This is a genomic window from Chelonobacter oris, assembly GCF_000772535.1.
Classification (GTDB): domain Bacteria; phylum Pseudomonadota; class Gammaproteobacteria; order Enterobacterales; family Pasteurellaceae; genus Chelonobacter; species Chelonobacter oris.
Genome location: NZ_JSUM01000001.1, coordinates 57,501 through 115,171 on the forward strand (window position 1 = coordinate 57,501; position 57,671 = coordinate 115,171).

Below are 57,671 nucleotides of genomic sequence, written 5' to 3' on the forward strand. Positions count from 1 at the left end.
AATCCGATTGGGATTTGCGATAACGTTCCGCCACGACCTGTAATTTACGACATAGAATTTACGACATAGAATTTCCGCCAGAAAATTCCCTGTACCGCACGCCGGTTCTAAAAAACGGGAATCAATGCGTTGGGTTTCATGCGTAACTAAGTCTAACATGGCATTGACTTCTTTGGGGTGGGTTAGAACTTCGCCGTGGTCAGCCACTCTCCGCTTAGATACTACCTGAATCGTCATGATTTCCACCCCTTGCTTGCGTAACTGTCAACGGGTAATGATAATTTAACGAGATGAATGAGAAAGAACGATTTTCGGAAAACTTAAAGCGCGCCTTAATTGCCAACGGCTATGAACCTAAAGCCGTGATTTTGGAGCGTGAGTTTAACTTGCGTTATTACGGCAAAGGGCTCAGTTTACACGGGGTAGCGAAATGGTTACGCGGTGAGGCGATTCCGTCTTTAGATAAATTAAGGGCGTTGTCAACGTGGTTGAAAGTCGATTTGACGGAACTGGTTTACGATTCCACATTGCGCAAACTGGAAGAGAATGAAAAAAGAAAAACGCCGGCAAAATATTATTGGGAAAGTGCGGCAAGTTTTCAGGAACAAGCGGTTTTTGAGGTGTATTTAAGTTTGCCGCCGGCACAACGCAAAATTGTACGGGAAGTGATCATTGCGTTTCATAAAGCCCGCATAAAGTAAATGATGATGTGATTTAAAATACTGTTTTTTCCATTAAGCAACCGCATTCAACAGTCCGTCAGCCCGCCCTTATCGCAATCAACAACACCGCAATCAATAACATAGTGTAACAAAACCGCACTTTATCTATATCAGCCATAAAGTGCGGTCGGGTGGGTTGGTGATGCCGCTTATTTTTGCAGCGCCATTGCCAACAAGGTGATCGGATGTAGGCATTGGCGGCTGGTCGACATATCGATCTGCCATTTACAGGTTTCGCAATCGGATACGATATAGTCGAATCCGCCCTGCTCGATTTGTTGAAACAAGCCGTTGCCGATCGCCTGTGCGGTGTCGTAGTTTTCTTTTTTGAAGCCGTATGTGCCGGCAATGCCGCAACATTGCGAGTTCAGCATGACGATCTCCAGTTGCGGAATATTGCGCAGAACTTCAATGGTATAAGGCACCCAACCGCTCTTTTCCATGTGGCAGGCGGTATGGTATGCCACCCGCAGCGGCATCGGTTTCAACGGCAGGGTTTTGCCTTGTTCGAGCAAGGTGTAAAGATAACGGGTGACCAATTGAATATGCGGCCGCACGTTGTGGTTATCCAACCCCAGAATATGTTGATATTCGTCACGCAGGGTTAAGGTGCAGGTGGACGATGTGCCGACAATATCGAGTTTGCGCTCGCTGACGGCTTTTTCCAGCTGCTGAATGTTGAATTCGCCCTGTTTTTTCGCCCGCTCAGGAAAGCCGTTGACCATCAACGGCACGCCGCAGCATTTCTCTTTTTCCAACAGCACCACGCCGATATCCATGGCGTTGAACACCTCGATTAATTCTTTGCCCAGTGTCGGGTTGTTGTAATTGACGTAGCAGCCGTGATAGTAGCCGACTTTTTCCGCATACTGTTTTTGCTGCTCCGCCACGTTGCCGTACCACCGGCGGAACGTGCCGAACGAATATTTCGGCAAGCTGCGCTGTTTGGCGACTTTGAGCGTTTTGTCCAATAAAAAGCGGGTGGCTTTCAGGCTGGTGATGGTGTTGACCACCGGTGCAAACGGCGAAGAGATCGAGCCCATAATATCGGTGTTGCTCAGCACGGCATCACGCAGTTTTTGAATGGCGGATTTGTCTTTGCCTTGCCCGTAACGGTTTCTGGCACGCACGATGATATCGCCGATTTTAACATCGGACGGACACGCCACTTCACAGCGTTTGCAGTTGGTGCAATACTTCAGCGCCTCATCATAAAACGCCGCACTTTTCAGCCGCAGCCGTTCGCCGTCGGGGCCGGATTGTTTCGGGCCTGGATAAAACGGGTTATTGCGAGACACCGGACAAACAGCGGTACAGGCGGTACATTTGATGCAGCTTTCAAAGCTGTTGTCGATGTGCGTTTGCTGTTGAGTCTGCTCCGCTTGCTGAATCAATTGTTGTAAATTCATGCCCTTTCCCCCTGCAAAATCTGATCGGCAACATGAAGTGCGGTGACCACCGCCACGCCGGAACCACAGCCTTGATGAATGGCGTCATAGCCGCCGACCACTGCGCCGACAGCGTATAAATTGTCGAGACTTTCGCCCTGTTTTTGCGCTTGGCAGCGCGCATTGATTTTCACCCCGAAGCGTTGGTACGGCTGCGGCTCGGAAAAGCGGTGGTGCGTCCATTGACTGCGGGATTCGTCATACCATAAATCCAGTTGGAAAATCGGTTCGATCACGTGATCAAAGGTTGCCGCCAAGCCGTTACTGAAAAAACTGCCGCTTGCCAGTACATAGTGGTCGGCACGTAATGCCGCTTCTTCGTTTAAGCGGGTATAAAGTGCGGTCACGTTGCCGGCATGAATTTCTGCTCGCAGGGCATTGTCGCCTTTCATCATGATTCCGCCCGCTTTCTCAAAGGCTTTTTCCAGTACCCGATGTTGGCGAATGCCCAATAATGACGGCGGCAAGGTCGGCAGTTCAAACAGGTGAATGCCGCTGGTTTGCTGTAATTGCCGCAGAAAATCGTCGTTGTCCAGTCCGAAACAGGCCGGCAGGAAAACCGTATCGGCGCCGTTTGCCGCATTTTTCAGCTCGTTCACCAATTGGGTAAAGTTGAGCTTATGCTCCAGCGCCTGCGAAATGTTGATACTGCGGAATTCTCTGGCATCGCCGCGCAGATGATCCAATTCGGGAATATGCAGATAACCGAAACTAATTTGCCATTGGGCAAAGTGCGGTAGTTGTTTTAAATTTTCACACAATAACTCGGGCTGAAAATCGTTAAACCCTTCAATGCCCAAGACGGCGACTTTTTTCAGCGCCAGCGGTTGCAGCGGATCGGCAAAAGTCGGCACACTGTTCGGTGAAAGCCAAGTCGGGCGTAATGCGCCCAACGGGGTCAGGCGCAAATGGTTATGCTTGCCCCCTTGTTTCACATTCAGCGCCAGTGTCGTCGCCAAGCGTTCAAATTCCGCCGCTTTTTGTAATACGGTTTCCGTGCCGATGAGGCTGTAGGGATGAAACGGCTGCTGTTGTGCTAATTGTTGCAGACCGTCGGTAATGTTTGTGATCGCAATGCCGTTCTCGGCTTGACTCAATAAATCAAATGAACCGGATGAAAAATCCAGTGCGCTTTGGCCGTTGCTGATAATGGCGCAACGCTGCCCGCTCTGCTGCAAACGGATTCCGCAGGTCAGCCCCGCCAATCCGCCGCCGATAATCAACGTATCAAACTTCATTATTGTCTGTTCCTTGTAACTGTTGCGTTGCCGGTGGCATCACATCGTTCAACCCCAATAAACCGTAATATACCCATGAGGTAAATTCCGCTTCACGCAGTGCGTCGCCCCAAGCGATCGGTTCGATGCCGCGCCAGCGTTCTTCCATGAAAGACGCCAGCTGGGTGGTGGATTGCTGCGCATTGGCAACCTGAAAACGAGCCATCAAGCCGGCGGCGCGGCAGGCGCACAGTTCGCCTTGGCAGGTTCCCATCCCGACACGGGTGCGGCGGCGTAAATCCACCAGATTGTTCACTTTCAATTCATCGACGGCATAACGGACTTCGCCTGCGGTGACGGCTTCGCATTCACAAATCAGGCTGCGATCCAAGCGTTCTTTCTCCAATAATCCCGTTGCACGGGAGCCGTGCCGGTAAACGGCGGACACTCGCAGCGGCGTCGGCAGCGAGATCACTTTTTGATGGGTTTCGACCGCACTTTCGTTCGAGCCGGGCAGCGGAATTTCCGCCGTGCTGCAAGCTGCGGTTTTGTTCAGTTTTTTACAGGCTAAATCCGTTGCCCATTCCGCCATTAAACGGTAAGTGATTAATTTTCCGCCGGTAATCGTGATGAAGCCGTCCAGCCCGTCCCGTTCGGCATGATCAAGTAGAACGATACCGCGGCTGACATTGCGCCCGGACGGATCGTCATCGGTCGCCACCAGCGGCCGTACGCCGGCATAAGCCCGCAGCACACGGGTATGGCGCAGACGCGGTGCCAGTTTTTCGCCCTCTTCGATCAATAAATCCACCTCTTGCGGTGTTACTATCATATTGTCGATTTGATCATAAGGGATTCGGCTTGAGGTGGTGCCGATCACGCTGATGGTATCGCCCGGCACCAGAATATCGGCATCGGCAGGTTTGCGGCAGCGGTTAATCACCATATTGTTCAAACGGTGTCCCATAATCAGCAGTGCGCCTTTTGCCGGGAACATTTTAATTTTCAAATCCGCATATTCGGCGATGCCTTGCCCCCAAATGCCGGCGGCATTGATCACCACCGGCGCAAAAAATTCCCGTTCGAGTCGGTTTTTGTGATCATAGACACGAACACCGATAATGCGGCTGCCTTCACGGATCAGCTGCCGCACTTCGCAGTAGGTGAAAACCTGTGCGCCGCGTTCTTTGGCGTCCAGCATATTGGCGGAAGTCAAGCGAAACGGATCGATACTGCCGTCCGGCACAACGATGGCGCCGATTAAATCGGGGTTGACCGACGGCTCCAGCCGTCTCGCCAAAGCGGGTTCGATTTGCAGCGCGTCAATGCCGGCACGTTCACACGCCTGTAAAAACGGCTGTTGAAACGCCAGATCGTCCTCCGGCAAGGTGATGAACAGCCCCTTGCAATCGTCAATACAGTGTTTGGCGATTCGTTTTAGAATATTATTTTCTTCAATACACTCTTTTGCCGATTCGGGATCATTAACCGCATAGCGGCCGCCGCTGTGCAGTAAACCGTGATTGCGTCCGGTTGCGCCGGTGGCGATATCGCGCCGTTCCAGTAAAATCGCACTTAGCCCTCGCAGCGCACAATCTCGGGCAATGCCCGCACCGGTTGCGCCGCCGCCGATAATGATTACATCGGTCTGTAGCCGGGAAGAAAATGGCGATGTCATCGATCAGCCCCCACATTTAATAAATTCGAATACGAAACTAGTTAGGCGGTATTTTAAGCCATCAAATCCCTTTTTGCTACAGAATGTTCGAAAACAAACATTAAAAGTAAGGGTTTGATCACAGTTTAGAAAAATATGTGAAAAGAATGCCGCAGAAAATCAGCCAAGTGCGGTTAATTTAAGATCGATATAATGTGAAGGGCAACGGATTTTGCATTCGCCGCAACCGTTGCATAATTCGGTGTTCAATTGCATTTTTTGGCTGCCGGCATCAAACGTGATGGCGTGCTGTGTGCAGGATTGACGACAAAACGCACAGTTTCTGCCTTGCTGCTGCAAGCACAGACGGTGAAAGTGCGGTCGTAAGCCGGTATCCGACCGCACTTCGCGGCTTAACGCCCCGCTTTGGCAACTGTCGCTGCATTTGCCGCACAGATCGCAATTGCAATATTCGATTTCCAACACGGCTTTTTGATCTTGAATTTGAATTAATCCGTAAGGGCAGGCTGCAACGCAATCGCCGCAGGCGGTGCAATTCTGTAAAAACAGCGGCTCGGCAACAGCTTGCGGCGGACGGGGCGCGTTACGCCGATAAGGTTCACGGCTGATTTGCCGTTGCGCCTTTTGTCCGGCATGAAAAATCCCACGCAGCAAACCCCGTCTTGAAACGTGGTTATGCTGCATAAAGGCTTGGTAATAACGTTCGTTTTTTTCAGCCATAATCGTATCCGAGATTAGCGGTATAACCGCACTTGCGGTACGGTAAGCTGTAATGCTTGCCGCCAATAATCAAGCAATGCTTGGGCGAATAAGCCTAAGCCGCAATAAAAAGGGTGATGTTGTGCGGCGATCAAGAGCTCTAAGAAGCGCCCCGACCATGGCAAGAGATGTTGTTGTAACAGTTCGTTAAGCCGTTCGGGTTGGTTTTCCGCCATCCATGCCGCTAACATTAACATCAGCCCGATATGATCTTCCGGTTCATTTTGTTGCAGTTCCAGTGTGATGCCGTGCAGGCGCATAAAACGGCGTAATTCCAGTAGCGAATTGCCGAAGATCACCGCTTCCTTATCCAGATAGACCGAGCCCCAAGGGGGGGCGGGCAAGGCGTCGGGGCCGATAAACAGCGCCTGAAAATCCGCTTCCAGGCTTTCCGTTCCTTGTTCGATGCCTTGTGTTAACTTCGCTTGAATAGCCGAACGCAATTCAGGTGATAAAAAATCACACGCTTTCTGCCATTGTGAATCGGCAAACAGCGCCAATAACGGCTGATTTTGCGGCTGTGTCGGCGAACAATAAAACAGCGAACCTAAAATTCGCCCGAATTGGGAAATGGAAGAATGGACTGGCATCATGGTTATGTTCTGTGGGTTGATTGATTTGCGGATACTTTATCATAAGCGGGGAAAAAGCCCTTGCGTTTAGTCAAAAATCCATAAAATATTTGATTATAAAAGCAATAATTCTCATTATTCGCGTTTGATTCGGATCAATGATACTTTTGATTTCCGCCAAGCAACTTGCTCCGGTTGATATTCATCACATTTTCGCCATAACACTTTGTGTTCTAATACCTCTAAATAAGTATGGAGGATAGATGAATGGAAAAATATGAAATTGCCTGCGATGGGAAGCGACGGGCTTTGTTAAAAGGGGTTGGTATGCTGACGGCCGCCGCCGGTATTACATTGCCTTTTTCGGTGCGGGCGACAGATACCAAATCTATATCGACGGATATGCCTTCGGAAGATAAAATCGTATGGAGTATGTGTTCAGTCAACTGCGGTAGCCGCTGTGCGCTTCGCATGCATGTGAAACAAGATGAACTGTATTGGGTGGAAACCGATAACACCGGCACCGATCAATATGGACAACACCAAGTCAGAGCTTGTTTAAGGGGACGTTCAATACGCCGGCGCATGAATCATCCCGATCGTTTGAATTATCCGATGAAAAGAGTCGGTAAACGGGGAGAAGGGAAGTTTAAACGAATCACTTGGGAGGAGGCTCTGGATACCATTGCCGATAATCTGAAACGTATAGTGAAAGACTATGGTAACGAAGCCGTGTACATCAATTACTGTTCGGGCATTGTCGGCGGAAATATTACTCGTTCATCGGCTTATGCTTCTTCTGTTGCCAGATTAATGAATTGCTACGGGGGGTTTTTAAATCAATATGGTACTTACAGCACCGCACAAATAGCTCGAGCTATGCCGTTTACTTATGGTTCGAATATCGGAAACAGTACCTCTGATATTGTAAATTCGAAGTTGGTTGTGTATTTCGGAAACAACCCGGCCGAGACTCGGATGAGCGGAGGGGGAATCACATACTTACTACAACAGGCAAGAGAACGTTCCAACGCCAAACTTATCGTCATTGATCCGAGATATACCGATACTGCCGCCGGACGGGAAGATGAATGGATTCCTATTCGTCCTGGAACCGATGCGGCACTGGTTTCCGCTATCGCTTATGTTCTCATTAGCGAGAATCTGGTGGATCAGCCGTTTTTGGATCAATATTGCGTTGGCTATGATGAAAAAACCTTACCGGCCGGGGCGCCGGAAAACGGTCATTATAAAGCCTATATTTTAGGACAAGGCGAAGACGGGCTGGCGAAAACACCGGAATGGGCGGCGCAGATTACCGGCATTCCGGCCGATAAAATCATTAAACTGGCAAGAGAAATCGGCAGTGTCAAACCTTGTTGTATCAGTCAGGGCTGGGGGCCGCAACGCCAATCAAATGGTGAATTATCCGCCAGAGCAATCGCTATGTTACCGATTCTGACCGGTAATGTCGGCATAAACGGAGGTAACTCAGGTGCTAGAGAAAGCACTTATACCATTACTATAAAGCGTTTTCCGGTATTGGAAAATCCGGTTAAAACCAAAATTCCGGTATTTATGTGGACAGATGCCATTGCGCGCGGTACAGAGATGACCGCTGTTAAGGACGGTATTCAGGGGAAAGAGAAACTTGATGTGCCGATTAAATTTCTTTGGAACTACGCCGGTAATACCATTATTAACCAGCATTCGGATATCAATAAAACACATGAAATTCTACAGGATGACAGCAAATGTGAAATGATAGTTGTCATTGAAAACTTCATGACGGCATCAGCCAGATATGCGGATATTTTGTTGCCGGATCTTATGACGACAGAACAGGAGGACATCATACCGAATGATTATGCCGGCAATATGGGATATTTAATTTTCGGGCAGCCGACAACCAGCCCTAAATTTGAACGGCGTCCTATTTACCACATTTTAAGTGACGTTGCCAAACGCTTGGGAGATGATGTATACGACAAATTTACCGAAGGAAAAACGCAGGAACAATGGCTGCAACAGTTATACAGTGAAATGCGGGGGCTTGATGCCGACTTACCGGAATATGATGATTTGAAAGCAATGGGGATTTTCAAGAAAAAAGATCCGAAAGGTCATTTGGTTGCCTACAAAGAATTCAGGGATGATCCTGATGCAAATCCGCTTAAAACACCATCAGGTAAAATAGAGATCTATTCTTCGCAACTGGCTGAATTAGCTGCCGCATGGGATCTAAAAAGTGATGAAGTTATACATCCGCTTCCGATTTATCATCCGGGCTTCAATGGCTATGGCGATCCGAAAAGCAATGAATTTCCGTTACAGATGGTCGGATTTCACTATAAATCCCGCACTCATTCAAGCTATGGCAATATCGATGTATTGGAAAGTGCCTGCCCGCAAGAGGCATGGATTAATCCGATTGATGCGGCACAACGCAATATTCAAAATGGTGATTTGGTCAGGATATTCAATGAAATCGGAGAAACACGCATCGAAGCCAAAGTCACGCCTCGCATTATCCCGGGAGTCGTCGGCATGGGACAGGGGGCGTGGCATAGGGCAAACATGTGGAGCGATAAAATCGATCATAACGGCTGCATCAACGTTCTCACCACTCAGCGCCCGTCTCCGTTGGCGAAAGGGAATCCGCAACATTCCAATTTAGTTCAGATCGAAAAAGTGTAAGGAGCAGACAATGAGTGAACAATATGGTTTTTACATTGATTCGGATCGCTGCACCGGTTGCAAAACCTGTGAATTGGCTTGTAAGGACTACAAAGATCTGCCGCCGGACGTCAATTACCGCCGTATTTATGAATATGCAGGCGGTGATTGGCAGCCGAATGGCAATTGCTGGCAACATAACGTCTTTGCGTATTATCTGTCGATTGCCTGTAATCACTGCGATGATCCGGCCTGTGTCAAGGTTTGTCCGAGCGGGGCGATGCACAAAAATGCAGACGGTTTCGTGATGGTCGACGAGCAAACTTGTATCGGCTGTCGTTATTGTCATATGGCGTGTCCGTATGATGCGCCGCAATATAGCGTGGTGAAAGGACATATGACCAAGTGCGACGGCTGTTATTCGCGCGTTAAAGCGGGACAAAAACCGATTTGTGTCGAATCCTGCCCGTTACGAGCGTTGGATTTTGCCCCGATCAGGGAATTGCGGCAAAAATACGGTGAACTGGCTAATGTAGCGCCGTTGCCGGCGGCAAGGGATACGCAGCCGAATTTAGTCATCAAACCGAACAAGAATGCGCGTCCGAGTGGCGACAGCAGCGGATTTCTGGCTAATCCGCGGGAGGTATAACATGAACGCCGGATTACATGAATTGCCACTGGTTTTCTTTACCGTATTGGCGCAAAGTGCGGTCGGCGCCACGATGATGACGGCGGTATACCTGCTGTGCGGCAAATCGCCTTCGCCGCAGCGCTATCGGGTTGTCCGCTTGTTTTTTATTCCGTTGCTGCTGCTCGGATTGGGTTTTGCCGCATCTGTCCTGCATTTGGGGTCGCCATGGCGGGCATTCAACGCATTAAATCGTATCGGTTCGTCGGCATTGAGTAATGAGATCGCCGCCGGTGCGGTGTTCTTTCTGCTGACGGGTATTTACTGGCTGTTGCACATGTTGAAAAAAATGCCGGTAGTGTTGGATAAAATTTGGCTGCTATTGCTGATGAGCAGCGGCATTGTGTTTATCTATACCATGAGTTCGGTTTACTTGATCAGCACCGTACCGACTTGGAACAACGGCTATACCGCCGCTGCGTTTATGTTGACCGCCGTTATAGCGGGCTTTACCTTGGCTTATGCCTTATTGCGTTTTGGCGGGGTTGAACCCGCCTCGTTGCGTCCGGTTTTGTGGCTGTTGCTTTTGGCATTACTGCTGAGCGTACTACTGGCGATTTCGCAAGCCTTTTCGCTGGCGGATATTCAAACTTCCGTCCAAAAAGCAACGGCACTGATTCCGCACTATAGTCAAATGGTGATGCTGAAAATCATGCTGCTGTTCGCCGGTTTGGGCTTACTGTATTACAGCGTGCGCAATCCGCGCCTGGCCGCACTTTTACTCTGTTCAAGTGTGGCGCTGATGCTGGCGGCGGAGCTGTTGGGGCGTATTTTGTTTTACGGCTTGCACATGACGAGCGGAACGGCAATCGCCGGCTGATTCGGTTATCAATAACAAGCAACTTATGCGGCGGCGCTAAGTTGCTTTTTTTATACACTTTGACCGCACTTTGCGTTAAAGTGCGGTATGAAAGCGTTAAATGGGGGCTTGGTATGTATCTTCTCAAACGGGTTTATGATTTCAGTACGGCCGATTTGCCGGCGGTATTGGCAGACAGATTGTGGCCGCGCGGGGTTGCCAAAGCCCGACTGGACGGGGTGTTGTGGTTAAAAAGCGTGACGCCGCCCGATGAACTGCGCCGTTGGTTCCATCAAGATCCCGATATGCGCTATGATGAATTTTGTCGCCGTTATCGACAAGCGCTGGCAAATGAAGAGACACAAGCCGATTTACAGCAATTACGGCAACTTCATGCCAGGCAGAATAAACTCACGTTACTCACCGCCGCCAAAACGATTGAGCGCTGTCACTTGCCGGTGTTGCAATGCGTTTTGCAAGGTGAAATTGACATACCGAATGTTTCTGTATAACCGATATTATTAAAAATAAGATGTTAAAACTCAAAATCTATTTTGTCGATTTAGCGGCACAAAGCAAATTACTGATGAAAAATTATCCGTTAGAGATGATTTGGATTGCGCTGTTTTCGTTACCGTTTTTATATATTGACCTAATCCGGCTGACGGATCAGGGGGGGATTAAATACTGGTGTTTCGCACCTGCGTTTTTGGTGGTCAGTTATTTATTGCGCCGCCGCAGAATTGCCTATTGGTTGACGGCCTTCCTTCCGCCGTTGGTGCTGTTTTGGCAGATGAATAACGGGTTGGAAGTGGATAATTACTTGATAGATCGTCGTTTTTGGGCGTTGCAATTGTTGCTGCTGCTCGGTCTGTCGGCGGACGGTTGGCAGCGGGAAAATCGCACGTTTATTGCCGGCTTTTTGCAAACTATGCTGAATATCTGCCGGGCATTGGTGAGTACCGTTATCTGTCTCGCGTTGTTATCTGCGCTATTGGCAAGTGTTGAGTTTTTATTTTCACTTGATCTGCCGTTCGATCAAATTTGGCGGCATATTGCACCGTTTGCTTTATGTAGCGTGTTTCCCCTGTTCTTTTTATTATTTCAACAGAAAAATAATTGTGAAAACAGTGAATTAAATAGTGCCGGCCAATTGCTGAATAATGTCGTGTTTTCGCCGGTCTTGATCATTTACAGCATAATCCTATACCTCTACACCCTAAAAATCATCTTATTGGGTGAATTACCACAGGGACGAATCAGCTATATCATATTGCCGTATCTCTTGGTCGGTTTAGCGTTGAAAGGTTTGCAACTGTTACAAGAATCCCCGAAATGGCAAGGTTTTTACCGTTTCTTCGGTTGGATTGCCTTGTTGCCGTTGGCGTTATTGTGGATGGCGGTTTATCAGCGGCTCAGCCATTACGGTTTAACCGAAGTGCGGATTTATCTGTTGACGATCGTGATTTTAACCACGCTGTTTATTGCGTTATCGCTATTTGAATTCAGCACCCAATACCGCACTTTTGCCGGATTGCTTGCTGTGGCGATAATCCTGTTGGGCTGGGTGTTGAATCCGGCTCAAATGGCATTCGACAATCAATCGGCACGATTTGATCGGCAGCTGCGGCAATGGGATTTATTGGATCAAAAAGGAAAAATCAAACCGTTGCCTGATGCCGCTGCGCAAGCGGATTTTTCCGAACAACAGAAAACGGCTTATCGGCGCCTGTCTGAGCAAGCGGCTAGTCTGTATTGGCAAAGTGAGAACCGCGGGTTGTCAGTAGAGACGCATTATGGGCAACATTTATCCCGTTTGATTGCGCGTGATGAGCCTAAACCGCCTGAAACCGAACCTTTCGAGCGAATCACGTTATCCGATGATCAAACGACAGCGATACCGTTAACACATCGTTACCGCACTTTGTTAAGTCTGGATCGTCATCTTGACGGCGGCACTGCCGGGGAGAGGCGCCATCGGTTTAAGTTTGAGGAGCCGGGCATTACGGCATTCGACGTGGATTTAAACAACGTGATCAATGACATTTTGCTCAAGAACGGCTTTAAACTGAACACCAAGTACCGTTATCAAGATTTGAAACCACTCAGTAACCAATTCTTGATCGTCGAAGGGCAGAATTTTTTATTAAAATTTTCCAGTTTTAGCCTGCGTTATGATGATGAACTGGGGTATGTATTTGAATACGCCGTATTGGAATTGATATTGCAGTAAAAGAGAAACCGCACTTTGCCGTCTGTTGCACAGAAGCGTGAAAGTGCGGTTATGCTACGCTTGTAGTTTGATCGGCTCATCAAACAGTTTCATCCCGCCCTTGACGCCGAAATCCAGCGTGGTGACGTTATAGGCTATGCTGATATTTTCTTGCTCGAAGCATTTTTTCAGCACAATAATTATGTCGCTTTTAGCACGTAAATAGTCGGTGTAGTCGCTAAAAGCAATCCAAAAACGCACTTGGAAATTATAGGTGGAGCTGCCGATATCGGTAAAATAAAAATCGGTTTGTGCTTTATCGACCACGAAATCAAAATCGTTGAAAATGGCCAATGTAACCGCTTTGACTTTGTCTAAATCATCGCCGTATGACACGCCGCTGCTGATAATCACCCGCTGTTTTCCCAAGGCGGAATAGTTGACGAACACACCGCTGTACACCAGTTGATTCGGGACATACGCCAGTTTTCCCTCTATCGTTTTCAAGGTGGTGGTGATCATGCCGATTTCCCGTACTTCGCCCAGATAGTCGTTGATTTTCACCCAATCTGCGATTTTAAACGGTTGTTGTGATTTAATCAGCAGCCCTGAAAAAGCATTCGATGCAATGTCTTTAAAGGCAAATCCGGCGACAATGCCCATGATGCCCGCGCCGGCAAGTAAATGGGTGATCAGATTGGTTAAATTCAATAAATCCAGCACCAGAATCACGCCGGCGAAACAGGTTAAACAATAAACCAGTGTCGACACGATTTTCACCATTTTCAGATTGCCGGGGAAAAGTTTTTGGCAGGCTTGCGATGTTGCACGACGTAAAAACCATGCTAAAAAATAAAACAGTACGGTCAGTGCGACGGCTGAAATTATATTCGGCAATAAGCCGATAAAACGGGTTTGCCACGTTTCCAGTATTTGTGCCGCCAAAGAGAGCCCGTTGTCGTGTTGCATAAAAATCCTCGTCAGTGTTAAGCGCTATATTAACGAAATCTAACAACTCTTACCGCCATTGGCAAGCCTGATGCTTCGGGATAAATTACGCTCTCTATTTTCAATCAAAGACAACAATACGGCAGGGCGCCGCCGTATTGAATTGTCGTCTCGGCGGTCAGCGCCGAATCAATGCAATTTCATTGACGGGCGGATAAAGCGGTTGATTCTGCCGACCAGCATAATCAAACCCGTTTTAAAACAGCCGTGCAGCGCAACTTGGTGCATTCGGTAAAGCGACAGATACACAAAGCGGGCGATTCGGCCTTCTACGGTCATCGAGCCTTTCATCAAATTTCCCATCAGGCTGCCGACGGTACTGAAGCGCGACAGCGACACCAGCGAACCGTGATCATAGTAGGTAAAGGCTTTTAACGGTTTGTTGTTGAGCAATGCCAGAATGTTTTTGCCGCAGGTGGTGGCCATCTGGTGCGCCGCTTGGGCGCGCGGCGGCACGGCTTTGCCGTCTTTTTGCAGCAGTGATGCGCAGTCGCCGACGGCAAAAATGGCATCGTCCAGCGTGGTTTGCAGCGTCTCCTTCACCGCCAGCTGATTCAGGCGGTTCACTTCCAAGCCGTCGAACTGTCGGGTGACGTCGGAGGCGCGAATGCCTGCCGCCCAGACCATTAAATCGGCTTTAATGTTGTCGCCGTCTTTGGTCAATAAGCCGTTTTCAGTGGCTTCGGTGATCATCGTATTGGTGCGCACATCCACCCCCAGTTTTTGTAATTCGTAATGGGCGGCGGACGAAATACGTTCCGGCAATGCCGGTAAAATCTTAGCGCCGGCCTCGACCAGCGTGACTTTTAAACAGGAGTTGTCAATCTTGCCGTAACCGTAGGAAGAGAGATATTTGGCGGTGTTGTATAATTCCGCCGACAATTCCACGCCGGTTGCGCCGGCGCCGACAATGGCAATATTGACGTTGTTCGGATCCACCAGCGGCAGCTTCTGTTGCAGTTCGACCAGATCCGGCGAAGTGCGGTTTTCGGAAAATTTCAGAAACAGCCCCAGCATTTTTTTCTGGAAACGGTGCGCCTGCTCCGGGCTGTCAAGGAAAATACAGTGTTCCGCCACGCCTTTAGTATTGAAATCGTTCGATTTGCTGCCGATCGCCAACACCAGAATATCATAAGGAATTTTGCGTTCGGACACGAGTAACGTGCCGTCGTCGTCGCTGATCGGGGCGAGCGTGACGTTACGGTTTTGGCGTGAAAGTGCGGTAATACTGCCTTGTTGAAAAGAAAATCCGTGATTTTTGGCGTGGGCGCGGTAACTCAGGGCGTCAACGCCGTCGTCCAACGAGCCGGTCGCCACTTCGTGCAGCAGCGGTTTCCATAAGTGGGTTTGATTGCGATCAATTAAAGTGACGCTGGCTTTCCGTTTGCGCCCCAGTTTGCGACCTAAAAAAGTGGCGAGTTCCAAACCGCCGGCGCCGCCACCGACAACAACTATTTTTTGCATAAATAAACACCTGAAAAGTTAATCAATGATTAAGGGGATTTTGCGCTTGTGTTATATTTTTTGCAATTAATTTAATGCTATTTTAGAAATTTGTGTCAAGTGCGGTTTCGATCCGATTGGTGAGGAGGCAAACCGCACTTGGAACGGCGATGCTATTTTCTGACCGCAATCGCTTCGATTTCCACGCCGACATCTTTCGGCAGACGTGCGACTTCAACGCAAGAGCGTGCCGGGAAGTTCGGGTGGTTGTTTTCCTTAAAGAAGGCTTCATATTCAGCGTTCAGGGTGGCGAATTCGTTCAAATCTTTCACAAAAACCGTGGTTTTGACAATGTCTTTCACCTGTAAGCCGGCCTGTTCGACAATCGCTTTTACGTTTTCCAGCGATTGTCGGGCTTGCGCCTGAATGCTTTGCGGTATTTCACCGTTGCCCGGATTGACCGGAATTTGTCCTGAGGTGAGCACCAGATTGCCCAAATCCACGGCTTGTACATAAGGGCCAATGGCGGCAGGGGCTTTTTCGGTATGAATCATTTTGGTCATAGTGTCCTTCTTAATGTTGACGTTGTGAATGAAAAGTGCGGTCAGTCGCCTAACGTTGCGACCATCACCGCTTTAATCGTGTGCATACGGTTTTCGGCTTCATCAAATACGATAGAGGCCTCCGATTCGAACACCTCATCGCTGACTTCCAGCCCGTTCATGCCGTATTTTGCCAGCATTTCCTTGCCGACAGTGGTTTGATCATCGTGGAACGCCGGCAGGCAATGCAAAAATTTGACATTCGGATTGCCGGTTAATGCCAATAGCCGACGATTCACCTGATATGGCTTCATCAAACGAATGCGTGCTTCCCAAGCCTCGGCAGGTTCTCCCATCGACACCCAGACATCGGTATACAGAAAGTCGACGCCTTGTACGCCCTCGTCGATGTTTTCGGTGCAGGTGATGCGGGCGCCGGTTTTGGCGGCGATTTCCGCCACTTCGTCCAATAACGCTTGCGACGGCCAGAACTGTTTCGGCGCTACAAGGCGTAAATCCAGCCCCATTAACGCCGCACCTTCGACAAACGAGTTGCCCATATTATTACGCGCATCACCCAAATAGGCCAGTTTCATTTGATTCAGTCGTTTGCCGTTGCCGTGTTCCAGCATGGTAAGGAAATCAGCCAGAATCTGGGTCGGGTGGAATTCGTCGGTCAGTCCGTTCCACACCGGCACGCCGGAATGATCCGCCAGCGTTTGCACTAATTCCTGCCCGTAGCCGCGATATTGAATGCCGTCATACATTCTGCCCAACACGCGTGCGGTATCTTTCATTGATTCTTTATGTCCGATTTGCGAACCGCTCGGGCCGATATACGACACATTAGCGCCTTGATCAAAAGCCGCCGCTTCAAACGCACAGCGGGTGCGGGTCGAGGTTTTTTCAAAAATCAGCGCAATGTTTTTGCCGCGTAGGCGGGGCTGTTCGGTGCCGCTGTATTTGGCACGTTTCAAATCGGCGGATAAATCCAATAAAAACTGAATTTCATTCGGACTAAAATCCATTAAGCGCAAAAAATGGCGATGACGTAAATTGAGCGGCATAGTTGACCTCTTGTTTGGCGGATTGAGATAAAAATTCGGGTTTTTTGATTCTACCTGAATTATGGCGAAAGTGCAGTCTTGGCGGTGAAAAAAGTAAAACGGACAAAAAACAGACAAAATATCCGATGAAATGTGATGTGGATCGACTTTTAATAAAGATGATAATAATTCTCTTTTAATGTGTGACTGCTTTCCTCTATACTGTCGCCGGACATTAACCCGATAAAACGTTATGGAGAAAATAATAATGAAAAAAAGTCATGTCGCACTGGCAGTGGGTTTGGTTGCCGCAACAGCAGGCTCGGCCTTGGCGGCGGAAGTCAACGTCTATTCTTATCGTCAACCGTATTTGATCGAACCTATTTTGCAAAATTTTGAAAAAGACACCGGTATTAAAGTCAATCTGATTTTTGATGATAAAGGGCTGGTTGAGCGGATTAAACGTGAAGGCGAACTCAGTCCGGCGGACGTGGTGCTGACCGTTGACATCAAGCGGGTGATGGATGTGGTGAAAGCGGGATTGTCCCAGCCGATTCACAGCCACACGCTGGAAGAGAATATTCCGGCGCAATACCGTGATTCCCAAGATCAGTGGTTTGCCTTGACCACCCGTGCCCGAGTGATTTACAGCTCGAAAGATCGTGTCGGTAAACTGCCTGCCGATTTCACCTATTACGATCTTGCCAAGCCGGAATATAAAGGCAAAGTGTGTGTGCGTTCCGGTAAAAATGCCTATAACGTGTCGTTGATTGCATCGATGATCGAACATGACGGCGAAGCTAAAGCCAAAGCGTGGTTGGAAGGGCTGAAAGCCAATTTGGCGCAAAAACCGCAAGGCGGCGATCGTGATCAAGTGAAAGCGATTAAAGAAGGCGTTTGTGATTATGCCATCGGCAACAGCTACTACTACGGCAAAATGCTTGATGACGACAAACAGCGCAGCTGGGCGGAATCCGCCTATATCAACTTCCCGAATCAGCAAAGCGACGGCACACACGTCAATATCAGCGGGGTTGTCGTTGCCAAATATGCACCTAACAAAGACAATGCGGTGAAATTGGTAGAATATCTGAGCGGCGATGCGGCACAAAAACTGTATGCCGAGCTGAACCATGAGTATCCGGTAAAAGCGGGCGTTCCTTATTCGGCGCTGGTGGAATCGTGGGGTACTTACAAAGCCGATGATTTGCCGCTGGAAAAAGTGGCGGACAACTATGATAAAGCGTTAAAATTGGTTGATGAAGTAAAATTTGATCTGTAATTTTCATGCTAATCGGCAAGAGCGGTTGATAACCGCTCTTTGTCGTTTCTGATAAATCGAAAAAATGAAAAATATTCGGCAAATAAGTTGGTTTTTAGCGGCGTTGATGATCCTCGCCTTTTTTCTGTTACCGATTGCAGCGATTCTCTATCAGGCCGTGTCGGCGGACAGCGACAGCGTATCACATTTGTGGCATACGGTGCTGTTCGATTATTTAAAAAATACCCTGTTGCTGATTGTCGGCACGGTGTTGTGCAGCCTGTTGTTTGCGTTGCCGTGCAGTTGGATTGTCTCTACTTTTCGTTTTCGCGGGCAGGCGACATTGCAGTGGGTGCTTTGTCTGCCGTTGGCCATGCCGCCGTATCTGGTCGCCTATCTGTATACCGATCTGCTGGATTATGCCGGGCCGGTGCAGGGCTTCTTGCGCCGGCTGTTCGATTGGAGCAGTTCGCAAGATTACTGGTTTCCGCCAATCCGCACTTTGGGCGGCGCCTGTGTGGTCTTGGCACTGGTACTGTATCCTTATATTTTTTTGCTGACCCGTATCGCACTGATGGAGCAATCGGAGAATCTAAATCACAGCGCCAAAATTCTGGGCGTCAACGGTTGGCAATTGATTAAAAAAGTCACCTTGCCGCTTGCCCGTCCGGCAATGGCTATCGGTACCGCACTGGTGGCGATGGAAACGCTGGGAGATTTCGGCACGGTCTCCTATTTTGCCGTGCCGACCTTGACCACCGCAGTTTATGATACTTGGCTCGGCTTGAATGATTTGGGCACGGCGGCGCGCATTTCATTACTAATGCTGTTGCTGATTTTCCTGCTGTTGACTCTTGAACGTTACAGCCGTCGCAAACAGAGACTTTATCAACGCGGTTATGAGCGCACGCAGCCGCAGCGTGAACTGTACGGTTGGAAATTATGGCTGGCACAGCTTTATTGCTGGGGCTTGGCAGGATTTGCATTTTTTATTCCGCTGGGCAAATTAATGTACTGGGCGTATGACTATTTCGAACAGGCATGGAACGACCGATTTTGGCTATACGCCTATAACAGCCTGCGGGTTTCGATCAGTGCGGCGCTGATCAGCGTGGTGCTGGCGCTGTTTTTGCTGTTCTTTCGTCGTTTGAGCGGGCAACGCAAAGATGCGGCGTACTTTTTGGCACACTACGGTTTGCCTTTTTCCTCTTTGGGATATGCGGTGCCGGGCACGGTGCTGGCCATCGGTTTGATGATTCCGCTGATTTCGGCTGATCATTTGCTGAACAACGCCTTAAAAAGTTTGAATTTGCCGTTGGTCGGGCTGTTTTTCAGCGGTTCAATGTTTGCACTGATTGCGGCTTATATCATTCGTTTTTCCGCCATGAGCCTCGGCAGTATCGACACTTCATTGAGTAAAATCGCCCCCTCGCTGGATATGGCGTCGCGAACCTTGGGTTACAACGGTATCAAAATGTTGTTCAGCGTCCATTTTCCGCTGTTGAGCAAAGGCATGTTGACCGCACTTTTACTGGTTTTTCTGGAAAGTATGAAGGAACTGAATGCTTCTTTGCTGTTGCGGCCGTTTAATTTTGATACGCTGGCAACCCATGTATTTACCCTGACCTCGGACGAACAACTGGAACAAGCCTCGCTGTCGGCGGTTTTTCTGGTATTGGTCGGTCTGTTGCCGGTGATTTTTCTGACCCGTTCCCTGTTATCCTCCAAGAAAAAAGAGAGCCTATCTCGATGAAGTCATTACATATCGAAAATTTGAGCGTTTGCTACGAAAAACAGCCGGTTTTACAGCATCTGGCGTTGGAACTGCACGATGATGAGATTGTCTGCCTGCTCGGTGCCAGCGGTTGCGGCAAAACCACGTTGTTGAAAGCGATTGCCGGGCTGATTGTGCCGACACAGGGCAAAATGTTGCTTAATCAACGTGATTTGGCAACGATTGCGGTGGAAAAGCGCAAAATCGGCATGATTTTTCAAGATTACGCCCTGTTTCCACACTTGACCGTAGCGGAAAATATTGCGTTCGGTCTGGCTGACCACAGCGCACGGCAAAAAGACGGGATTGTAGCCGAAATGGCGAAGTTGGTGAAACTAAGCGCATTTTTGCAACGTTATCCGCATGAGCTTTCCGGCGGACAGCAACAACGGGTTGCGATTGCCCGCTCTTTGGCATGTAAGCCGGAACTGTTGCTGTTGGACGAGCCGTTTTCCAATATTGACAGCCAAGTGCGGTATCAATTGATTGACGAAATCAAAGCCATTCTGAAAAAACAGAAAGTGGCGGCTATTTTTGTCACCCACAGCAAGGAAGAGGCGTTTGTCTTTGCCGATAAAATCGCTTTGATGGAACAGGGCGGAATCGTCCAATTTGACCGGCCCGAGCGGCTTTATCAATATCCGCAAAGCCGTTTTGCCGCCGATTTCCTCGGCAGCAGTAATTATCTGCCGTGCCGCTTACAAGATGCGCACACCTTGGTTTCCGTTTTGGGAACGTTCCACAGCCCGATACCGCTGACACTGGCGAACGGCGGTGCAATCGAACCGGAAAAACCGCTCTTTTGTCTGATTCGGCCGCAGCAATTGCAGCTGGCGCAAAACGCACAGGCAAACGGCACGGTGTCGGGCAGACGTTTTCTGGGGCATACCTTTGAATATCAGCTGCAAATCGGTGACGAGCGGCTACTGGTTCACAGCCGTCGTGCGTTTGCCCTTGAGGAGCAAGTCCATGTATCGTGTCGTGAGCTGACATTCTGTCTGTTTCACTGAAATCAGGCGGTTTAGCCATCATGACAATTAATTAGTTTACTAAAAAAATTTAGCAGATCTTTACCTGACCGGTGTTAAGTGTTAGGCTTGGCGCTGACCCTTTTCTAGTGTGATGTTGATCACAAATACTAAATGTTTTGATTGTTGTGAGATGTTTTTTTGAGTAGTTATCTTAAATCTGCCAAACAGTTAGTAGCGGCATTGGATGAAACCCGCTATCAGAGAGCGCTGGCTGGAGCGTCGGAAGAGTTTCAGCATATTTTTCAATTGCTTGGTTTGCTATTGCATAGTAATGATCCCATTTTACCCGGTTTCGTCAGCGAATCGCCGGCGGGCATTATCGATTTCAAACCGACGACATATCAACAACACTACCTGCAAAACATCTTGCCTCCGGCGGAATACCGCACTTTTCTGCAAAAACAGACGCGTAAAAACGATCCGCAAACCCCGCTATTGGGCGTTTATGCCATGGGCAGTACCGGCTCGATCACCCAAAACAGCCAGTCCGATCTGGATATTTGGGTTTGCCATCGTCCCGAACTGAGCTTGAGCAAGCGCAATAAATTATTACAAAAAACGCTGCAAATTCAAAAATGGGCGCTGGCGCTGGGCGTTGAAGCCAATTTCTATCTATTGGACGAAAATCATTTTCGCAACATCACCTATTCCGAAGCCCTGAACACCGAGCATTGCGGCAGCAGCCAATATATGTTGTTGCTGGATGAATTTTACCGATCTGCCATTCGTCTGGCGGGCAAGCCGTTGTTGTGGCTGCATTTGCCGGTCAACAACGAAGAGCATTACGACACCGTAGTCGCCAAATGGGTTGGTGAGGGCAAAATCCGTCCTGACGAATGGGTTGATTTTGGCGGATTGGGTGCGTTGTCCGCCAACGAATATTTTGGTGCAACATTGTGGCATTTGTTTAAGGCGGTCGATTCACCGTATAAATCGGTGATCAAAATTCTGTTTCTGGAAACACTGATGGCGGATTACCCGAATTCAACGCTGATTTCGAAACAATTCAAGCAGCAATTGTTGTCGGGTAGCGAGGTGAATCACGCTTTTGATCCTTATTTGGCGATGCTGCACAGTGTAAGCGCTTACTTACAGCGTATCAAAGATTTCGGGCGGTTGGATCTGCTGCGCCGCTGTTTTTATATCAAGGCCAACCGCGATTTGGCGGATATGGCGCAAGACAGCCCGCGTCGGCATCAGTTACGGCAATTGGTTGCGGAGTGGAATTGGTCGGCACAGGATATTGCCTTCCTCGATGATCATGCCAACTGGAAGATCAAGCAGGTAAAAAGTTTTTATAACAGTTTGGTCGGACTGTTGATGCAGGGTTATCGTAATTTGATTACGTTTGCCCGTAAACAGAAGATTTCCGCTGATTTAATGCCGGAAGATATCAGTATTTTGACACGTAAGCTCTATACTGCGTTTGAAGTATTACCGGAAAAAGTGACGCTGTTTAACCGTGAGATCGCCGATAATATCACTGAAAACGAATTGATGTTGGTCGAGGTCAGCAATTCAAACGCCGTCAGGGACGGCTGGCATTTGATTAATTGCAGTATGCAGCAGGTGTCGACCTCCAGCGACCGCTATGTAGAATATGCGCCGAATCTGGCCAAACTGGTCGCCTGGGCCTATTTTAACGGGCTATTGGGTGCTAAAACACACCTTTATGCCCGTAGCGATACGATTAGTTTGAGTAAGATACAGCAATTCGCCACTGATTTAAGGCTCTCTTTTGCACAACAAGTCACCCCGCCGAGCAATGATGATCTCAGCCACCCGTGCGAATTGCGCAATTTGTTTGTCGCCGTCAACCTCAACCATGATCCGACCGAATTGATTCAGGGCAATCAGCGGCGTGAAGTGCTGTCGAACGATCTGTTCAATTTCGGGCCGAAGCAACAAAGTCTGGTCGGCAGTATCGATTTGATTTACCGTAACCGTTGGAGCGAGATCCGCACGTTACATTTCGCCGGGCAACACGCCATTTTAGATTGTCTGAAAGTGCTGGCGCACAAGGTGCATCGCGGGTCGAACCCGTTGGAATCGGTGAAAGTCTGCTGTTACAGCAAACGTTACCGTACGGAAATGTTGGCGGCGACCGAAAAATTGATCAAAAAATGTATTAACACACAAGTCAGTGCGATTCTGAATAAACGTTCAATCAACCGGTTACAGGTGGCGGGACGAATTTGGGATTTTGCTTACGAAAGCCGCGGTCTTAAAATCGAAGAAGGCGGTATTGTGCGCAGCACGCCGAATCCGGAAGAACAGACCGCACTTGAGGGCATTTCCCCCGAACATCTGCTGAAACAGCATAAATACCACTTCCCGCACGGCATCGGCGAATTTGCCAGTGAAGGTTTTTTACAGTTTTTCTTTGAAGACAACGATGACAACAGTTTCAATGTCTATATTCTGGACGAACACAACAATCCGGAAGTGTATTACCGTTGTACAGATGAAAAATTCAATAAAATCAAAGAAATCAATAAAATCTATACTATGAGCCGTTTTGACAGCGAAGAGCGGTATGAAGGCTACAGTTTCAATTATCCGCAATTTTACCAATTGATCACCGATGCGGCGGGCGAAAGCAAAGTCGTGCCGTTCCACAGCCAGCAACATTTGCAATATTATGATCAAGGTAAAGTTAATCCGATAAAAAAAGCAGTATAATAATCACCTTTATTCATAAGTGTGGGAAAATTATGTCGCAGTCATATCGTATCCTTATCATTGATGATCACCCGCTCATGCGGCGCGGAATCCGACAATTGCTCGAGCTGGAACCCGAATTCGGCAATATTGCCGAAGCCAGTAACGGGCTTGAAGGCATTCGGCTGGCGCGCCAGACCGAGCCGGATTTGATTATTTTGGATCTCAACATGAAAGGCTTGAGCGGTTTGGAAACCTTACAGCAGTTGCGGCAACACGGCGTGACCGCACGGATTGCCGTTTTGACCGTTTCCGATGCCAAAGCCGATATTTTTGCTTTGGTCGACGCCGGTGCCGACGGTTATCTGCTAAAAGACAGCGAACCGGATTTGCTGTTAAAACAGTTGCAACAGTTGGCGCACGGCGAGGTAGTCTACAGCCCTGAAGTGCAATATCAGCTGCAACAGCGCAAACTATCGCCTGAACCGCTGCTGTCGTTGACCGATCGCGAAAGTGCGGTATTGGAACTGGTCGCCAAAGGCATGTCGAATAAACAGATTGCTGAAACCCTGTTTATTTCGGAAGAGACGGTCAAAGTCCATATCCGTAACCTGCTGCGCAAGCTCAACGTCAATTCCCGTGTTGCGGCCACCGTGCTGTATTTGCAGTATAAAGGCGTTTAATCCGGGCATCAGCCGTTAAGCCGGATTCGAGCCGATTGCGGATTGAGCCGCTTTCGAACCACATCTTAAAAATTTTTTGCATTTGATATAACAAAAAAATCCTTATGCCTCGAGACGAAAATGGTATTCTTGGCATTCCGCTTTACAAATACCGACTGTTTAACAGGGAGAAATCATGCCGACCACATTAACCGATCCGTTACATAACTATGGCGTCACCATTTCTGAATTCGGTACTGCCGAGGTGCTGACACTACAACCGCACTTGCCGCTGCCGGACATCGGCGAACAACAGATTTTGTTGGAAACGCACTATGCCGCCATTAATCCGGTCGATTACAAAACCCGTTCGGGATTGGGCTGGGGCGCAGAAAAATTCAAATCCCGCTTTCCTGCCGTGCTGGGCTTCGATGCCGCCGGCGTTGTGGCAAAAGCCGGTGCAAAGAGCGGTTTTCAAGTGGGCGAACGGGTTGCGGTGCTGACCTTTGACGGCGGTGCATACAGCCGTTATTTTGCCGTTAATGCCGATTTGGCGGCGCGCGTACCGGACGGGGTGTCGCTGCAACAGGCGGCAGCCCTGCCGACCGTCGGCGTGACCGCACTTCAGTTGGTTAAACAAGCGGCTGCGCATACCGGACAAAAAATCCTGATTTCAGCGCCGGCAGGCGGTGTCGGGCATTTGGCGGTACAATTGCTGCAACAGCAATCACTAGAGGTGATTGCTATTTGTTCGCCGTCAAAACAGGCATATCTCAAAACGTTGGGCATTGATCATTTTCTTGACTATACCGCACTTGAGCATTATCCGGCACTGGAGGCCGATATTTTTTTGGATTTGGTCGGCGGTGAAGCGGGGGTCAAAGCACTAAGTGCGGTCAAACAAGGCGGACGGGTGATTTGTGTACCGACGATTCATGTGCCGTTACTGCAACAGGCGGGCGCAAGCCGTCACTTGCAGGTGGAAAAAATTATGGTGGAGCCGAACGCGGCGGATTTAAGCCGAATGTTAGCGTTGCTGGCGGCGCAAAAACTGCAAATCGAAATTGCCGACACCTATCCGCTGGCGCAGATTAAAGAAGCCCATCTTGCGCTGGAACAAGGCCGTACCTTGGGGAAAATTATTTTGGATATGGAGCCACAGGCATGACGGCGTTGATTCTCGAACCACAGATTATCGCCGGTTACAACGGCTTGATTTTCGATATGGACGGCACGTTAATCGACACCATGCCGGCTCACGAAGCGGCGTGGCGTCAAACCGGCGATTATTTCGGTTATCCGTTGCGCGGCGAGCTGATGTATAAATTCAGCGGCGCCACCACTTATATTATTGCCGAAGCGATCATGCGTGATGCCGGTATGCCGTTGACCATGTTGGAAGAGGTTACGCTAAAAAAACGTGAATTCGGCATGAAACTGGTGCTGGAAAGAGCGGTTTTACTGCCGGCATTTTCCGTTGTGCAGGCGTTTCACGGTAAAATCCCGATGGCAATCGGCACCGGTGCGCATCGCATGATGGCCGATATTCTGTTGGAAAAATTTGATTTGCAGCGATATTTCGCTGCGGTCGTGACCTCGGATGAGGTCGTCGCACACAAACCGGCGCCGGATACGTTTTTGCGTTGTGCCGAGCTTATCGGCTGTGAAGCGCACAAAAATCTAGTATTCGAAGACGGTGATTTCGGTATCGAAGCCGCCCATGCGGCAGGAATGGACGTGTTTGACGTACGTGACAACCGCCTGCTGAAAGCTTGATGGTGATGTTCGTCGATTGGCTGTCGGGCTGGTTGCCCGATTGGGCATTGCAAAACCGGTTTCTCCTGATGTTTACCAGTGCGTTTTTAAGTGCCACTTTGTTGCCCGGCAATTCCGAAGTAGTGTTCAGCGGCTTGTTACTGATGAATACTTTCAGCGGTTCTGTTGAGGTGTTTAAGCTTTGGCTGGCTGCCACGTTGGGCAACACACTCGGCGGTATGACCAGCTATGCCGTCGGACGTCTGCTTGTCGTGCCGGAATGGCGGCGTTTGAACTGCCGACAGCAACGGAGCGTTCGTGTGTTATATCGCTACGGCGGCGTGAGCCTACTGCTGAGCTGGCTGCCCGTTTTCGGCGATCTGCTGTGTGTGGCGGCAGGCTGGTTGCGGCTGCACTGGTTTAGTGCTTTGCTGTTCATCATATTGGGTAAAGGCTTGCGATATTTGTTACTCATCGGCTTGAGCCAATTGTAAGAGGATTTTGTCGTGTTACCAAAACTAGATACCGCACTTGCCTGGTTGAAAGAACATCCGCAGGCAGTGCAACATTTCAAGCGTGGGCTGGAACGCGAAACCTTGCGTTTTCTGCCGAATAAACATCTGGCGCTGACACCGCACCCGCCACATCTCGGCTCAGCGCTGTGCAATCCGTGGATCACCACTGATTTTGCCGAAAGTCTGTTGGAGTTTGTGACGCCGGTGCGTGAAACCGCCGGTGAACTGAGCGACTTTTTGCATGATTTGCACCGTTTCACGCTGGAAAATATGGGGCAAGAGCGGTTTTGGCCGATGAGTATGCCGTGTTTTATCGATGATGAAAGCGAAATCGTACTGGCGCAATACGGCAATTCCAATCCGGGGCGTTTCAAGACGTTGTACCGTGAAGGCCTGAAAAACCGCTACGGTGCTTTGATGCAGACCATTGCCGGCATTCATTACAATTTTTCGTTTGATGATAATTACTGGCTTGCCCGTTTCGGCGCAGCCGAAGATCCGCAGCGCAAGGATCAGCTGTCGGCACGCTATTTGAATATCATCCGCAATTATTTGCGTTACGGCTGGATTATCCCCTATTTGTTCGGCGCTTCGCCTGCGATTTGCAGCTGTTTTTTGCAAGGGCGGCAAACCGATATGCCGTTCGAGCAATCGGAACACGGCTTTTTATATCTGCCGTATGCTACCTCGTTACGTTTGAGCGATTTGGGCTATACTACTGATACGCAATCGAATTTGGGCATCAATTATAACCGATTGGAACAGTATATTACCGCCCTACGTGCCGCAACCCGCCGTCCTGAACCGCACTTTGCCCGGATTGATCAGCAGGACGGGCAACATCACCAGCTCAATGCCAATGTGTTGCAGATTGAGGCGGAATTTTATGCACAAATTCGCCCGAAACGGGTCACGCTGGAGGGCGAAAGAGCGGTTGCGGCATTGGAGCGCGGCGGTATTCAATATGTAGAAGTGCGATCGCTGGACGTTAACCCGTATGCGGCGGTCGGCATTAGCCAACAACAGATTTATTTCCTCGATCTGTTTATGCTGTGGTGCGAATTGGCAGAAGCCGAGCCGATGGGCGATGCCGAACAGCAGTGCTGTCGCAAAAACTGGAATAAAGTGATTCTTGCCGGACGGCAGCCGGGGCAAACTGTCGGAATCGGCTGTGACAGTACCGAATATTCATTGCAGGCCATGGGTGAAACGATTTTTGATGATCTGTTGCAACTGGCGCAAGTGGTGGATTGTGTCGGGCAGGAACACGGTTATACGTCGATTTGTCGGGAACTGCGCAAAGCGTTTGCCGATCCGGCATTAACGCTGTCGGCGCGCGTATTGGCGGACTACCATAAAATCGGCATCGGCGCTTTCGGCGAACAGCAGGCGGAAAAATTCAAACAACAGTTTTTAACACAGCCGTACCGTACGCTAAGTCGGCAGCAGCTGCAACAATTGGCGCAACAGTCGGTTGAAAAACAACAGGCAATGGAACGGGCGGACAGTTTGAGTTTTGACGATTATTTGGCACAGCAAAACCGGTTATGACGGACGAAAAAAAGCGCTCTCGAGTGAGAGCGCAAAATAACCTAAGGAACCAACTTAATTATTAGAAAACAACTGCAGGTTGCTTGTATAATAAGACCGAGTAACGAACGAAAAGTTCACCGTTATCCGAAAAATTTTTAAATTAATGCGAAAAAGGAAAAAATATGCCGTTACTGGACAGTTTTACCGTTGACCACACCAAAATGAATGCGCCGGCGGTACGGGTGGCAAAAAATATGCGCACGCCGAAAGGTGATGATATTACCGTTTTCGACCTGCGTTTTTGCCGTCCGAATCTGGAAATTATGCCGATGAAAGGCGTACATACGCTGGAACATCTGTTTGCCGGGTTTATGCGTGATCATCTGAACAGTGAGCAAGTGGAAATTATCGATATTTCACCGATGGGCTGCCGTACCGGTTTTTATATGAGCCTGATCGGGACGCCAAACGAAAAACAAGTTGCCGAAGCTTGGCTGGCTTCGATGGAAGACGTGCTGAACGTGGCTGATCAGAATCAGATTCCCGAACTGAATAAATACCAGTGCGGAACCTACACCGACCACTCGTTAAAGGAGGCGCAGGATATTGCACGCCATATTTTGCAACGTAAAATCGGCATTAATAAAAACGAAGAACTGACCCTTGATCCGAACTTAATCAATATTTAACCGATACCGAGCCGTTGCGCTCGGTTTTTTTTCGCATTTTTAGCGCAACAGAAACAGTAAAGGAAAAATACATGACGACAATCGGAACTCCGTTAACGCCTTCTGCCACCAAAGTGATGCTGTTGGGGGCGGGCGAATTGGGCAAAGAAGTGGCGATCGAGCTACAACGTCTGGGTGTGGAAGTCATTGCCGTTGATCGGTATCAAAACGCACCGGCGCAACAAGTAGCTCACCGCGCCTACACTATTTCGATGCTGGACGGCGAGGCGCTGAGCGCATTGGTCGAAAAAGAAAAGCCGGATTATATTGTGCCGGAAGTGGAAGCCATTGCTACCGATACGCTGCTGGAATTGGAGCGGCAAGGTTTCAACGTGATTCCGACTGCCAAAGCCACCAAGCTGACCATGAACCGTGAGGGCATTCGCCGTTTAGCCGCAGAGGAACTAGGTTTGCCGACATCCGATTATCGTTTTGTCGAGAATTATGCAGATTTCCAAAGTGCGGTAGCCGCCATCGGAGTTCCCTGCGTGGTCAAACCGATTATGAGTTCTTCCGGCCACGGGCAAAGCGTGATCAAATCCGAACAGCAATTACAACAAGCGTGGGACTATGCGCAGCAAGGCGGACGAGCCGGCGGCGGACGGGTGATTGTCGAAGGGTTCGTGAAGTTCGATTACGAAATCACGCTGCTGACTGTACGTCATATTAACGGCACGACTTTTCTGCCGCCTATCGGACATAGCCAAATTGACGGTGATTACCGTGAATCGTGGCAGCCGCAAGCCATGTCGCCAACCGCACTTGCCAAAGCCGAAGCCATTGCCGGCAAAATTACCGACGGTTTGGGCGGGCGCGGCATTTTTGGTGTAGAGATGTTTGTCTGTGGCGACGAAGTGATTTTTAACGAAGTGTCGCCGAGGCCGCACGATACGGGTATGGTCACGTTGATTTCACAAGAGCTGTCCGAATTTGCGCTGCACGCTCGGGCGATTCTTGGTTTGCCGATTGCGCCGATTAACCTCATCAGCCCGTCCGCTTCGAAAGCAATTGTGGTCGAAGGCAAATCGACCCAAGTGCGGTTCTGCAACCTGCAACAGGTATTGGCGGAACCGAACACCGATTTACGTTTATTCGGCAAAGGCGAAGTCAACGGCCACCGCCGATTGGGGGTAATTCTGGCACGCGATCACAGTGTCGAGGCCGCACGGGAAAAAGCCCAACGGGCTTATTCGGCATTACGTGTTGAGTTGTAAAACGGAAAGTGCGGTTTAAAACCGCACGTTGATACGAGCTTACTGTGTCACGGCTCAGGATCGCTGTATTTTTAGGAACGAAAATCCCCTCATAAACGAATTGTCAGGAAGCCTTATCGTTTTGATGGAAGAATTTATTGTACAGGGGTTCGGTGGCTACCGCCCATTCTTTATATTGTTGGTATAATGAAGCGTAGTGTTTAATTCTTTCTTCATCAGGAAAATAGGTTTTTTCCATTTTGCTTGCCATTACCTCTTGAGCCGATTCAACCGTAGGGTAGACTTCAGCGGCAACGGCGGCAAAAATAGCGGCCCCCAGTGCGCAGCACTGATCGGATTTTACGATCTGAATTGGTTTTTCCATCACATCGGCACAGGTTTGCATCACGACCTGTGATTTTCTGGCAATACCGCCTAGGGCAATTATTTTTTCTACCGGGACTTGTTGCGAGATCAGGCATTCCATAATCATTTTTGATCCGAAAGCCGTTGCGACAATCAAAGAGCCGAATATTGCGCTGGCATCGGTTCCCAAACTGATTCCGGAGATGACGCCTTTGAGTTTTTGATTGGCAAAAGGGGTTCTTCGCCCATTAAACCAATCCAGCGTCAGGGGCAAATATTCCAGTCTCGGATTTTGATTCCACTCTCTCGCCAGATCTGACAGCAGTTGCTGTCTAAAACTATCAATTTCTGTCTGCAGGTGCGGGTGCTGGCGTACCAATTTATCCAGCGGCCAGCTCACAATCCGGGCAAACCAAGCATATACATCGCCAAAAGCCGATTGTCCGGCTTCCAGCCCGATTGCATTTGGAATTACGCTGCCGTCGACTTGTCCGCATATGCCTTCGATTGAACGTTTGTTTACGGTATCATAATCGGTAATCAACACATCGCAAGTTGAGGTGCCAATTACTTTCACCAACGTATTTTTAGAGGCTCCCGCACCCACTGTCCCCATATGGCAATCCAGCGCTCCGCCTGAAATAATCACATTTTTCGGCAGGTTTAATTTCTCTGCCCATTCCGAGGTAATGGTACCGACAGCAATGTCAGCGGTTTGGGTTTCGGTAAATAACGGTGTTTGCAAATTCTCTGTCAGGGACGGATGAAGTGCGGTCAAAAATTCGGCTGACGGCAAGCCGTTCCAATCAGGGTGCCATAAACTTTTGTGTCCGGCAGTACAACGACCTCTTTTTAGTTGGGTGGGGTGGGTTGTGCCGGACAAGAGCGCCGGAATCCAATCGCATAATTCGACCCAATTGACGGCATGGCGTCTGACCTCTTCATCAATCGCTTGAATATGCGTGATTTTTGCCCAAAACCATTCCGCAGAGTAAGTGCCGCCGATATATTTGCTATAATCGGGATATTTCCCGCTGTGGCATAATTCGGTAATATCATCGGCTTCTTTTGTTGCGGTGTGGTCTTTCCACAACACAAACATCGCATTGGGATTTTCTTTAAAACGTTCATTCAGTGCTAAAATACGACCTTCCGCATCTATTGGCGCCGGGGTCGAGCCTGTTGCATCAATGCCGATTGCAACAATATTTTTTCGGATTGTTTCATCGATATTCATTGTGATTTCACAAATGGTGTCGGTCATGGATTCGATATAATCAAGGGGATGATGGCGAAACTGATTATTATTTGAATCGCAATATAACTCTTTTTTCCAGCGTGGATAATTGACGACATGTGTCGCTACTTCTTCTCCGCTTTGGCAATTGACCAACAGTGAGCGAACCGAATCACTGCCGAAATCCAGGCCGATAACAAATTTTTCTGACATAATCATGACCCCTTATAATTTTTTCTTTTTGTAAAAAAGTGAATTTGGTATTTTTGCAAGAAAATAAATAGAATTAATAATCCGCCCCATAACGCCATGGTGATATAACTACTTACGCCAATAATATTTAAACCGCTCTCTAAAGTTTGTAGCAACACCAACGCCATCAGAATACCGACTAATTTTCCTTTACCGCCGTCCGGATTGACACCGCCCAATACGGTTGCCAGAATCGCCGTCAGCAGATAAGAATCGCCATAAGAGGATTTGGCGGAATTGAGCTTCGACATCATCAGCAGTGCTGCCGCAACACAAAGCACCGATGATATAATATAGACTAGAATAAGCACTTTCTGGGTATTAATACCAGAAAAATAGGTGGCTTTTTCATTATTGCCAATAAAATAGATCGATTTCCCTAATGTTGTTTTATCAAAGATAACCCATAATAAAAAAGACAATAGAATAAAAATGATTAATGGAAACGGAATGCCGAGCCATGTTCCACTGTTGAGTATCAAAATGGTTTCAGAAAAATTAGAGATAGCTGAACCTTTTGATAGGAGAATATTTAATCCGTTGAGTAATGTCATGGTTCCTAGTGTCGCCAGAATAGGCGAAACCCGAATAACCGCAATTAATATCCCGTTAATCAATCCGATGAGTATTGCCGTGATCAAGCCTAGTAAAACAGCAATAAAAAGTGAAGAAGGGTTATTCATCAGATAAAATGCCATCACTAACGAGCAAGAATTCATGGTGGCGATAATTGATAAATTAATGCCGCCGGTTAGCATCGTGATCGCCATGGATAGAGTCAATACCCCTAAAATAGGCATTTGGGAAGCGATCGATTGGAAATTATTGAGTGACCAGAAAACATCCGGTATCAAAATACTGAATGAAAGTACGATCAACAGTAATAACAGTATTAAATATTTAAAGGAATTGTCATTGCTTTTATTCATAACGATTACTCTCCCACCTTATTTCGTTGACTCCAGGCCGTCATACTGACGCTGAATACAATAATCAAACCGGTTACGACCGTTTGCCAATATGAAGAGATGCCCAACAGATTCAGCCCGTTTTGAATGATGGCTAATAAAATAACGCCCATCATGGTGCCGGATAATGTGCCTTTGCCGCCGATCAGGCTGGTTCCGCCGAGTACGACGGCAGCCAGTACGGTCAGCTCGTATCCCAGTAGTGAATCCGGTGCAACGGTTTGCACGGTATAAGATTGGACAACGCCGGCAATACCGGAGACGAATCCCATGTAGCCGTATACAAAAAGGTGTAGTTTTAACAGATTAAAACCGACTCTGGAGGCGGCTTCGGCATTTCCGCCCAAGGCGTAAATTTTTCTGCCGATACTGGTTTTATTCATGATAAATCCGGTGAGTAAAATCACGGTGAGCAGTAACAGAAACTGGAATGACAGCCCATATTCAAATCCTGTGGCGGTTGTCGATTTGAAAAAAATAATTTCTTCCTGAAACCATGCCGGATAATCATACAACCAAGTACCTTTGGTGATATAAAGCAGCAAGCCGTAAAATATATTCAGGGTCGATATGGTGATAATAATTGAAGGTACTTTTAATCGGTTGACAATAAAGGCATTGATAAGCCCAAGTGCGGTTCCGGAAAGTGTTGAAATTAAAAAGACAATAAAATAATTTCCATCATGCTTCATAATAAAGGAAACCATAATATATTGTGAAATAATGGTGATGGCAGGAAAGGAAATATCAATTCCGCCTGAAATCAGGACAATAAATAACCCGCAAGCCAAAATGGCCAGCATCGCATAACTGTTAATAACATCGTAAAGATTTTCTATTGTTAAAAAATCATCTGTTTTTATTGAGAGGTAAACAGAAAGAATCAATATCGTGATGATTAGAAAGAAACTTTGCGAAATGGATTTATTTTTCATTGATTGCCTCCAGTATTTCCGCTTCACCGGTACTCTCCGCGTTAAATTCATGGCTGATTTTGCCGGATTTCATCACAAAAATTTTGTGGCTGTTATAGTAGGCCTCTTCCACTTCATCGGTAATGAATATTACAGCAATACCCTTGGCGGAGAGCTCTCTGATGATGGTGAATATGCCCTCTTTATTGGCAATATCCACGCCGATGGTCGGTTCATCCAGAATAAGCAGATCCGGATTAATGGCGAGCCATTTGGCAATCGAGACCCTTTGTGCATTGCCGCCGGACAGAGTGTTCACCGGTAATCCGGCATCAGGCGATTTAATCTTTAATTGTTCAATCAGGCGATTGCTGTATTCTGCAACACGCTTTTCATTAATCAGCCCAAATTTGGTTGTGATTTTATTGAAAATAGTTGAAATCATATTATCTTTAATCGCTGAATTCATGACTAGGCCGGTTGTCATTCTGTCTTCTGACACATAGCCTATACCGGCGGCAATAGCATCACGATTGCTGTTAAACCGCACTTTTTGGTTATGCAGTAGAATCTCGCCGCTGTCCGGCGGGGTAATACCGAACAGACTCAGGCAAAGTTCGGTTCTACCGGAACCAAGCAGGCCGATAATAGATACGACTTCGCCTTTATGTACCGAAAATGAAATATTCTGATATTCTTGATGTCTGCAAAGCCGGTTTACCGTTAAAACTGGTGGTGACGGTGGTAATGCCGGTAATTTTTGATAATTGAATTCGATACCGGTCATTAAATAAGCCAATTTTTTTTCATTCATATCGGCTATGGCATAATTACCGACCAAATTACCGTCTTTCAATACGGTGACTTTGTCTGAGACTTTAATGACTTCGTTGAGTTTATGACTGACAAAAATAATACTGATACCGGCGGTTTTGAGTTGCTCGACGATTCTGAGCAAGGCTTGAACCTCCTGTACGGTTAAGGATGCCGTCGGTTCGTCCATAATAATCAATCTGGCATCTTGCACTAATGCCCGGCAGATTGCAACCAGTTGCTGCTGAGCTACCGATAAAGTTTCGGCTGTTGCATCAAGGGCTAGGTTTGCGCCTATTTTTTTCAAAATACCATTTGCAACCGTATTGATTTTATTGCGGTCGACCAGAAAATGGTTATGGTGCAGGTTAATGGCAATATTTTCAGCAACCGTTAGATTCGGAAATAACGAGAGATCTTGATAAATGACTTGAATGCCTTTTTTAATTGATTCTTGTGGGGTGAGTTTGCTATATTTTTCACCGTCGATTTTGATGACCGCACTTTTATCCGGTTGATAGACACCGGATAAAATCTTGATTAACGTTGATTTTCCGCAGCCGTTTTGCCCAGCCAGACAAAGTACCTCACCTTTTTCTAAGGTTAATGAAATATTATCCAAGGCTTTCACACCGTAAAAGGTCTTAGAAATATTTTCCATGGTAATAAACGTCATAATAATCACCTATAGTATTATGAAAATTGAGTCTCAAGAAACGGAGGATTTCCCTCCCTCCATGGAAGAAAATCCGCCCTATTGGGAACGATTAATACAGGTTATCAATATTATCTTTGGTGACTTTTAATACTTTATGGAATTGAATCAAGCGGTTTTCCGAATTAACGCTGGCTTTGCCCACATTCGGAATCTCAAAACCGTCAACAATTTCGTCACCTTTTAACAATTTGGCAGCGACTGCGGCCAAAGCATAGCCGCCGGATGCAGGATCATAGGTAATACCCATGGTGATATTGCCGCTTTTAATGAGTGATGCCGCCTGCGAAGGAATCATCATACCGAAGACAAAGAATTTATCTTTCATGCGTTTTTCTCTGACTGCCAGCCCCGCCCCGATAGGCCCTTGCGAGCCGAAGGAGACTACGGCTTTCAGATCAGGGTGCGCTTTCATCAGGTCAAGCGTTGTGCGTCTTGCGTCATCAATATTTTCAGCAACCGGCATACGCGTAGTTACTTCAAACATTTCCGGGTAATGTTCCTTCTGGTATTTAACGAATAAATCGGCCCAAAGATTGTGCTGCGGAACGGTCAGCCCGCCGACATAAATAACATAACCGCCTTTGCCGCCCATGGATTTTGCCATTTCTTCCACGTTATCGGCGGCAAATTGTGCATTGTCGATGATTTCGATGTCCCAATCCGCACTTGGTTGTCCGACAGATTCATGCGTCAGTACGATAATTCCTTGCTGTTTGGCTTTTTTAAGTACTGGTTCTAACACATTGGCATCATTCGGTACAATGGAAATAGAATTTACTTTCTTGGCAATCAAGTCTTCAATCAGCTTTACTTGCTGAGGAGCATCGGTACTGGAGGGGCCGACCTGATAAGCATTGACGCCAAAGTCTTTTCCGGCCAGCTCAACACCTTCTGCCATTCGATTGAACCATGGCATACCGGCTATTTTAGAAATGTTTACTATTTCAACGTCTTTTGCCATGGCGCTCGGTGCTAGCATCGTCATTCCCAATAGCCCGGTCAAAAATAGATTTTTTATCGTCAGCTTTTTCATTATTCACCTCTTTTATGTTATGAACATGGTTATTTTTGCTACCAACATACTACATTCCAATCGTTGCATATGACTGTGATCCAGTATAATTAATTGATTTTAAATGAATAAATTCAAAATAATATGTACTGGATTTTGAGTCTGCCAACATCATAGGACAAAGTTACAGCATGTGATATGTAAAATCCGGCTATTTATATAGACTATTCGGCAGAAAAGACTTTTTTGTGATAACGGTCACTTGTTTTCAATTATCGGGAACGGCGAAAAACGGAAGGACTGACCCCGCAATATTTTTTAAATACCTTGGAGAAGTAGAGTTGATCGTCAAAGCCTAATTGTTTGGCGATACTCATTATTGAAATATCAGAGGTATAAAGCAGTTTTTTGGCATTTTCCATGCGTTGATTTTCACGCCACTGGGTTAGGCTGATGCCTAACTGTTGTGAAAATAAATGGGTCAGGCGTGAAGTTGAAAGATTGACACGGTTGGCAAAATACTCGATTTTATGGTTTTGTTGCAAGTCATTCAAAATTAAATTACATACCAGATCAATTCTTAAATCCAGCGAGTTGCTTGATTTATGTTCGACATTTTTCGGATCAAGGCCGGCGCATTTGATTAACAATAATTCCAGAAAACACATTGTCGTATCTTTGGCAAAGATTTCATTTGCTTTGGATAAATTTTCGATTTTGAGAAACAAGTCTAAAATTGTCTGGTATTCCTCTTTGTCTTGTATACTGAGGCGGCCGATACCGTTTTCGTTTGAAGACCACCTGAGCCAATCTATCCAGAATGTTCGCGGCCTGAAATAGATCCATTGGTGATACCACGAATAGTATGCCGGTTCTCTGCAATAATGGTGAATTGCCTGCGGTGAAAACAACAGCAAATCCCCTTTGTCTGCAAGAAAAGTTTTTTCCCCGTCGAATACCGCCCCTCTTCCTCTGGTTGTTAAATTGATAATATAGCCTTTCATACCCTGCGGACGATTAATCGTATAGTCAAGGTAATTGTCTTTTTCGATCAGTGTCCGCCCTGCGACCAAATCCATATCGAACGGATAGTCGGATAAGAGCGGCGAGAGTTCTGTCGGATCATTGTCAGCCAAAATGTCTTCCTGATTAACTTTATGATTTTTATAATAATTATGCTGATTGTCTTTTCACTAATTGCATAGGAATAAGCTGCTTTACGACTGAGGGCGTCTTGCCTCCAATATAAGTCAATAATGTTTCTATTGCAGTTTTTGCAATACGGTCATAATTTTGTGCAGCGGTTGTCAATGGAGGACAGGTATAAGCCGCTAGTGGATGATCATCATGGCCAGCAATACGTAGTGCTCCATCGTTGATTCCTACGGGAATATTGGCTTCCCATGCAGCAAGAAAGGCACCATAAGCCAAACGATCGTTAGCACATAGTAGTGCTTGATATTTTGAGCGGTTTCCACTGATCCAGTGAGCTGCCTGAGAATGACCGTAAATTTCAAATTGCCAATCCATTCCGCCGTCAGTCGTTAAAATATATGGCTTTTCTTTATTCTTTTCCATTGCAGTCTGGTAGGCTTGCAGTCTTGTGCTTGCATTACGATTAATTTCGGGCATTGCTAAAAACGCTGGCGGTGTGCCATTTTGACAGAGATAATCAACCAACAGGGTTATTCCTTGCTGATTATCAGTACCAATAAAAGGAGCATTATGCATTGGTGGTGAATCAAGATATACAATCGGAAAACTATCTTCCATTTGCCTCAATTTACTTTGTACCGCATTTCTTCCCAAAGGTACGATTAATGCGCCGGCAACATTCATAGACTGTAATTTTGCAACGGCATCAGCCTCGACACTCAGTTTTCCATTAGACGGTAGTGTAAATGTAAAATAGCCGGATATTTCTGCAATCGTTGATATTCGCGATACTAATTGCATATAAAAAGGATCGGTTACACTGGGAATAATAATACCAATAACCCGGCTTTTACGCCGTTTTAAATTACTGGCAAAGAGATTTGGGCGAAATCCGGTTTCTTTGACGGCCATTTGAATAAGTGTGCGTGCATTATCACTGACTTGTTGAGGATCATTAAAATACTTCGATAATGTCTGGCGTGAAAGCCCGATATAATCTGCAAGTTGTTGCATTGTATTGACAGTTTGGTTTATTTCTTTAACCATTAATTATTTCGCCACGTTTAAAAATTGTTCTAATTCAACCCTTGTCGAAGTACCTTCCATAGGTCCCAGAAATGTGACGGCTCGTGCTCCGGCAATATTGGCATAGTATAATGCTTCTTGTGGTGAGGATCCATTTAACCAAAAGCTGACAAACGCGCCGCCGAAGCTATCACCGGCACCTGTCGGGTCCAATTCGGTTACTGAGTGTGCGGCGACATCAAATCGTTTCCCCTCTGCAAAATAACTTGCCCCTTGATGCCCACGTTTAAGCACGATTTCACGAATACCACGATTTAATAACTCGTTAATTGCAGTATGCTCATCTTTTGCCCGGGTAAACAGAAATAACTCATCACCAGACGGTAAAAAAAGATCGGTTTGTGCCAATACAGCATCAAGATCCGCATGTAATGTCGGCGTCATCATTTCCGCTCGTAAATTAGGATCAAACGAAACTGTGCCGCCATGGGATTTAATCGCTTGAATCGCTTTTAATGCCATTTTGTTCAGTCCGGGAGATGAAAGTGCGGTTCCCATTAAATGTAAATGGCGGCACTGTTGCAATAATTGCTCAATCTCAGAATTTTCTTCCAGTTTGCCACAGGCACTGTTCGCAATATTGAACACGAATTTTCGGCTTCCATCTTCCCGATAACGAATAAAAGCACTACCGGTAGTTTCGCCTTTTGCCATAACAATGCCTGAAATATCAACATGATCAGCGGCTAGACGATTAAGGTTCAGTCTACCAAAATCATCATCACCGACCCGTGAAATCATTGCACAAGGTGTACCCAATTTACCTACTTGATCAATAAAAATTGCCGGTGCACCGGATGGAAATGGACCAATAAACGGTTGTATCTCTAAAAAACCGTTTCCCTTTGTCGTCGCCACAATTTCAACTAAAATTTCGCCGATGGTTAATACTTTTTGACTCATGCTTTGCTCCGTTTTTTCTTTGATCTGATATCCAGCCAAACAGCGATTAAAATAACTACGCCTTTCACGATTAATTGATAAAAATAGGGAACCGACATCATATTCATTCCGTTGTTGAGGATACCGATAATCAGTGCCCCGACTAACGTTCCGAGCATTGTGCCGACACCACCGGCCAAACTCGTGCCGCCAAGGACAGCGGCTGCGATCGCATCGAGCTCGTAGCCCATGCCGGCATTGGTTTGTGCCGAGTATAAACGCGATGACAGCAAAATGCCTGATATTGCAGCCATAATACCCGATAAGGTGAAAATCCAGATTTTAACTTTGGCGGTTTGAATTCCGGAATACTGCGCAGCCTCAATATTGCCGCCGGTTAAATAGGCTTTTCTACCGAAAATTGTGCGTGACAATACAATATGATTGAATAAAAACAGTGCGATCAAAATCCAAATAACCACCGGGATACCAAACCATACGCTATTTCCAATAGCTGTCCAGCTGTTATTGGTAATCATCTGAGGTGCGCCATTTGTCGGCAGGCTGACCATTCCGCGATAAATCCCCATTGTCGCAACTGTTACGATAAATGAAGGTAGGGCGAATTTAGCGGTGAGTGCGCCATTAATAAACCCCATTACGGCACCGGAAAACAGGGTAATGAGCAAAGCGGGAATAATCCCATAGTCCAGCGCTAATATTTGCGCGCCGACCATTCCGCTAACGGCAATAATTGAGCCGATAGAAAGATCGATTTCCCCCAGTAAAATGACCCAAGTCATACCAAATGCCACAATCGCAACAACAGAAACCTGCTGTAAAATATTCATAAAATTTGCGACAGACATAAAGCGATTATTGGCAAACGAAAAAAAGACACATAACACAATCAGTGATAAAAAGATTCCACCTAATTGGCGCACATATTGTGCTAAATGGCGATGTTTTGTCATTGAATTTGTCCTGTTGCTGCAACCATAATTTGCTGCGGACTCAGTAATTTTGTCTCAGCAATGGTCTGAATTCGTTTTCCTGCCATCACCACGATACGATCGGATAGCCCCAAAATTTCAGGTAAATCGGAAGAAACTAATAAGATGGCCGTTCCGTTAGCAGATAATTGCCTGATAATATTATAAATTTCAAATTTCGCACCGACATCGACACCTCGAGTCGGCTCATCCAGAATGAGTATTTTAGGTTGCGTTACCAGCCATTTCGCCAGCACGATTTTTTGTTGATTTCCGCCGGATAGGGTATTGGCGGTAATCTCGGCTGATGGTGTACGAATGGCCAGCCGTTTAATGTATTTATTGACTTCACTTGCTTCAAGTCGTCTATTTAACCAGCCGGTTTTCAAAGTAAAGTGCGGTAGTGCGGCCATTGTTATATTGTGACGAACTGTTGCGGATAGAACCAACCCTTCTTCTTTTCTGTTTTCCGTGACAAACCCAATCCCATTATTAATCGCAATCGCGGCAGAGGTTACACGGACAGTATTACCGTGCAAACGAATTTCCCCTTGGTAAGGCAGCATTCCGAATAATGCTTTCATTACATCGGAACGTCCTGATCCCACCAAACCGAAGAAACCTAAAATCTCACCGGCTTTGATATTAAAACTGACATCATCAACTTTTTTAGTAACACTTAAATGTGTAGCCTCTAAAACGAACTGTCCGCTATCTATAAATGTTTTTACTAATGGCGGCGGATAAATTTGATCCATCTGTCGCCCGACCATCATTGCTATTAACGTATTAATATCCGTTTCTGTTTTTAATACGGTTTGAATATATTCCCCATCACGCATGACGGTAATATCATCGGATAACCGCATAATTTCTTCCATTCGATGGGAAATATAAATGATGGCTTTCCCTGATTTTGTCAGTTGATGAATAATAGAAAATAAAATTTCGGCTTCTGAATCCGATAATGATGAAGTTGGCTCGTCTAATATAATAATATCGGCAGGATGGCTTAACCCTTTTGCGATCTCGACTAACTGTCGTTGAGCAATAGAGAGATCGCCGACTCTAGTATCGGAATTAACCGGTAATCCCAGTTTATTAATCAGTGTCAGTGCCTGCTCTTCAATTTTATGATCATTGATGAATCCGAATCGGCAGGGTTCGTGATTGGCATAGATATTTTGTGCAACCGTTAAATTATTTGCCAAACTCAATTCTTGGAAAACAATAGCTAAGCCTGATGAAACTGCATCTTGCGGTGATTTGGGTTGATATTTTCGATTATTGAGCCATATTTCTCCCGAATCAGCCGAATAAACACCGGCCAGGATTTTCATCAACGTAGATTTTCCGGCGCCGTTCTCCCCGAGTAAAGTATGAACACGGCCGCGCCGTAGAGTAAGGTTCATATTTTTAAGGGCATGAACGACACCAAATGATTTATTGATGCCTTTTAATGTCAGCACAATATCATCTTGCTTTACCATGTTGTCCGCCTCCCATGATGTGATAAAAAGCGGTACGGCACATTTCCACCATAGTTTGCGGCATTTTATTTTGTGTAAACGCCGGGTTCAATCGGCTGTTCTTTTGCTACATTCTCTCCGGCTAATATGTTAACGGCAGTATCAAGCGCCGCTTTTCCCATTTTGTCAGGATATTGACGGATAACACCCACCATAACCGGATCCGCATCAACAGCATCTCTGGCTTCTTGCATTCCGTCAAATCCAATGACTTTAACCTGATCTTGTAATCCGGCTGATTTGACGGCAACGGCAGCCGCTAATGCTGCATCATCACCAAATCCGAAAATACCTTGAATATTCGGATTGGCTTGCAACATATTTTGTGCAACCGCTAATGCTTCGGCGCGGGTAATCCCGGTTTGTTGGGCGACAATTTTAATATCGGGGTAATCGGATAAAGCCTGCTTAAAACCATCAATACGAGCCACGACAGATTGCACCGTCGGGTAATCAATAATAGCAACGTTTCCTTTCCGATTTAATTCTTTTGCCATCAATTCCCCGGCTTTTATACCGCCGGCATAATTGTCTGTGCCGATATATGATGCCACTTCAACGCCTTCAGCAGGGACATCTACGGCAATCACTTTAATTCCGGCGCTTTGTGCTTTCTTGATTGCCGGTAAAACACCTTTGCTATCTACAGGCGAAATAATAATTACTTTTACCCCTTTAACAATGAAATCTTCTACATCCGCCAACTGTTTTCCCAGATCCTGATTAGCAATGGCGACCTCCAAATCTACGTTCCGTTCTTTTGCTTGTGACTTCATTGCATCAGCCAATTCTATATAAAATGGATGCTGTTGGGTTAACAAAGAAGCACCAATCAAATCAGCAGCCCATACGCTGCCACAACCAACGGCCATCACGCAGCCAAGTACAAGGTGTTTAAAACGTTTTTTCATAATACGCCTCTGGTATATTATTCAATTAAAAGTCCTTACCGCACTTACTACAAACGAAAAGATCTAAGTACGGTTCAATTTATAACAATGAAATTTACACGTGTAAAATAAGAAATTTTAGAAATTTGATCTGTATCTCCTTTTTACCATTAAATGGGCGACAAACTAGCTTCAATGCGGTTCACTCCCTTCCTATTAAGTAGTAAACTACCCCCTACCGCACTTTCATAACAAAAAGGTGATTTATGCAACCTTATTTAATTGCTCCTTCTATTCTCTCGGCAGATTTGGCGCGTTTGGGAGAAGATGTCGACGCCGTGTTGAACGCCGGCGCCGATGTGATTCATTTTGATGTGATGGACAACCATTATGTGCCGAATCTGACCTTCGGGCCGGCGGTGTGTAAGGCGTTGCGTGATTACGGCATTACAGCCCCGATTGACGTCCATTTAATGGTGAAGCCGGTCGATCGGCTTATTCCGGATTTTGCCAAAGCCGGTGCGGATTATATTACTTTTCACCCTGAAGCCAGCGAGCATATCGACCGCACTTTGCAGTTGATTCGCAGTTGCGGTTGTAAAGCGGGATTGGTGTTCAATCCGGCGACTCCGTTGTCTTATCTGGATTATGTGATGGACAAAATTGATGTTATTTTGCTGATGTCGGTCAATCCGGGTTTCGGCGGACAGTCGTTTATTCCGTCCACATTGGACAAACTGCGCCAAGTGCGGTCACGAATTGATCAAAGCGGGTTCGATATTCGCCTCGAAGTGGACGGTGGCGTGAAAATTAACAATATCGCCGAGATTGCGGCTGCCGGGGCGGATATGTTTGTGGCCGGTTCGGCGATTTTCGATCAGCCGGATTATGCTCAAGTGATTCAGCAGATGCGGCAACAACTGGCGAGTTTGAAGCCGGAAGTGATTTAAGGAATAAAGATGAGTCAATTTAAAGTTATCGGGTTCGATTTGGACGGCACGCTGGTGGACAGCCTGCCGGATTTGGCGTTGTCGGTCAATCAGGCGTTTGCCGAAATCGGGTTGCCGCAAGCGCCGGAAGCATTGGTGCTGACTTGGATCGGCAACGGTGCCGATGTACTGATCAGCCGTGCGATCGAATGGTCGGGTGCAACCTTGGATGACGTGCAAATCAAACAGCTGAAAAGGCGTTTCGGCATTTATTACGGTGAAAATATCTGTAATAAAAGCCGTTTGTTTCCACATGTTAAGGAGACGTTGGAAAAGCTGAAAGCACAAGGCTATATTTTAGCGGTGGTCACCAATAAACCGACCAAACACGTGCAACCGGTGTTGGCGGCATTCGGAATTGATCACCTGTTTTCCGAGCTGTTGGGCGGGCAGTCGTTGCCGACAATTAAACCGCACCCTGCGCCACTATATTATTTGTGTGGCAAATTCGGTATTTATCCAAAACAATTGCTGTTTGTCGGCGATTCGAAAAATGATATTCTGGCGGCGCACAATGCAGGCTGCGCAGTGGTCGGGCTGACTTACGGCTATAATTATAATATTCCGATCAATGAATCCAATCCGGATTGGGTTTGTGATGATTTTGCCGATATTTTAAAGATAATAAATTGAATTCTAAGGAAGAAATATGAGTAACAAACCTGTGGTATTTAGCGGCGTACAGCCGTCGGGCGAATTGACGATCGGCAATTATCTGGGCGCTTTACGCCAGTGGGCGAAAATGCAGGACGAATTCGATTGCCTGTTTTGTATCGTTGATTTACACGCTATTACCGTACGTCAAGATGCGCAAGCGCTGCGCAATGCCACCTTGGATACGCTGGCGATTTATCTGGCGGCGGGCATTGATCCGCAGAAAAGTACTATTTTTGTTCAATCGCATGTGGCGGCACATGCCCAATTGGCATGGGTGTTGAACTGTTACAGTTATTTCGGCGAAATGAGCCGCATGACTCAGTTCAAAGATAAATCCGCCCGTTACGAAGAAAACGTCAATGTCGGTTTGTTCACCTATCCGGTGCTGATGGCGGCGGATATTTTATTGTATCAGGCCAATCAAGTACCGGTCGGCGATGATCAGCGGCAACATCTGGAAATCACCCGTGATATAGCCCAACGTTTCAATGCGCTGTATGACAACCCGTTTACCGTGCCGGAAGCCTTTATTCCGAAAGCCGGTGCGAGAGTCATGTCATTACTTGAGCCTGAGAAAAAAATGTCGAAATCCGACTACAACCGCAACAACGTAATCGGCTTATTGGAAGATCCGAAAGCCGTGGCGAAGAAAATCAAAAGAGCGGTTACCGATTCCGATGAGCCGCCTGTGGTGCGCTATGACCGACAAAACAAAGCGGGGGTTTCCAACCTGTTGGATATTTTGTCCGGCGTCACCGGCAAAACCATTGCCCAATTGGAAGCGGAGTTTGAAGGGAAAATGTACGGTCATCTGAAAAGTGCGGTTGCCGATGAAGTGTCTGCGATGCTGACCCGACTGCAAGAACGCTTCCGCCATTACCGTGACGACGAAGAGCTGCTGAACCGTATTTTGCGTGAAGGCGCGGAAAAAGCGCAGGCTAGAGCCGTTGAAACGTTGAATAAGGTTTATCAAGCGGTCGGTTTTGTAGCCAAACCTTAAGGGGATCCCATGCGCTATCCGGTTGATTTGCATACCCATACGATTGCCAGCACCCATGCTTACAGTACACTGCATGAATATATTGCGGTTGCCAAACAACGTGGTATCCGTTTGTTTGCCAACACTGATCACGGGCCGGCGCTGGGCGATGCGCCGCATGAATGGCATTTTTCCAATCTGGCGATTTTGCCGCGTTTTATTGACGGCGTGGGCATTTTGCGCGGTATCGAAGCCAATATTCTGAATACCGATGGCGAAACCGACTGTAACGATCGTATGCGCCGTTCACTCGATTTGGTGTTGGCCGGTTTTCATCCGCCGTCGATTCACCCGACAACCCGTGATGATCACACTGAGGCACTGATCAACTGTATCAAGTGCGGTCAGGTCGATATCATCACCCATCCCGGCAATCCGAAATTTCCGATTGATGCCACAGCCGTGGCACAAGCGGCGGCGGATCATAATGTAGCGCTGGAAATCAACAACTCCTCCTTCCTACATTCCCGTATCGGCAGTTATGATAACTGCCTGAGTATTGCCGCCGCGGTGCGTGATGCCGGCGGTTGGGTGAGCATCGGTTCCGACTCGCATTATGCCGGTTATCTGGGCAATTTCGAACACAGTTTGGCATTGCTGGAGGCAGTCGATTTTCCTGCTGAACGGGTGCTGAATCAAAGCCCGCGCATATTACTGAATTTTCTTGAAACTCGCGGCTGGCCGAAAATCGAAGCATTTTCCGATCTGTAAGCGGCTCACTTCATCAAGCAACTTAAAACTAGGTAAGAATGGTTTTCATTTGGTGCCGCTTATTCAATAATAAGCGGCATTTTAATTTTAATAACAGGATCACCATGAAACATACCGTAACCCGAACCGCACTTTCCCTTCTGGCGGCAATTGCCCTGCCGTTTTCTGCCGTTGCCGAGCTGAAAAAAACGCCTGTCGATGATATCGGAAACCTGCAATCCGAGAGCGCTAAGATTTTCTATACCGCACCGATTGAAGCCAATCTGGTTTCGGATCTGGTATTTGCCATTGACGAAATCAACAGCCTTTACCCGAAGCTGAAAAACATCTATCTGTATATCAATAGCGACGGCGGCGATATGGACAGCGGGCAAATTGCCTATTGGGCGGTCAAAAGTTCTAAGATTCCGGTCACTACGGTTAATCTGTCGATGGTCGGTTCTTCTGCGACCATCATGTTCTGCGGCGCACAACAGCGCTTGTCGTTGCCGGGCGGGAAGTTTTTACTACATGCTTCCAGCCTGACCGGCACGGAGGGGTTGTTGCGGCCGGATGATATTGATAACTTGAAAAAAGAATCCATGCTCTATAATCAAGTCTTTTTCAACACTTATAAACAGTGCACCGAGTATTCCGATCAGGAAATCGGAAGATTATTGCATAGTGAAGGCACACGTCTGTTGTTGACGGCTGATGAGGTGAAAAATAAAAAATTGATTGGCGGTATGGCAGATAAAATCGAACAGACGCCAATCAGTTATTATATTGTTGAGAATGCGGAATAGGCGATACCGCACTGTTGCCAAGTGCGGTATCAAACAGCACTATCGGCGGCTTAACCGATAAATCCGAGCAATATTTTGTGCTGTGGAAATTAGGTTTTTACGCCCGTTTGCCAAAGTTGCCTCTAACGTGCCGAGTTGAGTGATGATCGGAAATACGGCGTCAATCCCATGGTCATACACCGCATCGTAGTCATCACGCAGACAGCCTGAAATGGCAATCACCGGTTTGCCGAAGCGCTTGGCGGTTTTGGCAACCCCGATCGGGGTTTTTCCGTGAACCGTTTGACCGTCGATACGCCCTTCTCCGGTGATCACCAAATCGGCATCCTGCAATTGTTGTGCCAAATTGACCGCTTCAAGCACAATCTGCACGCCCGGTTTCAGCGTCACGTTCGGCAGCAGTAATAAGCCTCCACCCATGCCGCCGGCTGCGCCGGCCCCGGCTTTGTCGGCAATATTGACGGTCAGTTGTTGTTTGGCAACTGCGGCAAAATGCGCCAACGCCTGATCGAGTTGTACCACCATTGACGATGTTGCGCCTTTCTGCGGGCCGAAGGTTGCCGAGGCGCCGTGTTCTCCGCATAACGGATTATCCACATCACAGGCGACCTCGATCTCAATCTGTTGCAGGCGCGGATCCAAATTTTCCAGATGAATATTCGCTATCTCGGCCAGTTTCGCCCCGCCGAAGCCCAATTCCTGCTGTTGCTGATCTTGAAATGCCGCGCCCAACGCCTGCAACATACCGACACCGCCGTCGTTGGTCGCACTGCCGCCGATACCTAAAATAATTTTGTCGACCCCCTTATCCAACGCGGATTTAATCAACTCTCCCGTGCCGTAGCTGGTGGTCAACAACGGATTACGTTGTTCGGGCGGTACGAGGTGCAACCCAGATGCCGCCGCCATTTCGATAATGGCGGTTTTGCCGTCGCCGGATAAGCCGAAAAAGGCGGTGGTTTTATCCCCTAACGGCGCCGTTACCTCCACTTGCAGCAGTTCTCCGCCGGTAGCGTCTACCAGTGACTGTACGGTGCCTTCGCCGCCGTCTGCCATTGGAACTTTAACATATTCAGCCTGAGGAAAGATGGTTTTAAAGCCGCTTTCAATCGCTTCCGCCACTTCAAGTGCGGTCAGGCTCTCTTTAAATGAGTCGGGTGCAATAATGATTTTCATAATAAATCCTCGCTTAAAATAAATTGAATACGCCGAAAATCAGGGTGGAGACGATCGCCAGCGTTAAACCAATCAGGGTTTCATACGGAATCAGTTTTAAACGTTCTCTGATATTCATGTTGACACTGCCGCCGGTGGCGTGGAAGAAAGAGCCGTGCGGCATGTGATCGAATACGGTTGCCCCGGCGTGAATCATCGCTGCGCCCGCCAATCCGCTGATACCCAGTTCGATCAAGGTGCTGCTGAACACATTGGACGCCACTACCGTACCGGCGGTAGTTGATGCGGTTGCCAGCGACATCAATGCACCGGAAATCGGCGCCAGCAGATAAGACGGCAAACCGGAGGCGGTCAAACCGTGAATCAAGACGTCTTTCAAGCCGGAATTGGCGATAATTCCTGCCAGAGTACCGGTACCGAGTAACATAATCGCCACCGGAGCCATTTTGTTCAGTCCGCTTACGGCATATTGATTAATATGGTGTGATTTCCGCATCACCAAGGCGCCTATCAGCCCACCAAGCGGTAAGGCGATCAGCGGATCAATGGCGATATCGGCAATCGGCCGTAAAGAGAGCAGCACGATTGCAACCAATGGTGCCGTGATGGCAGCGGCAAAGTGCGGTAAACTGTCGCTGTTTTGTGCCGAAACCTCGTCTGCTTCCACTTTACTGCCTTTGTCGATCAGTCTTTTCGCCAGAAAATAGGTGACGGCAAGCCCGAACAGCCCCGGAATAATCCCTGCCGCCATCAATGAAGTCAGCGGGATATCAAAAGCTTCGGCGGCGGCAATGGTATTCGGATTGGGCGAAATGATATTGCCCGCTTTGCCGCCGCCGACCATTGCCAGTAAAATGGCGGCTTTCGACAGATTGCCGCGTTTCGCTAATGCCAGCGCAATCGGTGACACCGTAATTACCGCAACATCGACAAAGACACCGACGCCGGTCAATAACCAAGTTGCCAGTACCAATGCAAGCAAGGCACGGGTTTCCCCCAGCCTTTTGACGATGGTTTCGGCAATGCTGCTTGCCGCACCGGATTCAATCAACACCCCTGCCAAAACACCGGCCGCCAGAATTCGCATCACGGCGGTGGTAATTCCTTGCGCCCCACCGATCATTAAGCTGACGGTTTCGCTCAGATCGGCACCGCCGATCAGGCCGCCGATAAATGCGCCGACCAGCATACCGTAAGCCGGCGGCACTTTTCTCAAAATCAGACAAATTGCCACCAGCAGTGCAACGACCGCCCCTAACGCAGACACACTCGCCATCATTATTCTCCATAATCGTTAATCAAGTGCGGTTATTATGGGCATAATACAACGGAAAATCTTTGTATAAAAATACAAAAATAGGCTTTTCAAAGATTAATTATTTGTCTTTTTGTCCAATTCAAACTTTCAGTACGGTGGACAGATACAAGACAAATTTTTCATCTATCTTATTGAAAGATAAACCGGTTAATTGTTCGATTTTATTCAGTCGATAACGCAGGGTATTGACATGAATAAACAAGGTTTCGGCAGTGCGAGCCGGATCACAATTTGATAAAAAATAACGTTGCAGCGTTTTATACAGCACACGTTTTTCATCCGCCGCATACAAGGCTTGCAAAGGGCGGGTGATTTCCGCCGTTTTCCATGTCGGCAAGCCGTCCAGCAGTGCCGGCAATTTATATTGTCGGTAGCTGTAGTAATTTTTTTTCGGTGCTATCCTGCGTCCGTAATTCAATACCGACAACGCCGTTCGGTAGGAAAGGGCGATGTCCTGTAAATCGGACACCGGACAGCCGACGGCGATTTTAAATTGATGGGCATGAAGGTGAGATGGTAATAATTGCGCGATGAGTGTGCTTGGTTGTGAAATACTGTCGTTGTTTGCGCTGAGTACCACGATTTCATCAAGTGCGGTTACCGCCACAAGCGGTTTTTGCCGTGATAACTCTAAATATCCGACTAACTCGCGCAGTAATTCCATGCTGCCGTCTAAGAGTTTGATGATAATCGCCACTCTTGTCCGGCGGCTGTCAATGTTAAACATTTCCGCGTATTGTAGGGATTGCGGATCACTTTGTCCTTTAATCAATTGCAACAAAAACTCTTCTTTATAGCGGCGCTGCCAACGCTCCTGTTCCAACAGAATATTTTGCTCGACAATCAGTTCGGCCGTCATTTTGACCAATTCGGCATAATGCCGCACGTCGTCCGGCACACCGGAGATGCCGACTACCCCGAAAGTGCGGTCGAGATAACGGATCGGCAGATTGATCCCCGGTTGCGCCTCATAATTCCATTGTCTGGCCAGTGTCGCATCGATTTCAATCGTGCGGTTTTCACGCAGTGCCAGAATGGCGCCGGTGTGTCGCTGATTAAGTCGGGTCGGGTTGCCGGAGGCGATGATGATCCCGTTTTCATTCATCACATTGACCGATTTACCGATGATATTCATCGTGCGGGTGACGATATGCTGCGCAATGGTTTTATCCAGTTTCATCTGTTTATCCGAACGCACTCATGCCAAAATAAAGGTTTCGATCACCTGTGCCACACCGGAATCGTTGTGGTCGGCGGTAATGTAGTCGGCAATGGCTTTCAATTCTGTGGTGGCATTGCCCATTGCTACCCCCAAACCGGCATATTGCAGCATGTGCCAGTCATTGCCGGCATCACCGCAGCAGATCACTTGCTCGGCGCTGATATTCAGATGTTGTGCCAGTGCCGCCACGCCGGCGCCTTTATTTGCCTGCGGGTGAATAAATTCCAAGAAAAACGGTGCGCTGCGTACCACGGTGTAACGCTGTGCCAGTTCGGGCGGAAGCGCACTTGCCATTTTTTCCAACAATTCCGGCGGATCGATCACCATGCTTTTGATGATCGGTTCGTCATCGTGCAGTTGCTCGAAATCAATTACGCTGAACTCAATAGCGTTGGACTCGGCTTCATGTCGGGTATAATGGCTTGCCTGTGGGGTGATGAGTCCGCGCTCGGGGGAAAAGGCATGGGTGTTCAAGCCCATTTGTCGGGCGTAATGCGCGACCCGTTTGGCATCTTTTCCGCACAGCATTTTACTGTTGAGAACATGACCGTCGGTCACCCGTTCCACGCGCGCGCCGTTGAAACACAGGACATAATCGTTATCGGTCGTCATATTCAGTTGCTGCATATATTTTTTCATGCCGGCATAGGGGCGGCCGGAAGCCAGAATCACATAAACTCCCAATTCGCGTGCGGCGGCGATCGCGTCCCGATTACGGCGGCTGATTTCTTTTTGTGCATCAAGCAGCGTGCCGTCCAAATCCAGTGCGATTAATTTATAATTTGCCATTATTTTCTCCTCATAGGTTGCATTAAGCATAACATTGCCCGTAAGACGGAGAAAACAGAATTCTGTGAGGCAGCACGCAAAATCGGATTTTAGCGCAGGCGCTTCTTTCCAATCCGTTGAGATTGACATAAAATTCAACGCCATACCGTCAGTTAATTCTTATTATATTTGGAGACTTTATGCCGTTAACCAACAAGCCGTTATTACTCGGCGCCGCCCTTGTCGCCGCTTTCAGTGCCAATGCCGCCAATCTGGATTTGCGCATTATCGAAACCACTGATTTGCACGCCAATATGCTGGATTACGATTATTATAAAAATGCACCGTCGGAAAAATTGGGGCTGGCTCGTACTGCCGATTTAATCGAAAAAGCCCGCCAACAGGTGAAGAACAGTGTTTTGGTGGATAACGGCGATGTGATTCAAGGCAGTCCGATGGGGGATTACGCCGCAGCCAAAGGCTTGAAAGCCGGTGAAACCCATCCGGTATTCAAGGCGATGAATCTGTTAAATTATGAGGTCGGCACCGTCGGTAATCATGAGTTCAATTACGGGCTGGAATTTATGCAAAATGCGTTGGCCAGTGCCAACTTTCCGTATATCAATGCAAATGTGATCGATATTGCCGGCGGTAAACCGTATTTTACGCCGTATTTGATCAAGGATTACCAATTTATTGATGAGAACGGGGAAAAACAGGCGCTGAAAATCGGTTATATCGGCTTTGTGCCGCCGCAAATCCTGACTTGGGATAAAAAACACCTCGACGGCAAGCTGCAAGTCGCGGATATTATTGAAACGGCGCAAGCAGTGGTGCCGCAAATGAAAGCGCAAGGGGCGGACATTATTATTGCCTTGGCGCATTCGGGGTTATCGGCGGAGGATTATCAAGTCGGTGCGGAAAATACCGTTGCCGATTTGGCAAAAGTAAACGGCATCGACGCCATTGCATTCGGCCATGCACACGGTGTGTTTCCCGGTCCGACATTTGCCGAATTCGACAATGTCGATATTACAAAAGGCACCATTAACGATATTGCTGCGGTGATGCCGGGCTCGTGGGGCAGCCATGTCGGAATTATCGATTTGAAACTGAATAACGACAGCGGTAAATGGAAAGTTGCGCAAGCACATGCTGAAGCACGCCCAATCTTTGATACGGAAAGCAAAAGTGCGGTAGCGGTAAGCCATCGAGCCATTAGCGACGTATTGGCGGCGGATCACCAAAATACGCTAGATTATGTTAATCAACCGATCGGTAAAGCCAATGCGCAAATGTATAGCTTCTTGGCGCTGGTGCAAGACGATCCGACCATTCAAATTGTGAATCAGGCACAGCAGGACTATGTGCAACGCTTTGTACAAGGCAATCCCGAGTTGGAAAAATTGCCGGTGATTTCTGCGGCGGCACCGTTTAAAGCGGGCGGTCGCAAAAATGATCCGAACGGCTATACCGAAGTGGAGGCAGGCGAGCTGACTTTCCGTAATGCGGCGGATTTGTATTTGTATCCGAATACGCTGGCGGCATTGAAAATCAACGGTGAGCAGCTGCAAGAGTGGCTGGAATGTTCTGCCGGTCAATTTCGTCGCATCGATCCGAGCAAAGCCGAAAAACAAAGTTTGATCGATTGGGAAGGGTTTCGCAGTTATAACTTCGATGTGGTTGACGGCGTGAATTATCAGATTGATATTACACAACCGGCACGTTATGACGGCGACTGCAAGCTGATTAATCCCGATTCGCATCGTATCAGTGAGCTGACATTTAACGGAAAAGCCGTTGATCCGACACAGCAATTTTTAATCGCCACGAACAATTACCGTGCATTCGGCAATAAATTCCCCGCCACTGACGGCAGTCGCTTGGCTTTCGCCGCTCCGGATGAAAACCGCGCGATTTTAGCCGATTATATTCGTCGAATCAGCCAAGAACAGGGCGAAGTAAAACCGAAAGCAGATAACAACTGGCGTTTCAAAGCGATTGCCGACAATAAAGCACAAATTATCTTTGAAACCTCGCCGTCCGACAAAGCCGCTGCGTTTATTCAGCAAAATGCGCAATATCCGATGCAAAAAATCGGACTGGATGATACCGGTTTTGCGCTTTATCAACTGGATTTAAGCAAATAGTGGTTGGAGTAAACCGATTGCACTGTCGGGGTCAATGTCGCGACAGTGCCGTTATGTATTTGCTTTTAATCTGAATTCGGCTGATACCCGAGCAGAATCAATGTTTCTTTATGCCGCAGCATATCGGCGATATCCGGCAGTTCGCCCCATTGTCGGAAACCGCACTTTTGCAGGACGGCAATACTGGCAGGATTGCCTTTAAACACAAAACCGAGCAGGGTAGAAAATTGTAACGGCTGCATTTGCCGTTGCAAAAAGCGTACCAGCTGTGTGCCGATGCCTTTGCCCTTTACCCTATTATCCAAATAGAAACTGGCTTCGGCGGTGATGTCGTAAGCCGGCCGTCCGTAAAAAGGGGAAAGCGTCGCCCAACCGATGAGATGTTGTTCCGCATCACGTACCGACCAAATCGGATAACGTTCGCTATGCCGGTGAAAATCAAACCAGGCTTGCCGATCGGCAACGGAAACCGGCTGTAAGTCGGAAGTAATGTGCCGACAAGCGATAGTTTGATTATAAATCGCTACGATTTTTGTCAAATCGTCTGCATTGGATTTTTCGATTCGAATAGCGGTCATTTTTTTCCTTGTTTGTCTTATTCCAAGCTGTTCGCCAGCCGCAAGTCGATTTCCGTACCGCCGCTTTTCCGTCTGCGGATATGCAGGCTCGCATTCAGCTCCTGCGCACGTTCCTGCATAATATTCAAGCCGTAATGGCCGCTCGGCTCGGTCAGTGACGGAATTCCGATTCCATTATCGCGGATCAAAACTTGATTTTCCCCGTCGCCATTAGTTCGAGCAATCACTTCAATTAATTCGGCTTCGGCGTGCTTAATACTGTTCAGCACTGCTTCACGCACAATTTGCAGCAAATGAATTTGTTGTTGTGCGTTCAACAATTGTGACGGCAAGGCGCAATCCAGCGTAATTTTCGCTTCGGAGCGCGGTTGCAGCGAATCAATCACTTCCTGTAATGCCAGTTTCAGGTTGGATTCGCTCACCGTCAGACGGAATGTCGCCAACAGTTCGCGCAATTGGGTGTAGCCGTCACTCAGTGCGGTTTCGAATTGGCTGAGAATTGCTAAGCTTTTACTTGCCTGCACCTCGCTCAGTTCCTGCAAAATACTGCGTCTTAACAAGGTCAGTTGGATTTGCAGGTATGCCAGCACTTGCGCCAGTGAATCATGCAGTTCGCGTGCGATAATCGACCGCTCTTGCATTAAAATCAGATGTTGCCGCTGGCGTAATAATTGATAGGAATGAATGGCGCGCCCCAGCATTTGTGCGATGCTTTCAATGGTACGTAAATCCGGATAAGCCTCGGTACGCTGCCAATTCAGGCTGCCTAAATTTTGCTCGTTAATCGTAATCCGAGTCGTCTGCCAATTTGCCGTCGGATTTTCTTCCCCGACTTCCAAATTGAACATTTCATTGGCATTGGCGATCAGGCGTACAATCTGCAATTTCTCGTTTTGCCGCAACAGCGTCAGCACGGTAGCCAGATTTTCACGGGTGATTTCGTGCAAAGTGAGTTGCTGTGAAGAGTAATACAGCATCGACAACGTGCGGTTGATTTGGGTCAGGCTGCGGGTTTTCTGGCTGACTTGCGCTTCCAGCGACTGATACAATTTTTGCAGCTGCGCCGCCATTTGGGTAAAGCCGCGCGACAATTCGCCGAGTTCGTTATCGCTGTCAATGTCCAGATCGATATGCCGAAATTGACTGTTTTGTACTTGCTGGCTTGCCGTCACCAGCCGTTGTAACGGCGCTACAACCTGTTTACGGCTGTAGCTGACCAAGTAAAGCCCGAGTACCGCCATCAGCAACAGGCTGAACAGATTGGTATAAATGGCGAAACGAATCCGCTGTTCGGAAAATTGCTGTAATACCGATACAAAATTGTCCACTTGATTGACATAACGTTCCAGATTGCGGCGATACGCCTCCGCATTTTCCTGACGCAAATAGCCTGCCATCACCTGCCAGCTTTTCAACAAAGTGCGGTAAGCCGATTGCACGGAATCCGGCACATAAAACCGCTCCAGATTCATCAAGGTCGGCGTCTGCAAACTGGTTTGGTAGGTATTGATTCCCTGTTCCAGCAATGCCGGCTGATACTGCATTTCATACAGCAAGCGATAGCTCTGCATCCGCAGCGATCCCGACACATTAATCATCTCCGCATCGGAATGATTGCTGATCATAATCAGGGTTGTGACGCAAGTGGATAAGCCCGACAGCATGATAATCATCACTAAATAATAAGCCAGACGGGATGTCACGGATTTTTTGGTTTGCACCGTAGAAGGCTCCTTGAATGTTGCTTTCGCCCATTATAGTGGTTCTGCAAAGTGCGGTATAGCGTGTTTTCATTCCATTTTCTGTGACAAGGAAAATATAAATGAAATAAAACTTTCATTAAAGATCAGGGGTGTAAAATTCGGTTTCCTATCCGTTATTTTTATGAATAAACAGCGAAAATTTGATCTGCATAGCAAAACGGAATATTCAAGATTGCCATACAACAATATGAAACGTATATTTCACAAGTGAAATGCAGTGCTTTGTTTTGTGCTTGACTTAACCGATTGCCACAGATTGATGAGGAAAATATATGCTAGCTTTTATATCATTTGTTGGATTTACCGCACTTGTTGCTTTTATTGCGTGGTGGTACACAAAAAACGACGACCTTAGCCATTCGGAAGGTTATTATCTTGCCGGTCGTTCCCTGACTGCGGTTTTTATCGCCGGTTCAATGATGCTGACCAATTTATCGACCGAACATTTGGTCGGTTTGAACGGGCTGGCCTACCGTTCAGGCTTTATCGTGATGGCATGGGAAGTCATGGCGGCGATTACCATTGCCATGTTTGCATTTTATTTCTTGCCGAAATATTTGAAATTGGGGATTGCCACCATTCCCGAATTTCTGGAAAAACGGTTTGACAAGGGAACGTTGTTAATCACTTCGCTGTTGTTCCTCGGCTGTTATGTCATTTCGTTGTTGCCGATTGTGCTTTATACCGGTGCTTTAGCGTTGGAAAGCCTGTTCAACGTCTCAGAAGTGTTCGGTCTGGATAAAACCACCTCATTATGGATCATTGTCTGGGGTGTCGGCATTTTGGGTTCTATCTATGCGATTTTCGGCGGTTTGAAAGCGGTTGCGGTGTCCGATACCATTAACGGAGTCGGTTTGTTGGTCGGCGGAATCATGGTCACGGTGTTGGGCTTGATGTATGTCGGCGACGGCAACGCTTGGGCCGGCTTAAAAGAAATTTATGAGGCTAATCCGGATCATTTTAATTCGATTGGTGCGTCTGATTCTGTGGTTCCGTTTTCCACCCTGTTTACCGGTTTGATTGTCTCTAATATGTTCTTTTGGTGTACTAATCAATCGATTATACAGCGTGCTTTGGGGGCGAAAAATTTGAAAGAGGGGCAGAAAGGCGTGTTGTTATGCGCCTTCCTCAAATTGTTGGGGCCGTTATTAATCATTTTGCCGGGGATTATCGCTTTCCATATTTTCCAAGGGAAGCTGGACATTCCCGATCAGGCCTATCCGAACTTGGTGCAGCTGGTCCTGCCTGATGCATTGGTCGGTTTCTTTGCCGCAGTGGTTGTCGGTGCGGTATTGTCGACCTTTAACAGTGCCTTGAATTCCTCTGTCACGCTGTTCTCACGCAACGTCTACAAAGTCCAAATTAATCCGAATGCCAGTGATACCAAACTGGTGAATGTAGGAAAAGTGGTCGGAATTATTCTGGCGGTGGCGGCAATGATTGTGGCGCCGTTGGTTGCCAATGCACCGGACGGCTTGTTCTATCTGATCCAACAATTGCAAGGGGTATTCAATGCGCCGATTTTAAGCGTCGTCGTGGTCGGGTTGCTGACAAAACGGGTTCCGCCGATTGCCGCAAAATTCGGTCTGATTTTCGGTATGGCGGCATACATTGTTTGTAACTTTATCCTGAAAGTGGACATGCATTTCTTCCACTTGGTCGGTTTGCTGTTTGTCATCAATGTGGTGATTATGTTGTTGATCGGGCATTTCAAACCGACGGCAACACCATATCAAGAGGTTTATACCAAACAAGTGGATATTGAACCGTGGGCGTAT

The 57,671-nt window shown here is 47.5% G+C and carries 51 protein-coding genes (2 of these 51 cut by a window edge); 24 read left to right on the forward strand and 27 right to left on the reverse strand.

Annotated features, from left to right (window positions below; genetic code table 11):
• On the reverse strand, positions 1-34 hold the beginning of the coding sequence (locus OA57_RS00290; RefSeq protein WP_200883576.1) for an SAM-dependent DNA methyltransferase. The gene continues 437 nt to the left of window position 1, outside the view; only the first 34 of its 471 coding nucleotides appear in the window; the start codon lies at positions 32-34; its stop codon lies beyond the left edge, outside the window.
• Between the two features lie 256 nt (positions 35-290).
• On the opposite strand from OA57_RS00290, the gene OA57_RS00295 reads away from it, so the two are divergent.
• Positions 291-701, forward strand: coding sequence for a helix-turn-helix domain-containing protein (locus tag OA57_RS00295; protein WP_034611916.1), 411 nt, complete (start codon positions 291-293; stop codon positions 699-701).
• Positions 702-871: 170 nt separating this feature from the next.
• Here the strand turns inward: OA57_RS00295 and glpC are convergent, their stop codons facing one another.
• From glpC to dmsD, 5 genes are all read right to left on the reverse strand, one after another.
• On the reverse strand, positions 872-2,131 hold the full coding sequence (glpC, locus tag OA57_RS00300) for an anaerobic glycerol-3-phosphate dehydrogenase subunit GlpC (protein ID WP_034611918.1): 1,260 nt from the start codon (positions 2,129-2,131) through the stop codon (positions 872-874).
• Positions 2,128-3,408: a glycerol-3-phosphate dehydrogenase subunit GlpB gene (gene glpB, locus OA57_RS00305; RefSeq protein ID WP_034611920.1), complete on the reverse strand. Its 1,281-nt coding sequence runs from the start codon at positions 3,406-3,408 to the stop codon at positions 2,128-2,130. Before glpB ends, glpC begins: the two co-directional genes overlap by 4 nt.
• Positions 3,398-5,065 (reverse strand): anaerobic glycerol-3-phosphate dehydrogenase subunit A, encoded by a 1,668-nt coding sequence (gene glpA / locus OA57_RS00310; RefSeq protein WP_034611922.1) that lies wholly within the window; start codon positions 5,063-5,065, stop codon positions 3,398-3,400. The genes glpB and glpA overlap by 11 nt, the downstream gene beginning before the upstream one ends.
• A gap of 159 nt (positions 5,066-5,224) precedes the next feature.
• A complete protein-coding gene (gene napF / locus OA57_RS00315) occupies positions 5,225-5,785 on the reverse strand; it encodes a ferredoxin-type protein NapF (RefSeq protein ID WP_034611925.1) in 561 nt (186 codons plus the stop codon).
• A gap of 14 nt (positions 5,786-5,799) precedes the next feature.
• Complete coding sequence (dmsD, locus tag OA57_RS00320; protein WP_034611928.1) at positions 5,800-6,417, reverse strand: Tat proofreading chaperone DmsD; 618 nt, start codon at positions 6,415-6,417, stop codon at positions 5,800-5,802.
• A 246-nt stretch (positions 6,418-6,663) separates the two neighbouring features.
• Between dmsD and OA57_RS00325 the strand changes: the two genes are divergently transcribed.
• The 5 genes from OA57_RS00325 to OA57_RS00345 are packed head-to-tail and all read left to right on the forward strand — an operon-like array spanning position 6,664 to position 12,792.
• Positions 6,664-9,093 (forward strand): DmsA/YnfE/YnfF family dimethyl sulfoxide reductase, encoded by a 2,430-nt coding sequence (locus OA57_RS00325; protein ID WP_034611932.1) that lies wholly within the window; start codon positions 6,664-6,666, stop codon positions 9,091-9,093.
• A gap of 10 nt (positions 9,094-9,103) precedes the next feature.
• The gene (locus OA57_RS00330) at positions 9,104-9,721 is read left to right on the forward strand and encodes a DMSO/selenate family reductase complex B subunit (protein WP_034611934.1); all 618 of its coding nucleotides are present in this window, start codon (positions 9,104-9,106) and stop codon (positions 9,719-9,721) included.
• Between the two features lies 1 nt (position 9,722).
• Positions 9,723-10,580: a DmsC/YnfH family molybdoenzyme membrane anchor subunit gene (locus OA57_RS00335; protein WP_034611937.1), complete on the forward strand. Its 858-nt coding sequence runs from the start codon at positions 9,723-9,725 to the stop codon at positions 10,578-10,580.
• Between the two features lie 41 nt (positions 10,581-10,621).
• Positions 10,622-11,071 (forward strand): DUF488 domain-containing protein, encoded by a 450-nt coding sequence (locus OA57_RS00340; protein WP_200883577.1) that lies wholly within the window; start codon positions 10,622-10,624, stop codon positions 11,069-11,071.
• Positions 11,072-11,091: 20 nt separating this feature from the next.
• A complete protein-coding gene (locus tag OA57_RS00345; RefSeq protein ID WP_034611941.1) occupies positions 11,092-12,792 on the forward strand; it encodes a DUF4153 domain-containing protein in 1,701 nt (566 codons plus the stop codon).
• 54 nt (positions 12,793-12,846) lie between these two features.
• On the opposite strand, the gene OA57_RS00350 is transcribed toward OA57_RS00345, so the two are convergent.
• The 4 genes from OA57_RS00350 to argF all read right to left on the reverse strand — a co-directional run bounded on the left by OA57_RS00350 (position 12,847) and on the right by argF (position 16,831).
• Positions 12,847-13,740, reverse strand: coding sequence for a mechanosensitive ion channel family protein (locus tag OA57_RS00350; protein ID WP_052122303.1), 894 nt, complete (start codon positions 13,738-13,740; stop codon positions 12,847-12,849).
• A 168-nt stretch (positions 13,741-13,908) separates the two neighbouring features.
• Positions 13,909-15,243 (reverse strand): NAD(P)/FAD-dependent oxidoreductase, encoded by a 1,335-nt coding sequence (locus OA57_RS00355; RefSeq protein ID WP_034611943.1) that lies wholly within the window; start codon positions 15,241-15,243, stop codon positions 13,909-13,911.
• Between the two features lie 152 nt (positions 15,244-15,395).
• Positions 15,396-15,785 carry a RidA family protein gene (locus OA57_RS00360; RefSeq protein ID WP_034611946.1) on the reverse strand — a complete coding sequence of 130 codons (390 nt, stop codon included), beginning with the start codon at positions 15,783-15,785 and terminating at the stop codon, positions 15,396-15,398.
• 41 nt (positions 15,786-15,826) lie between these two features.
• A complete protein-coding gene (gene argF, locus OA57_RS00365) occupies positions 15,827-16,831 on the reverse strand; it encodes an ornithine carbamoyltransferase (RefSeq protein ID WP_034611948.1) in 1,005 nt (334 codons plus the stop codon).
• 247 nt (positions 16,832-17,078) lie between these two features.
• Between argF and OA57_RS00370 the strand changes: the two genes are divergently transcribed.
• From OA57_RS00370 to purT, 11 genes are all read left to right on the forward strand, one after another.
• Positions 17,079-18,092, forward strand: coding sequence for a Fe(3+) ABC transporter substrate-binding protein (locus OA57_RS00370; RefSeq protein WP_034611951.1), 1,014 nt, complete (start codon positions 17,079-17,081; stop codon positions 18,090-18,092).
• 64 nt (positions 18,093-18,156) lie between these two features.
• Entirely contained in the window at positions 18,157-19,824 is a 1,668-nt protein-coding gene (locus OA57_RS00375; protein WP_034611954.1) for an ABC transporter permease, read from the forward strand.
• On the forward strand, positions 19,821-20,855 hold the full coding sequence (locus OA57_RS00380; protein ID WP_034611955.1) for an ABC transporter ATP-binding protein: 1,035 nt from the start codon (positions 19,821-19,823) through the stop codon (positions 20,853-20,855). Before OA57_RS00375 ends, OA57_RS00380 begins: the two co-directional genes overlap by 4 nt.
• 159 nt (positions 20,856-21,014) lie before the next feature.
• Positions 21,015-23,558 (forward strand): class I adenylate cyclase, encoded by a 2,544-nt coding sequence (locus OA57_RS00385; protein WP_052122304.1) that lies wholly within the window; start codon positions 21,015-21,017, stop codon positions 23,556-23,558.
• 32 nt (positions 23,559-23,590) lie between these two features.
• Positions 23,591-24,220 carry a response regulator gene (locus OA57_RS00390; protein WP_034611957.1) on the forward strand — a complete coding sequence of 210 codons (630 nt, stop codon included), beginning with the start codon at positions 23,591-23,593 and terminating at the stop codon, positions 24,218-24,220.
• A 175-nt stretch (positions 24,221-24,395) separates the two neighbouring features.
• A complete protein-coding gene (locus OA57_RS00395; RefSeq protein ID WP_034611960.1) occupies positions 24,396-25,367 on the forward strand; it encodes an NADP-dependent oxidoreductase in 972 nt (323 codons plus the stop codon).
• An 8-nt stretch (positions 25,368-25,375) separates the two neighbouring features.
• Positions 25,376-25,975, forward strand: a complete 600-nt coding sequence (locus OA57_RS00400; RefSeq protein ID WP_084589834.1) for a beta-phosphoglucomutase family hydrolase — start codon at positions 25,376-25,378, stop codon at positions 25,973-25,975.
• Positions 25,975-26,448, forward strand: coding sequence for a YqaA family protein (locus tag OA57_RS00405; protein ID WP_456064310.1), 474 nt, complete (start codon positions 25,975-25,977; stop codon positions 26,446-26,448). Before OA57_RS00400 ends, OA57_RS00405 begins: the two co-directional genes overlap by 1 nt.
• Positions 26,449-26,460: 12 nt before the next feature.
• A complete protein-coding gene (gene gshA / locus OA57_RS00410) occupies positions 26,461-28,020 on the forward strand; it encodes a glutamate--cysteine ligase (RefSeq protein ID WP_034611963.1) in 1,560 nt (519 codons plus the stop codon).
• A 164-nt stretch (positions 28,021-28,184) separates the two neighbouring features.
• Complete coding sequence (luxS, locus tag OA57_RS00415; RefSeq protein WP_034611966.1) at positions 28,185-28,691, forward strand: S-ribosylhomocysteine lyase; 507 nt, start codon at positions 28,185-28,187, stop codon at positions 28,689-28,691.
• Between the two features lie 71 nt (positions 28,692-28,762).
• On the forward strand, positions 28,763-29,944 hold the full coding sequence (purT, locus tag OA57_RS00420; RefSeq protein ID WP_034611968.1) for a formate-dependent phosphoribosylglycinamide formyltransferase: 1,182 nt from the start codon (positions 28,763-28,765) through the stop codon (positions 29,942-29,944).
• A gap of 103 nt (positions 29,945-30,047) precedes the next feature.
• On the opposite strand, the gene OA57_RS00425 is transcribed toward purT, so the two are convergent.
• The 11 genes from OA57_RS00425 to OA57_RS00475 form a co-directional block, all read right to left on the reverse strand.
• Positions 30,048-31,739, reverse strand: coding sequence for a ribulokinase (locus OA57_RS00425; protein ID WP_034611971.1), 1,692 nt, complete (start codon positions 31,737-31,739; stop codon positions 30,048-30,050).
• Between the two features lie 2 nt (positions 31,740-31,741).
• Entirely contained in the window at positions 31,742-32,707 is a 966-nt protein-coding gene (locus OA57_RS00430; protein ID WP_034611973.1) for an ABC transporter permease, read from the reverse strand.
• Positions 32,708-32,712: 5 nt separating this feature from the next.
• The gene (locus OA57_RS00435; RefSeq protein ID WP_034611976.1) at positions 32,713-33,681 is read right to left on the reverse strand and encodes an ABC transporter permease; all 969 of its coding nucleotides are present in this window, start codon (positions 33,679-33,681) and stop codon (positions 32,713-32,715) included.
• Positions 33,671-35,149 (reverse strand): sugar ABC transporter ATP-binding protein, encoded by a 1,479-nt coding sequence (locus OA57_RS00440; protein WP_034611979.1) that lies wholly within the window; start codon positions 35,147-35,149, stop codon positions 33,671-33,673. The genes OA57_RS00435 and OA57_RS00440 overlap by 11 nt, the downstream gene beginning before the upstream one ends.
• A gap of 91 nt (positions 35,150-35,240) precedes the next feature.
• A complete protein-coding gene (locus tag OA57_RS00445; protein WP_034611981.1) occupies positions 35,241-36,224 on the reverse strand; it encodes an autoinducer 2 ABC transporter substrate-binding protein in 984 nt (327 codons plus the stop codon).
• 251 nt (positions 36,225-36,475) lie between these two features.
• Positions 36,476-37,339: an arabinose operon transcriptional regulator AraC gene (araC, locus tag OA57_RS00450; RefSeq protein ID WP_034611984.1), complete on the reverse strand. Its 864-nt coding sequence runs from the start codon at positions 37,337-37,339 to the stop codon at positions 36,476-36,478.
• A 37-nt stretch (positions 37,340-37,376) separates the two neighbouring features.
• Complete coding sequence (locus tag OA57_RS00455) at positions 37,377-38,405, reverse strand: LacI family DNA-binding transcriptional regulator (protein WP_052122305.1); 1,029 nt, start codon at positions 38,403-38,405, stop codon at positions 37,377-37,379.
• A gap of 3 nt (positions 38,406-38,408) precedes the next feature.
• On the reverse strand, positions 38,409-39,347 hold the full coding sequence (locus tag OA57_RS00460) for a tagatose kinase (RefSeq protein WP_034611986.1): 939 nt from the start codon (positions 39,345-39,347) through the stop codon (positions 38,409-38,411).
• Positions 39,344-40,300 (reverse strand): ABC transporter permease, encoded by a 957-nt coding sequence (locus tag OA57_RS00465; RefSeq protein ID WP_034611989.1) that lies wholly within the window; start codon positions 40,298-40,300, stop codon positions 39,344-39,346. The genes OA57_RS00460 and OA57_RS00465 overlap by 4 nt, the downstream gene beginning before the upstream one ends.
• Positions 40,297-41,808 carry a sugar ABC transporter ATP-binding protein gene (locus tag OA57_RS00470; RefSeq protein WP_034611991.1) on the reverse strand — a complete coding sequence of 504 codons (1,512 nt, stop codon included), beginning with the start codon at positions 41,806-41,808 and terminating at the stop codon, positions 40,297-40,299. Before OA57_RS00470 ends, OA57_RS00465 begins: the two co-directional genes overlap by 4 nt.
• Positions 41,809-41,873: 65 nt before the next feature.
• Positions 41,874-42,758, reverse strand: a complete 885-nt coding sequence (locus OA57_RS00475) for a substrate-binding domain-containing protein (protein ID WP_034611994.1) — start codon at positions 42,756-42,758, stop codon at positions 41,874-41,876.
• 245 nt (positions 42,759-43,003) lie between these two features.
• On the opposite strand from OA57_RS00475, the gene rpe reads away from it, so the two are divergent.
• From rpe to OA57_RS00500, 5 genes are all read left to right on the forward strand, one after another.
• A complete protein-coding gene (gene rpe / locus OA57_RS00480; RefSeq protein ID WP_034611997.1) occupies positions 43,004-43,687 on the forward strand; it encodes a ribulose-phosphate 3-epimerase in 684 nt (227 codons plus the stop codon).
• A gap of 9 nt (positions 43,688-43,696) precedes the next feature.
• The gene (locus OA57_RS00485; protein ID WP_034612002.1) at positions 43,697-44,359 is read left to right on the forward strand and encodes a phosphoglycolate phosphatase; all 663 of its coding nucleotides are present in this window, start codon (positions 43,697-43,699) and stop codon (positions 44,357-44,359) included.
• 16 nt (positions 44,360-44,375) lie between these two features.
• Positions 44,376-45,383, forward strand: a complete 1,008-nt coding sequence (gene trpS, locus OA57_RS00490; protein ID WP_034612007.1) for a tryptophan--tRNA ligase — start codon at positions 44,376-44,378, stop codon at positions 45,381-45,383.
• 9 nt (positions 45,384-45,392) lie between these two features.
• Positions 45,393-46,133, forward strand: a complete 741-nt coding sequence (locus OA57_RS00495) for a phosphatase (RefSeq protein WP_034612010.1) — start codon at positions 45,393-45,395, stop codon at positions 46,131-46,133.
• Between the two features lie 104 nt (positions 46,134-46,237).
• A complete protein-coding gene (locus OA57_RS00500) occupies positions 46,238-46,918 on the forward strand; it encodes an ATP-dependent Clp protease proteolytic subunit (protein WP_052122306.1) in 681 nt (226 codons plus the stop codon).
• 39 nt (positions 46,919-46,957) lie between these two features.
• Here OA57_RS00500 and OA57_RS00505 read toward each other — a convergent pair whose 3' ends face one another.
• The 4 genes from OA57_RS00505 to OA57_RS00520 form a co-directional block, all read right to left on the reverse strand.
• A complete protein-coding gene (locus OA57_RS00505) occupies positions 46,958-48,094 on the reverse strand; it encodes a glycerate kinase (protein ID WP_034612012.1) in 1,137 nt (378 codons plus the stop codon).
• Between the two features lie 13 nt (positions 48,095-48,107).
• Complete coding sequence (locus OA57_RS00510; protein ID WP_034612015.1) at positions 48,108-49,370, reverse strand: GntP family permease; 1,263 nt, start codon at positions 49,368-49,370, stop codon at positions 48,108-48,110.
• Positions 49,371-49,491: 121 nt separating this feature from the next.
• Complete coding sequence (locus OA57_RS00515) at positions 49,492-50,592, reverse strand: sugar diacid recognition domain-containing protein (RefSeq protein WP_034612017.1); 1,101 nt, start codon at positions 50,590-50,592, stop codon at positions 49,492-49,494.
• An 18-nt stretch (positions 50,593-50,610) separates the two neighbouring features.
• On the reverse strand, positions 50,611-51,423 hold the full coding sequence (locus OA57_RS00520) for a Cof-type HAD-IIB family hydrolase (RefSeq protein ID WP_034612020.1): 813 nt from the start codon (positions 51,421-51,423) through the stop codon (positions 50,611-50,613).
• Between the two features lie 179 nt (positions 51,424-51,602).
• On the opposite strand from OA57_RS00520, the gene OA57_RS00525 reads away from it, so the two are divergent.
• The gene (locus OA57_RS00525) at positions 51,603-53,552 is read left to right on the forward strand and encodes a bifunctional 2',3'-cyclic-nucleotide 2'-phosphodiesterase/3'-nucleotidase (protein ID WP_034612023.1); all 1,950 of its coding nucleotides are present in this window, start codon (positions 51,603-51,605) and stop codon (positions 53,550-53,552) included.
• Between the two features lie 65 nt (positions 53,553-53,617).
• On the opposite strand, the gene OA57_RS00530 is transcribed toward OA57_RS00525, so the two are convergent.
• Together OA57_RS00530 and narQ are read right to left on the reverse strand one after the other, a co-directional pair.
• Positions 53,618-54,130 (reverse strand): GNAT family N-acetyltransferase, encoded by a 513-nt coding sequence (locus OA57_RS00530; RefSeq protein ID WP_052122307.1) that lies wholly within the window; start codon positions 54,128-54,130, stop codon positions 53,618-53,620.
• A gap of 17 nt (positions 54,131-54,147) precedes the next feature.
• Complete coding sequence (narQ, locus tag OA57_RS00535) at positions 54,148-55,851, reverse strand: nitrate/nitrite two-component system sensor histidine kinase NarQ (protein WP_034612026.1); 1,704 nt, start codon at positions 55,849-55,851, stop codon at positions 54,148-54,150.
• A 314-nt stretch (positions 55,852-56,165) separates the two neighbouring features.
• Here narQ and OA57_RS00540 point away from each other — a divergent pair, with 314 nt between their 5' ends.
• On the forward strand, positions 56,166-57,671 hold the 5' portion of the coding sequence (locus OA57_RS00540) for a solute:sodium symporter family transporter (RefSeq protein WP_034612028.1). Its footprint extends 174 nt past the window's final position; the window shows 1,506 of its 1,680 coding nt (coding positions 1-1,506); the start codon lies at positions 56,166-56,168; its stop codon lies beyond the right edge, outside the window.

What these genes read in the sequence shown, in the direction of transcription:
- OA57_RS00295 (WP_034611916.1), top strand. Translation starts at nt 291, where the DNA reads ATGAATGAGAAAGAACGATTTTCGGAAAACTTAAAGCGCGCCTTAATT.
- glpC (WP_034611918.1), bottom strand. Translation starts at nt 2,131, where the DNA reads ATGAATTTACAACAATTGATTCAGCAAGCGGAGCAGACTCAACAGCAA.
- glpB (WP_034611920.1), bottom strand. Translation starts at nt 3,408, where the DNA reads ATGAAGTTTGATACGTTGATTATCGGCGGCGGATTGGCGGGGCTGACC.
- glpA (WP_034611922.1), bottom strand. Translation starts at nt 5,065, where the DNA reads ATGACATCGCCATTTTCTTCCCGGCTACAGACCGATGTAATCATTATC.
- napF (WP_034611925.1), bottom strand. Translation starts at nt 5,785, where the DNA reads ATGGCTGAAAAAAACGAACGTTATTACCAAGCCTTTATGCAGCATAAC.
- dmsD (WP_034611928.1), bottom strand. Translation starts at nt 6,417, where the DNA reads ATGATGCCAGTCCATTCTTCCATTTCCCAATTCGGGCGAATTTTAGGT.
- OA57_RS00325 (WP_034611932.1), top strand. Translation starts at nt 6,664, where the DNA reads ATGGAAAAATATGAAATTGCCTGCGATGGGAAGCGACGGGCTTTGTTA.
- OA57_RS00330 (WP_034611934.1), top strand. Translation starts at nt 9,104, where the DNA reads ATGAGTGAACAATATGGTTTTTACATTGATTCGGATCGCTGCACCGGT.
- OA57_RS00335 (WP_034611937.1), top strand. Translation starts at nt 9,723, where the DNA reads ATGAACGCCGGATTACATGAATTGCCACTGGTTTTCTTTACCGTATTG.
- OA57_RS00345 (WP_034611941.1), top strand. Translation starts at nt 11,092, where the DNA reads ATGTTAAAACTCAAAATCTATTTTGTCGATTTAGCGGCACAAAGCAAA.
- OA57_RS00350 (WP_052122303.1), bottom strand. Translation starts at nt 13,740, where the DNA reads ATGCAACACGACAACGGGCTCTCTTTGGCGGCACAAATACTGGAAACG.
- OA57_RS00355 (WP_034611943.1), bottom strand. Translation starts at nt 15,243, where the DNA reads ATGCAAAAAATAGTTGTTGTCGGTGGCGGCGCCGGCGGTTTGGAACTC.
- OA57_RS00360 (WP_034611946.1), bottom strand. Translation starts at nt 15,785, where the DNA reads ATGACCAAAATGATTCATACCGAAAAAGCCCCTGCCGCCATTGGCCCT.
- argF (WP_034611948.1), bottom strand. Translation starts at nt 16,831, where the DNA reads ATGCCGCTCAATTTACGTCATCGCCATTTTTTGCGCTTAATGGATTTT.
- OA57_RS00370 (WP_034611951.1), top strand. Translation starts at nt 17,079, where the DNA reads ATGAAAAAAAGTCATGTCGCACTGGCAGTGGGTTTGGTTGCCGCAACA.
- OA57_RS00375 (WP_034611954.1), top strand. Translation starts at nt 18,157, where the DNA reads ATGAAAAATATTCGGCAAATAAGTTGGTTTTTAGCGGCGTTGATGATC.
- OA57_RS00380 (WP_034611955.1), top strand. Translation starts at nt 19,821, where the DNA reads ATGAAGTCATTACATATCGAAAATTTGAGCGTTTGCTACGAAAAACAG.
- OA57_RS00390 (WP_034611957.1), top strand. Translation starts at nt 23,591, where the DNA reads ATGTCGCAGTCATATCGTATCCTTATCATTGATGATCACCCGCTCATG.
- OA57_RS00395 (WP_034611960.1), top strand. Translation starts at nt 24,396, where the DNA reads ATGCCGACCACATTAACCGATCCGTTACATAACTATGGCGTCACCATT.
- OA57_RS00405 (WP_456064310.1), top strand. Translation starts at nt 25,975, where the DNA reads ATGGTGATGTTCGTCGATTGGCTGTCGGGCTGGTTGCCCGATTGGGCA.
- luxS (WP_034611966.1), top strand. Translation starts at nt 28,185, where the DNA reads ATGCCGTTACTGGACAGTTTTACCGTTGACCACACCAAAATGAATGCG.
- purT (WP_034611968.1), top strand. Translation starts at nt 28,763, where the DNA reads ATGACGACAATCGGAACTCCGTTAACGCCTTCTGCCACCAAAGTGATG.
- OA57_RS00425 (WP_034611971.1), bottom strand. Translation starts at nt 31,739, where the DNA reads ATGTCAGAAAAATTTGTTATCGGCCTGGATTTCGGCAGTGATTCGGTT.
- OA57_RS00430 (WP_034611973.1), bottom strand. Translation starts at nt 32,707, where the DNA reads ATGAATAAAAGCAATGACAATTCCTTTAAATATTTAATACTGTTATTA.
- OA57_RS00435 (WP_034611976.1), bottom strand. Translation starts at nt 33,681, where the DNA reads ATGAAAAATAAATCCATTTCGCAAAGTTTCTTTCTAATCATCACGATA.
- OA57_RS00440 (WP_034611979.1), bottom strand. Translation starts at nt 35,149, where the DNA reads ATGACGTTTATTACCATGGAAAATATTTCTAAGACCTTTTACGGTGTG.
- OA57_RS00445 (WP_034611981.1), bottom strand. Translation starts at nt 36,224, where the DNA reads ATGAAAAAGCTGACGATAAAAAATCTATTTTTGACCGGGCTATTGGGA.
- OA57_RS00455 (WP_052122305.1), bottom strand. Translation starts at nt 38,405, where the DNA reads ATGGTTAAAGAAATAAACCAAACTGTCAATACAATGCAACAACTTGCA.
- OA57_RS00460 (WP_034611986.1), bottom strand. Translation starts at nt 39,347, where the DNA reads ATGAGTCAAAAAGTATTAACCATCGGCGAAATTTTAGTTGAAATTGTG.
- OA57_RS00465 (WP_034611989.1), bottom strand. Translation starts at nt 40,300, where the DNA reads ATGACAAAACATCGCCATTTAGCACAATATGTGCGCCAATTAGGTGGA.
- OA57_RS00470 (WP_034611991.1), bottom strand. Translation starts at nt 41,808, where the DNA reads ATGGTAAAGCAAGATGATATTGTGCTGACATTAAAAGGCATCAATAAA.
- OA57_RS00475 (WP_034611994.1), bottom strand. Translation starts at nt 42,758, where the DNA reads ATGAAAAAACGTTTTAAACACCTTGTACTTGGCTGCGTGATGGCCGTT.
- rpe (WP_034611997.1), top strand. Translation starts at nt 43,004, where the DNA reads ATGCAACCTTATTTAATTGCTCCTTCTATTCTCTCGGCAGATTTGGCG.
- OA57_RS00485 (WP_034612002.1), top strand. Translation starts at nt 43,697, where the DNA reads ATGAGTCAATTTAAAGTTATCGGGTTCGATTTGGACGGCACGCTGGTG.
- trpS (WP_034612007.1), top strand. Translation starts at nt 44,376, where the DNA reads ATGAGTAACAAACCTGTGGTATTTAGCGGCGTACAGCCGTCGGGCGAA.
- OA57_RS00495 (WP_034612010.1), top strand. Translation starts at nt 45,393, where the DNA reads ATGCGCTATCCGGTTGATTTGCATACCCATACGATTGCCAGCACCCAT.
- OA57_RS00500 (WP_052122306.1), top strand. Translation starts at nt 46,238, where the DNA reads ATGAAACATACCGTAACCCGAACCGCACTTTCCCTTCTGGCGGCAATT.
- OA57_RS00505 (WP_034612012.1), bottom strand. Translation starts at nt 48,094, where the DNA reads ATGAAAATCATTATTGCACCCGACTCATTTAAAGAGAGCCTGACCGCA.
- OA57_RS00510 (WP_034612015.1), bottom strand. Translation starts at nt 49,370, where the DNA reads ATGGCGAGTGTGTCTGCGTTAGGGGCGGTCGTTGCACTGCTGGTGGCA.
- OA57_RS00515 (WP_034612017.1), bottom strand. Translation starts at nt 50,592, where the DNA reads ATGAAACTGGATAAAACCATTGCGCAGCATATCGTCACCCGCACGATG.
- OA57_RS00520 (WP_034612020.1), bottom strand. Translation starts at nt 51,423, where the DNA reads ATGGCAAATTATAAATTAATCGCACTGGATTTGGACGGCACGCTGCTT.
- OA57_RS00525 (WP_034612023.1), top strand. Translation starts at nt 51,603, where the DNA reads ATGCCGTTAACCAACAAGCCGTTATTACTCGGCGCCGCCCTTGTCGCC.
- OA57_RS00530 (WP_052122307.1), bottom strand. Translation starts at nt 54,130, where the DNA reads ATGACCGCTATTCGAATCGAAAAATCCAATGCAGACGATTTGACAAAA.